Source organism: Streptomyces endophytica (genome assembly GCF_026153355.1).
Lineage (GTDB): Bacteria > Actinomycetota > Actinomycetes > Streptomycetales > Streptomycetaceae > Streptomyces > Streptomyces endophytica.
This window is the reverse complement of the sequence record NZ_CP110636.1, coordinates 6,838,678-6,896,348: the sequence shown is the minus strand read 5'-3', so window position 1 is coordinate 6,896,348 and position 57,671 is coordinate 6,838,678. Positions and strand designations below refer to the sequence as shown.

At 71.5% G+C, this 57,671-nt stretch carries 41 protein-coding genes and 3 pseudogenes (2 of these 44 only partly in view); 20 read left to right on the top strand and 24 right to left on the bottom strand.

Annotated features, from left to right (window positions below):
* From OJ254_RS30700 to OJ254_RS30685, 4 genes are all read right to left on the bottom strand, one after another.
* Nucleotides 1-286, bottom strand: the 5' end (the start) of a protein-coding gene (locus OJ254_RS30700) for a DEAD/DEAH box helicase (protein WP_341483763.1). The gene continues 1,835 nt to the left of window position 1, outside the view; only the first 286 of its 2,121 coding nucleotides appear in the window; it begins with the start codon at nucleotides 284-286; its stop codon lies beyond the left edge, outside the window.
* The gene (locus OJ254_RS30695; protein WP_265364989.1) at nucleotides 253-2,082 is read right to left on the bottom strand and encodes a caspase family protein; all 1,830 of its coding nucleotides are present in this window, start codon (nucleotides 2,080-2,082) and stop codon (nucleotides 253-255) included. Before OJ254_RS30695 ends, OJ254_RS30700 begins: the two co-directional genes overlap by 34 nt.
* Nucleotides 2,083-2,088: 6 nt before the next feature.
* Nucleotides 2,089-2,493: an effector-associated constant component EACC1 gene (locus tag OJ254_RS30690; RefSeq protein ID WP_265364988.1), complete on the bottom strand. Its 405-nt coding sequence runs from the start codon at nucleotides 2,491-2,493 to the stop codon at nucleotides 2,089-2,091.
* A gap of 166 nt (nucleotides 2,494-2,659) precedes the next feature.
* Nucleotides 2,660-3,091 carry an ATP-binding protein gene (locus OJ254_RS30685; protein ID WP_265364987.1) on the bottom strand — a complete coding sequence of 144 codons (432 nt, stop codon included), beginning with the start codon at nucleotides 3,089-3,091 and terminating at the stop codon, nucleotides 2,660-2,662.
* 226 nt (nucleotides 3,092-3,317) lie between these two features.
* Here OJ254_RS30685 and OJ254_RS30680 point away from each other — a divergent pair, with 226 nt between their 5' ends.
* Nucleotides 3,318-4,229, top strand: a complete 912-nt coding sequence (locus OJ254_RS30680) for a helix-turn-helix domain-containing protein (protein ID WP_265364986.1) — start codon at nucleotides 3,318-3,320, stop codon at nucleotides 4,227-4,229.
* Nucleotides 4,226-4,489, top strand: coding sequence for a DUF397 domain-containing protein (locus OJ254_RS30675; RefSeq protein WP_265364985.1), 264 nt, complete (start codon nucleotides 4,226-4,228; stop codon nucleotides 4,487-4,489). Before OJ254_RS30680 ends, OJ254_RS30675 begins: the two co-directional genes overlap by 4 nt.
* 76 nt (nucleotides 4,490-4,565) lie before the next feature.
* Here the strand turns inward: OJ254_RS30675 and OJ254_RS30670 are convergent, their stop codons facing one another.
* The 4 genes and pseudogenes from OJ254_RS30670 to OJ254_RS30655 all read right to left on the bottom strand — a co-directional run bounded on the left by OJ254_RS30670 (nucleotide 4,566) and on the right by OJ254_RS30655 (nucleotide 14,188).
* The gene (locus tag OJ254_RS30670) at nucleotides 4,566-9,770 is read right to left on the bottom strand and encodes an Eco57I restriction-modification methylase domain-containing protein (RefSeq protein WP_265364984.1); all 5,205 of its coding nucleotides are present in this window, start codon (nucleotides 9,768-9,770) and stop codon (nucleotides 4,566-4,568) included.
* Between the two features lie 11 nt (nucleotides 9,771-9,781).
* Nucleotides 9,782-12,822, bottom strand: a pseudogene (locus OJ254_RS30665) (helicase-related protein).
* A 107-nt stretch (nucleotides 12,823-12,929) separates the two neighbouring features.
* Nucleotides 12,930-13,388, bottom strand: a complete 459-nt coding sequence (locus OJ254_RS30660) for a hypothetical protein (protein ID WP_265364983.1) — start codon at nucleotides 13,386-13,388, stop codon at nucleotides 12,930-12,932.
* Nucleotides 13,358-14,188, bottom strand: coding sequence for a serine/threonine-protein kinase (locus OJ254_RS30655; RefSeq protein ID WP_265364982.1), 831 nt, complete (start codon nucleotides 14,186-14,188; stop codon nucleotides 13,358-13,360). Before OJ254_RS30655 ends, OJ254_RS30660 begins: the two co-directional genes overlap by 31 nt.
* Before the next feature lie 364 nt (nucleotides 14,189-14,552).
* Between OJ254_RS30655 and OJ254_RS30650 the strand changes: the two genes are divergently transcribed.
* The 8 genes and pseudogenes from OJ254_RS30650 (at nucleotide 14,553) to OJ254_RS30615 (ending at nucleotide 23,409) form a co-directional block, all read left to right on the top strand.
* Nucleotides 14,553-14,864 carry a hypothetical protein gene (locus OJ254_RS30650; RefSeq protein WP_265364981.1) on the top strand — a complete coding sequence of 104 codons (312 nt, stop codon included), beginning with the start codon at nucleotides 14,553-14,555 and terminating at the stop codon, nucleotides 14,862-14,864.
* 797 nt (nucleotides 14,865-15,661) lie between these two features.
* Entirely contained in the window at nucleotides 15,662-16,291 is a 630-nt protein-coding gene (locus OJ254_RS30645) for a response regulator transcription factor (RefSeq protein ID WP_265364980.1), read from the top strand.
* 352 nt (nucleotides 16,292-16,643) lie between these two features.
* On the top strand, nucleotides 16,644-17,729 hold the full coding sequence (hppD, locus tag OJ254_RS30640; protein WP_265364979.1) for a 4-hydroxyphenylpyruvate dioxygenase: 1,086 nt from the start codon (nucleotides 16,644-16,646) through the stop codon (nucleotides 17,727-17,729).
* On the top strand, nucleotides 17,726-19,009 hold the full coding sequence (locus tag OJ254_RS30635) for an alpha-hydroxy acid oxidase (protein WP_265364978.1): 1,284 nt from the start codon (nucleotides 17,726-17,728) through the stop codon (nucleotides 19,007-19,009). The genes hppD (OJ254_RS30640) and OJ254_RS30635 overlap by 4 nt, the downstream gene beginning before the upstream one ends.
* On the top strand, nucleotides 19,006-19,920 hold the full coding sequence (locus OJ254_RS30630; RefSeq protein ID WP_341483762.1) for a phytanoyl-CoA dioxygenase family protein: 915 nt from the start codon (nucleotides 19,006-19,008) through the stop codon (nucleotides 19,918-19,920). The genes OJ254_RS30635 and OJ254_RS30630 overlap by 4 nt, the downstream gene beginning before the upstream one ends.
* Nucleotides 19,920-21,236 carry an aminotransferase-like domain-containing protein gene (locus tag OJ254_RS30625; protein WP_265364977.1) on the top strand — a complete coding sequence of 439 codons (1,317 nt, stop codon included), beginning with the start codon at nucleotides 19,920-19,922 and terminating at the stop codon, nucleotides 21,234-21,236. Before OJ254_RS30630 ends, OJ254_RS30625 begins: the two co-directional genes overlap by 1 nt.
* A 15-nt stretch (nucleotides 21,237-21,251) precedes the next feature.
* A pseudogene (locus tag OJ254_RS30620) lies at nucleotides 21,252-22,306 on the top strand (prephenate dehydrogenase).
* A 71-nt stretch (nucleotides 22,307-22,377) separates the two neighbouring features.
* Entirely contained in the window at nucleotides 22,378-23,409 is a 1,032-nt protein-coding gene (locus tag OJ254_RS30615; protein ID WP_423835987.1) for a zinc-binding dehydrogenase, read from the top strand.
* 89 nt (nucleotides 23,410-23,498) lie between these two features.
* On the opposite strand, the gene OJ254_RS30610 is transcribed toward OJ254_RS30615, so the two are convergent.
* A complete protein-coding gene (locus OJ254_RS30610; protein ID WP_265364976.1) occupies nucleotides 23,499-24,311 on the bottom strand; it encodes a PhzF family phenazine biosynthesis protein in 813 nt (270 codons plus the stop codon).
* Between the two features lie 227 nt (nucleotides 24,312-24,538).
* Here OJ254_RS30610 and OJ254_RS30605 point away from each other — a divergent pair, with 227 nt between their 5' ends.
* Together OJ254_RS30605 and OJ254_RS30600 are read left to right on the top strand one after the other, a co-directional pair.
* Nucleotides 24,539-25,801: a multidrug effflux MFS transporter gene (locus tag OJ254_RS30605; RefSeq protein ID WP_265364975.1), complete on the top strand. Its 1,263-nt coding sequence runs from the start codon at nucleotides 24,539-24,541 to the stop codon at nucleotides 25,799-25,801.
* Between the two features lie 42 nt (nucleotides 25,802-25,843).
* Nucleotides 25,844-26,314, top strand: coding sequence for a RidA family protein (locus OJ254_RS30600; RefSeq protein ID WP_261955229.1), 471 nt, complete (start codon nucleotides 25,844-25,846; stop codon nucleotides 26,312-26,314).
* Nucleotides 26,315-26,343: 29 nt separating this feature from the next.
* Here the strand turns inward: OJ254_RS30600 and ccrA are convergent, their stop codons facing one another.
* The 3 genes and pseudogenes from ccrA to OJ254_RS30585 form a co-directional block, all read right to left on the bottom strand.
* Nucleotides 26,344-27,672, bottom strand: coding sequence for a crotonyl-CoA carboxylase/reductase (gene ccrA / locus OJ254_RS30595; protein ID WP_265364974.1), 1,329 nt, complete (start codon nucleotides 27,670-27,672; stop codon nucleotides 26,344-26,346).
* 151 nt (nucleotides 27,673-27,823) lie between these two features.
* Nucleotides 27,824-28,333, bottom strand: a complete 510-nt coding sequence (locus OJ254_RS30590) for a GNAT family N-acetyltransferase (protein WP_341483761.1) — start codon at nucleotides 28,331-28,333, stop codon at nucleotides 27,824-27,826.
* A 91-nt stretch (nucleotides 28,334-28,424) separates the two neighbouring features.
* Nucleotides 28,425-30,674 (bottom strand): annotated as a pseudogene (locus OJ254_RS30585) ((Fe-S)-binding protein); the annotation flags it as partial.
* Nucleotides 30,675-31,083: 409 nt separating this feature from the next.
* Here OJ254_RS30585 and OJ254_RS30580 point away from each other — a divergent pair.
* Nucleotides 31,084-32,790, top strand: a complete 1,707-nt coding sequence (locus OJ254_RS30580; protein WP_265364973.1) for a trypsin-like serine peptidase — start codon at nucleotides 31,084-31,086, stop codon at nucleotides 32,788-32,790.
* Between the two features lie 72 nt (nucleotides 32,791-32,862).
* On the opposite strand, the gene OJ254_RS30575 is transcribed toward OJ254_RS30580, so the two are convergent.
* The gene (locus OJ254_RS30575; protein ID WP_265364972.1) at nucleotides 32,863-33,288 is read right to left on the bottom strand and encodes a nuclear transport factor 2 family protein; all 426 of its coding nucleotides are present in this window, start codon (nucleotides 33,286-33,288) and stop codon (nucleotides 32,863-32,865) included.
* Between the two features lie 157 nt (nucleotides 33,289-33,445).
* Here OJ254_RS30575 and OJ254_RS30570 point away from each other — a divergent pair, with 157 nt between their 5' ends.
* Nucleotides 33,446-34,066, top strand: a complete 621-nt coding sequence (locus tag OJ254_RS30570; RefSeq protein WP_265364971.1) for a PadR family transcriptional regulator — start codon at nucleotides 33,446-33,448, stop codon at nucleotides 34,064-34,066.
* Here the strand turns inward: OJ254_RS30570 and OJ254_RS30565 are convergent.
* The 3 genes from OJ254_RS30565 to OJ254_RS30555 all read right to left on the bottom strand — a co-directional run bounded on the left by OJ254_RS30565 (nucleotide 34,023) and on the right by OJ254_RS30555 (nucleotide 38,754).
* Entirely contained in the window at nucleotides 34,023-35,075 is a 1,053-nt protein-coding gene (locus OJ254_RS30565; RefSeq protein WP_265364970.1) for a type III polyketide synthase, read from the bottom strand. The genes OJ254_RS30570 and OJ254_RS30565 overlap by 44 nt on opposite strands.
* A 314-nt stretch (nucleotides 35,076-35,389) precedes the next feature.
* Nucleotides 35,390-36,595: a cytochrome P450 gene (locus OJ254_RS30560; protein ID WP_265364969.1), complete on the bottom strand. Its 1,206-nt coding sequence runs from the start codon at nucleotides 36,593-36,595 to the stop codon at nucleotides 35,390-35,392.
* 212 nt (nucleotides 36,596-36,807) lie between these two features.
* Complete coding sequence (locus OJ254_RS30555; RefSeq protein WP_265364968.1) at nucleotides 36,808-38,754, bottom strand: B12-binding domain-containing radical SAM protein; 1,947 nt, start codon at nucleotides 38,752-38,754, stop codon at nucleotides 36,808-36,810.
* Nucleotides 38,755-39,002: 248 nt separating this feature from the next.
* Here OJ254_RS30555 and OJ254_RS30550 point away from each other — a divergent pair, with 248 nt between their 5' ends.
* Nucleotides 39,003-40,199 carry an MFS transporter gene (locus OJ254_RS30550; RefSeq protein WP_265364967.1) on the top strand — a complete coding sequence of 399 codons (1,197 nt, stop codon included), beginning with the start codon at nucleotides 39,003-39,005 and terminating at the stop codon, nucleotides 40,197-40,199.
* Nucleotides 40,200-40,242: 43 nt separating this feature from the next.
* On the opposite strand, the gene OJ254_RS30545 is transcribed toward OJ254_RS30550, so the two are convergent.
* The 5 genes from OJ254_RS30545 to OJ254_RS30525 form a co-directional block, all read right to left on the bottom strand.
* Complete coding sequence (locus OJ254_RS30545; RefSeq protein ID WP_265364966.1) at nucleotides 40,243-40,995, bottom strand: thioesterase II family protein; 753 nt, start codon at nucleotides 40,993-40,995, stop codon at nucleotides 40,243-40,245.
* Nucleotides 40,996-41,075: 80 nt separating this feature from the next.
* Nucleotides 41,076-42,875, bottom strand: coding sequence for a non-ribosomal peptide synthetase (locus tag OJ254_RS30540; RefSeq protein WP_265364965.1), 1,800 nt, complete (start codon nucleotides 42,873-42,875; stop codon nucleotides 41,076-41,078).
* Between the two features lie 85 nt (nucleotides 42,876-42,960).
* Nucleotides 42,961-43,986: a TauD/TfdA family dioxygenase gene (locus OJ254_RS30535; RefSeq protein WP_265364964.1), complete on the bottom strand. Its 1,026-nt coding sequence runs from the start codon at nucleotides 43,984-43,986 to the stop codon at nucleotides 42,961-42,963.
* A gap of 56 nt (nucleotides 43,987-44,042) precedes the next feature.
* Complete coding sequence (locus OJ254_RS30530; RefSeq protein ID WP_279351988.1) at nucleotides 44,043-44,711, bottom strand: LmbU family transcriptional regulator; 669 nt, start codon at nucleotides 44,709-44,711, stop codon at nucleotides 44,043-44,045.
* A 114-nt stretch (nucleotides 44,712-44,825) separates the two neighbouring features.
* Entirely contained in the window at nucleotides 44,826-44,999 is a 174-nt protein-coding gene (locus OJ254_RS30525) for a hypothetical protein (RefSeq protein ID WP_265364963.1), read from the bottom strand.
* Nucleotides 45,000-45,303: 304 nt separating this feature from the next.
* On the opposite strand from OJ254_RS30525, the gene OJ254_RS30520 reads away from it, so the two are divergent.
* A complete protein-coding gene (locus OJ254_RS30520) occupies nucleotides 45,304-46,137 on the top strand; it encodes a LuxR C-terminal-related transcriptional regulator (protein ID WP_265364962.1) in 834 nt (277 codons plus the stop codon).
* Nucleotides 46,138-46,163: 26 nt separating this feature from the next.
* On the opposite strand, the gene hppD (OJ254_RS30515) is transcribed toward OJ254_RS30520, so the two are convergent.
* From hppD (OJ254_RS30515) to OJ254_RS30505, 3 genes are read right to left on the bottom strand one after another with little or no spacing between them, the layout of a single operon-like run.
* Nucleotides 46,164-47,234, bottom strand: a complete 1,071-nt coding sequence (hppD, locus tag OJ254_RS30515; RefSeq protein ID WP_265364961.1) for a 4-hydroxyphenylpyruvate dioxygenase — start codon at nucleotides 47,232-47,234, stop codon at nucleotides 46,164-46,166.
* A 6-nt stretch (nucleotides 47,235-47,240) separates the two neighbouring features.
* Entirely contained in the window at nucleotides 47,241-47,465 is a 225-nt protein-coding gene (locus OJ254_RS30510) for an MbtH family protein (RefSeq protein WP_423835986.1), read from the bottom strand.
* Entirely contained in the window at nucleotides 47,462-50,611 is a 3,150-nt protein-coding gene (locus OJ254_RS30505) for an amino acid adenylation domain-containing protein (protein WP_265364960.1), read from the bottom strand. Before OJ254_RS30505 ends, OJ254_RS30510 begins: the two co-directional genes overlap by 4 nt.
* A 294-nt stretch (nucleotides 50,612-50,905) precedes the next feature.
* Between OJ254_RS30505 and OJ254_RS30500 the strand changes: the two genes are divergently transcribed.
* The 4 genes from OJ254_RS30500 to mtnC form a co-directional block, all read left to right on the top strand.
* Nucleotides 50,906-55,129 carry a non-ribosomal peptide synthetase gene (locus OJ254_RS30500; protein ID WP_265364959.1) on the top strand — a complete coding sequence of 1,408 codons (4,224 nt, stop codon included), beginning with the start codon at nucleotides 50,906-50,908 and terminating at the stop codon, nucleotides 55,127-55,129.
* A gap of 164 nt (nucleotides 55,130-55,293) precedes the next feature.
* Complete coding sequence (gene mtnA, locus OJ254_RS30495; RefSeq protein WP_265364958.1) at nucleotides 55,294-57,009, top strand: S-methyl-5-thioribose-1-phosphate isomerase; 1,716 nt, start codon at nucleotides 55,294-55,296, stop codon at nucleotides 57,007-57,009.
* Nucleotides 57,006-57,596 (top strand): 1,2-dihydroxy-3-keto-5-methylthiopentene dioxygenase, encoded by a 591-nt coding sequence (locus tag OJ254_RS30490; protein WP_265364957.1) that lies wholly within the window; start codon nucleotides 57,006-57,008, stop codon nucleotides 57,594-57,596. Before mtnA ends, OJ254_RS30490 begins: the two co-directional genes overlap by 4 nt.
* On the top strand, nucleotides 57,593-57,671 hold the start of the coding sequence (mtnC, locus tag OJ254_RS30485) for an acireductone synthase (RefSeq protein ID WP_265364956.1). It continues 689 nt past the right edge of the window; the window shows 79 of its 768 coding nt (coding positions 1-79); its start codon is at nucleotides 57,593-57,595; its stop codon lies off the right edge, out of view. Before OJ254_RS30490 ends, mtnC begins: the two co-directional genes overlap by 4 nt.

The window sequence follows — 57,671 nt, the reverse complement described above, 5'->3', positions numbered from 1 at the left end:
CCCGGTCCCGGAGCAGCTCCAGCAGCTGCCCCTCCTCGCCGACCCGACGTTCCGCCTCCGCCTGATGCCCGGCAGCCCGTGCACGGGCGTTGCGCAGTGCCCCGCCCACGGTGGCCGAGCCCCGCCGCGGTGCCTGGGCGGGTTCGCCGAGCAGCCGCTCCAGCTTCTCCGCCTCCCGCTCCAACGCCTCCTTGTTGCCCGTCCGCATCAACAGCCCCGGCGCGATCGCGTCGCAGCGCTCGGCGACGACGTTCACCGCCTCGTTGTTCGTGGACGCGACCAGCACGGACTGTCCCGCGGCGACACAGGTGGCGACGACGGCCGTGACCACTTCGCTCTTGCCCGTGCCGGGCGGCCCGTCGCCACCGTCAGCGCCTGCTTCATCGCGGAGGAGACCACCAGCTCCTGGCTCTCGTTGCACGGCCCCGGCGCCACCACCACGGCCGCGGACTCCGCCGCAGTGTCCGCCGCACCGCCGCTCAGCAGCGCGTCCAGCGCGGTGCCGGGGATCTGCTCGGTCCGCGTCGACATCTGGAGCAGGTTGTCCACCAGCGCCTGCGTGGCGTTCGCCTCCGCAGCCGACGGCACCAGCAGCACCGCCGCGTTGTGCGCGCCGGGCCGCAGCGCCTGCATCACCGTCCGCTCACTGAGCGCGGACGGAACGAGCGGCTCCAGCTCCGGCAGCTCCAGCTCCTCCAGCAACTGCCGTACGGCCTGGAGCATCTGCGCCTCGTTGCCCTCCTGCCAGGTCGGTTGCCAGCGGGCGACGAGGGCGGCCGCATTGTCCGCGTCCAGCAGTTCCGCGAGAACGCCGGTGTGCAGGGACGGCACCCCGGTCGGGCGGAGCACGTCCCGGCCGTTCTCGTCCGGGGCGAGTTCCATCTGCTGGATCAGCAGCGGCGCGAGGTGCACCGGTGTACGGCGCCCCCGGCCGCCTCCCTCGCGCACGGGAAGGGTGACGGCCGGGTAGCCGTACCAGTACTCCTGCTGCGTCGCCCCACCGCCCGCCCTGCCCTGCTTGGCCTGCGGCCGGGGCAGCTGGGTAGGGGCCGGGAAGGTCGCCCCCCGCCCCGACTGGATCGTCTCCTCGCCCCTCCCCAGAAGGAAGTACTCCGAGTCGCGCCCGCCGTCGCGGTCGGGCAGCATGCCGGCCGCCGCCTCGGCGGTGAGGCAGTGCGCGTAGTAGCGCAGCAGCCGCTGCCGGTCCATGCCCTCCCGCGCATCCAGCACGGCCTGTTCCCGGGCCTTCGACTGGGCCGGCGAGAGCGGCGCTGCTCCTGTCCCGCCACCGGGCAGCGCCGGAAGATGGACCGGCCGTGCCACCGACCGCGCGAAGGGCAAGCTCCGGGTGGCCCGGATCGTGGACTTGGTGGGGCGCTGTTCCTCCGGCACGCCGTTGCGCGCCATCTGCGCCGTCAGGTAGTCGAACAGCTCGTCCGGCGAGATCCAGCCGCCGCTCTTGATCCGCCCGTTCCGCAGCCCCTCCACGATCTCGCCGGTGAACCGGGACGTGCCGAGTGTGGACCCGGGCGGCGCCATCGCCGACGCGGTCTGCAGCGCGTCGGAGGCGGTGATGAAGTACACGCCGGTCGGCCGCAGCAGGGTGCTGGGCGCGGGCTTCCGGTCCGTCTCCGGGGCGCCCTTCGAGGTCCAGCCCTGGACGACGGACCCGCTGGAGCAGCAGTCCAGCAGTACGAGCTTCGACGCGGCGCGGCAGGACTGCAACATCCGCTCCAGGAACTCCGCCGGCACCGCCGTGCCCGGCAGGTCCGCCGGATCGGTGTCGCGGGTGAGGAAGTAGAGCTGGTTGTCGTCCTCGCAGAACTCGCCGTGCCCGCTGAAGTACAGCAGCGCCGTCTCGCTCGGCTGCCGCTCCTCCAGGTACGTCTCCACGGCGTGCAACATCTCCGCGCGGGTCGGCTCGGCGACCATCGCGGGTTCGTTGTACATGCCGATCTCGGTGTTCCGCAGCACCGCCTGCATGTAGTGCAGGTCGGCGCGGACGGGCGGCAGATCGGGGTAGGTGTCGCTGTCGTACGTGGACACGCCGATGAGCAGGGCGTACCGGTCGTTGTCGGACATGCGCGCTCAGCCCGCCGCGGTTCCGCTGTCGCCGTCGCCGTCCTCGCCACCACCCGCGAGGAACCGCTCGATCCGCTCGTCGTCCTCGCGGGCCTCCCGCCCGGTGATCTGGAGCGTCGAGCCGTCCGGCCGCCTGACCACAACCGTCCGCTGCGGTACCCGGGCCAACCAGATCTGCACCCCGGAGGCGACCAGCGAACCGGCACTGATCAGCACCCCGACCGTGTCGGCCGACAGCCCGCCCTTGTCCGAGCCACCGGGGGTGCGCTGCCGGGGGATGTCGAGCGCCGCGGCCGGATCGGCGTCGGCGATCTCGGCGAGGAGCTCACGCGCGTCCTTGCGAGCGCGCAAGGCGTCCTCGTCGACGATGGAGATCCGGTACCCGGCAAGGTCGTTGGGCTGGGTGGTCACGGTGCGTTCCCCCGGGTCTTCCGCGGCGTGGACAGGTCGTGCGGCCGCACGACCGTACGGAGCGCCCGAGACTAGTCCGTGGGTCTGACAATGGGCGCCTTCGTTGCCGAAAACCACTGGTCGTTGGCGCGAAAGGAGCTGGCCGGAGGCGGGCGCCACCCCTCCTTCACGTCAGGTGCAGCTCCGCCCACACCGTCTTCCCCGGTGCGCCGACGCGCGGCGAGACTCCCCAACGCGTCGCCATCCGGACGACGATGAGCAGCCCCCACCCCGACTCGGCATCACCCGCCGGCTCCTGGCGGGTCAGCAGCGGTACGCGTTCGGTGCGGGTATCGGTGACCTCGACCCGCAGCCTGCGGTCTGTCGCGGTCAGACGGAGGTGGAAGTCCCGGCCAGGTACATGCCCGTGACGCACGGCGTTCGCGACGAGTTCGGCGGTGATCAGCGTCAGCGTCCCGTTGGCGTGACCGTCGTACGGGTGGCCCCAGGCGTCGAGCCGGTACGACACGAGGCGACGGGCGAGGCGGGCACCGCGCCGCGAGGACGTGAACCGCATCGAGAACTCGGGGTCGGGGGAGGGGTGTTGGGTGTGGTGCACCAGGGGCCGACAGCCTTCCGGGGCGGCGGCTGCTCGGGCGTGCGTCGGCGCCCCGGTGCGGGGGAAATCTCGCTGTTCATGTGGTCCACGCTTCTGCCCTGCACCTAGCGTGACGAGGTGTGACGCGCACACGGGCAGTTGCTGTAAGTGGCCCGTCTGCGCCTGTAGGCGGGGCGGAGCGTGACGGTCGACGCAGGGCCGTGTTGGCCGGTGGAGGTGATACGGGATGAACGACCCGACGGGTCAGGAGGACGGCGACGCTTTCGGGCGCGGGGACGGACAACAGCCGGAACCGGGAGCGGAAGCGGGACCGGGATCGGACCCGGGGGCGGAACCGGAGGCCGGCTCGGGCATTCTGCGGGTATTCGGGCGGCAGTTGAAGCGGTGCCGGTTGCGGGCGGGCCTGGAGCGCACGGAGTTCGCCGCGATGGTCGGCTACTCGGTGTCCACGATCGCCGCCTACGAGCAGGGGCGGCGGATCCCGCAGCCTCGGCTCATCGACCAGGCGGACGAGGTGCTGGACGCGGGCGGGGTCCTCCTGGAGATGAAGGAGGAGGTCGCTCGGGCGCAGTATCCGGCGTTCTTCCGGGATGCGGCGCGGTTGGAGACCGAGGCGGTGGAGCTGCATGTGTACGCGAACCAGGCGGCTCCCGGGTTGCTGCAGACGGAGGAGTATGCGCGGACTGTGTTCCGGATGTGGCGACCTCTTGCGGAAGAGGAGATCATCGAGCAGCGCCTTACAGCGCGCCTGGCGAGGCAGGAAATCTTTGCGCGTCGTCCACGCCCGCATCTGAGCTTCGTCATCGAGGAGGCCGTGCTGCACCGGCGTATCGGGGGTCGACAGATCTGGCGGGGGCAGTTGGAACAGATCCTCCTGACTGGTCAGGCCCGCAACGTTGACATTCAGGTGATGCCGCTCAGTCGTGGCGAGCACGCTGGTCTCGCCGGCCCTTTCACCTTGATGGAAGTCAAGGATGGGCGGAGGATCGCCTACACGGAGGTGCAGAGCGACAGCCGTCTGCATACGGAACGAAACAAGGTACGGGAGTTGGAAGCCACCTACGGCTGCCTTCGTGCCCAGGCTCTCACTCCGCAGGAGTCACTGGCCTTGGTTGAGAGACTGCTTGGAGAGGAATGAGCGTGGACACGTCGGGGAAGCAGATCGAGGAACTTGCCTGGTTCAAGAGCAGCTACAGCGCTGGAGACGGTGGCGAGTGCATCGAGGTTGCCATGGAGTGGCCCAGGTCCAGCTACAGCACCGGTAGCAGCGGAGAGTGCGTCGAGGCGGTCGCTTGCCCTCAGGTCGTCCGTGTCCGGGACTCTAAGGACATAGCCCGCCCCGGGCTTGCGGTCGGTGCTGCCACCTGGATGGCGTTCGTCAGCTTCGCCGTCCGGTAGATGCGTGTGCTGGTCGGGCGCTGACGGTCTGCCCCTGACAGCGTGCCAGGGGCAGACTTGATTCAGGCCGCTCTCGCTACGCACGGACGCCTGAGGTGGGCGCAGTCCAGCGCCCAGCAGCGATCTCTGTGTCCAGCCGCGTCTGGAAGTGCGCGTGTGCCGCTCTCATCTCCGCCTCACGATCCGCCTTGTAGAAGGGGGCCTGGTAGCCGTCCGGGGGTGGGGTGTGCTCCGGGTCTTCCAGGTGGGCGAGGAGATCGAGGTAGTCCTGCTTGGTCTGGCCATGGCCGTAGGTGTTGAAGTCGCCTGCGATCTTGCGGCCGTTGGCGTCGAAGTAGGTCGCCGACTCGTAGTCGTACAGCTGCGGGTAGTGGGACTTGAAGATCGCTGCTAGTTGGTCGGCGGTGATGCCCAGCCAGACGGCAACCAGCGCGTCGAGTTCGACGAGGGCGGCCCGCCGCTCGTGTTCGGTGCGAAGGGGAGTGCCGTACTCCCAGGATGGCTTGAGGCCAGCAGCGAGCGGCTTCAGGCGGGGCCAATGGCGATTGGCCCAGTCCTCGTAGCCTGCCCACTTGGGATCGAACAGTTCCGCCCAGAGGGGAGCGTAGTGGGTAGTGAGGGCGTTCAGGCGGAGGGTGCGGAGGAGGAGAGCGGGGGCTAGGGGGTGTGCCGGGTTGGGGGCGGGCATCTTGCGGGCCTCGCTAGTCTGCAGGCTGGAGCGACCCGTCGTTCGTAGCAGATAGTCCAGGGGAAGAGCTGCCCAGAATCCTGCGTTCAGGGCGGTGAGTCGATTGTTTTCCAGGGCCATGGAGTGCACGGTGTTTACGTGGATAGGACCAGGAGGGATGAGGGCGGCTTGAAGGCTGCGGCTGGTATTGAAGGGAACCATCCTTCGCCACGCCACCCTGAAATACGAAGCGGATGGTTTTCCGAGCCAACTTTGTTGACGCGTGAGGTACGTTGCCTCGTCGGTGGATCGAACGTAGTTGCTTACTGGGACGTATGTCTCGGTAAGTTCAGTGAGGACGAGAGAGTTCCAGTCCCTGTTGCTCCGGCAAGGGATTCTCGGCTCCTTAGAGAAAGGGAGCGCCGAGGCGAAGTGCGGCCCTTGGAGGATAGCGTCAGCCAATTCGGAGACAGCCTGATTGCCCCAGCGGATTATCCCCTCCTTCTTGGCAGCACCCTCATCGAACCCAATGGTAATTAGCGGACGATATACGTCGAGTGTTTCGGGATAGGCGGCTAGTGCCTCAATCGCGCCTTGCTCACTTACCACAATTGGGTAGAGGAGAGGAGTTTGCGAAGCTTCGCCTGTTGAACCGCTCAGAGCGTGCCAACTCGTGAGCAAAGTTGCGTCAAGGTGAACCACGCGTTCGCGGTGTGGTCGGATGTCCCATGAGCCGTTGTGCTTGATTCCGGGCGTTGCGCCTTTTCCGTCATGGGCCAGCGAGGCAGGCAGGACCTCCGCGTCGCGGAGCTGGCTGAGGTGCAGGAAGTCAGGCTCCTGTGCTGTGCCGTAAATATGCATCCCGAACTGCTGGGCACGGTCTAGGTCTTCGAACGCCCAGTTTGCTGAGTTCACAAAGTGTGCGTGAATCCGAAGGTGTCGATACGCGGCGGCACGGATGAGGCCCTCGTGCACGCCACTGAGATGTGTGTCCGGGTGGAGAAGACCCGCGCTGCCGCCTAGCCTCATGTGCCGCCACACCTGAACCATGAACGCGCGGTAGAGGTCGCCCTTCGTTCCCACAAGCAATGGATAGGTAAGTGGACTGCGCAGCGTGGCCGCGACCCCCGCGTTCGCAGCCAGCTCGTCTAGGAAGTATGCCTTGTTGCCGTCTGATGTCCTGAGAACTTCTTCCTTACGTAGGCGCCACTCTGCCGCGCTCGGCTTCTCAGTCAGCGTAAACCATGGCTCGCGCTCCGCGAGGACTTGATCCTCGTGCCACTGAGGCTGGACCCACGGCGGATTCCCCACCTGCAGATCAAACCCACCCCGCGCAAAAATCTGCGCGAACTCCAACTCCCAATGGAAGAAACCCTGTTCCTCGGCGACGTCCTTTGCGACCGTCATCCAGAGGAACCGCGGAACCAGCTGATAGGACCGGTCCATGCCCATCCAGCCGGGCAATTCCTCCTCATAGGCGTAAAGATCGGCCAGTGTCTCGAAGGTCGACACCAGCGACTCCCCCGGCACATCCTGCGTGCCCAACAGCGCCTCCGCGAAGTCGAGCCAGTCGTCCAGGTTCGCCAGTGGGATGACGGGCCGACGCTGCCCCTTGACCTGTTCCACGCGGCGGCCGGTGCGGCGGCGGGAGAGTGAGTCGCGGGTCAGGGTCATCTGCTGTGGCTCGGCGCCGAAGCCGGGGAGGGCGTCCGCCTCCCAGGTCATCAGGACGCCGGAATCTTCGTCTGCGGCCTCAGCCTCAGCCCCCGCCTCGGACTCACCCGCGAGGCCGAGCTCCGCAGTCGTCACGCCCGCCGCTTCGAACTCCGCCGCACGTTCCGCCAGCGCCTCCGCCCGTGCGTACTGCTCATGCGTACCGTTCAGCAGCGAGGCCTCCTGGACCGGCCAGAACCACAGCGCGCACCAGGTGTCCATGAGCGTCTTGAGCCGCCAGTACGGGGTGTCCTCCGCGTGCAGATCGCCGAGCACCTTCTCCCGCTGCACAGCGACCTCCGGCCGGCGCAGCCAGTCGTCCTCCGCGCCCCAGACGCCGATCCGCCGGGAGATGTCCCGCTCGGACAGCTCCAGCCGTTGTACGACCAGTCCCCACAGGTACTCGGCCCGTCGGGCCAGTCCCTGAAGGCGGGCCGTCTGCTTGGTTGTTGGCGACTTGGTGATCGCCTTCCGCCAAGTGCCCAGCGCCTTCGCGGCCTCCGGCGCGAGCGCCTTCGCCTCCTTCTCGGCCGCGACCGCGCCCCACTCCTTCGCGGGCAGCAGGAAGTGGTGCACCGCCCCCTCCGGCAGCGGCTCACCGGCGAGCGCGTCCGCCAGCGGGAAGCGCTCGGGGGTCGTGCCGAGCCAGCCGCCCTTCTTCAGCCGGTCGGCGGGGTACACCTCACGCCGCCCGCCGATCAGCGAGTTGCCGCGCCGCAGGTGCAGGCCGAACCAGGGAGCTTCCATGCCCGGGTGCATGGTGTTGAGCCACAGGGAGACCTCGGCCAGCTCCACGGCCGTCTCGTTGAGGTCCACGCCGTAGGAGTTGTGCAGGGCGATGTACGCCTTGACCTTCTGGAGCTCGACGGCGTGCTGCTCGGTGTCGATCGACTGCCCCAACTCACCCTGGCGGCGCCGCAGGTACTCGGCGGCCACCTGGTTGATCGCCTCGTTGAGGAACGCGCCGGAGCCGAGCGCCGGCTCGCAGATCTTCCAGTTCAGCAGCTCCCGCGCCGCGGTCTCCGTGCCGTCCTGGTCCAGGCGGTGCTGGAGGGCCAGCTGCACGGTGACCTTCGTCAGCGACTCGGGCGTGTAGTAGGAGGCCGAGGTCTGGCGGTCGCGGCAGGACAGGCGGTAGACGAACGAGCCCGGGGCGTGCCGCACCCGCTCGTCCTCGCCCGTGTGCTTGTCGCGCCGCTTGATGAACACCCGGTCCGGGTACTCGTCGATCTTCGACTTGGGCACCAGCCAGGAGCCATCCTTCGGGTCGCCGCCCTTGGCGACCTCGTACAGCTCCTCGCCCGCGATGAAGCCGCTGTAGGACATCAGGCCCTCGTACACCGCGCCGAGCTGGTTGATGCCGAGCTGCGCGTAGGAGATGAAGCCGCCGCGCTCGCCCTTCTTCCCGCGCGTGATCATCAAGCGGTGCAGTACCTCGTACAGCGTGGCGTTGCGCAGCCGCGTGTCGAGGTAGCGGACGGACTCGCCCCGGGCGAGGGCCTCGTCGGAGTCGTGGCGCGGGTCGGGGAGGGTATCGGCCCCGATCAGGCGGATCGACTCCGGCTCGAACAGCGTGCTGTGCAGCGGCTCGAAGCGCAGGCCGACGTCCTCGCTGGTCTTCGCATCGACGGGGGCGCTTTCCACGCCGTGGGTGCGGCGGGGGCGGTACCCGTCCTGCACCTTGCGGAACAGCAGGTCCAGGGACTCGTACAGATAGAAGCCCGCGCGGGCCTTCTCGCCGACCGGCTGCCGGTCGGCGATCAGCTCGCCGAGCCGGCCCAGCCCGTACCCCTGCTGGTACTCGGGGTAGTCGGCCGGCAGGATGCCCAGCTCGGGGCGGGCCTCGGCGTACAGCAGGAACAGGACGCGGTAGAGGTAGCGGAGTGATTCGCGGGTCAACTGGCGCCCTAGATCGGCGAGTTCGCCGAGGTCTTCGGGGCGGACGCCCTGATTGCGCAGGCGGGCCAGTACCTCGTTGGCGATCAGTTCGACGCTTGTCCGCAGGCCGTCGCGCAGTTCGCCGGAGACGCCCACCGCGTGCTTCGCGGACTTGCCGACGAGCTCGGCGAGGGGGTTCTCGCCGCCCTCTTCGGGGGTGCGCAGTGAGTCGGCGCCGAACAGCGCGGCCACGGTGTCGAGTTCGCCGCCCGCCCTGGTGTCGTTGCGCTGCAACGCCGTGTCCAGGGAGACCGCGAGGTAGCGGCCCTCGCCCCACACCGCGCGGTCGGCGAGCACGGTCACCCCGCCGCCGAGCAGCAGTACGTACCGCGGCGGCCCCTCGCAGGCGAACAGGAACGAGGCCAGCTTCGCGCCCGTGGTCAGGGTGGTCGAGGGGTCGAGTACGACCTCCTCCAGCAGGCGCCCGCGGCCCGCCGAGTCGAGGGCCGCGTCCGGTTCGGCGGCCCATCCGCAGTCGAGCGCGACCAGGCCCTTCTCGGCGTGCGCGACCGGGATCTCGTACGGCTGCTTGGCGCGCTCCACCGTGAGGGTGCGGGGCTTGGCGTCGTACCCGAGGGCGCGCAGTACCTCCGCATTGAGGGTCCGCACCCGCTCGCGCCAGTCCGGGGAGCCGTACGTCAGGGTGTCGTCGTCGGTGTCGCGTACGGCGATGATGCCGTCCTCGTCCTCGGGGAGGGCGAAGAAGGAGCGGGCCCGGAAGTAGGGGCGGCGCAGTTCCCGCAGCCCCGCCCGGGGCGTCACGGGAAGTTCACCGCCACCGGGGACGGCCGCCTCGGGCTCACCGGGCTCGGGGGTGTCGCCGGTCCGCGCGGCGGGCTTGGCGGCCTCCTCGCGTTCCTTCCAGGCTTGGAGCAGGCCGGACTTGAGGTCCTTGGGCAGCACCTCGGCCAGGTAGTGGGCCGAGAAGTAGTCGCCGCGGTTGACCAGGGAGTCGTACGTCATGAGGGCTTCTCTCAGCGGGTCACGGGGGTGGAGAGCCACCAGACGGCGGGCAAGGACAGCGGTGGGGGACCGAGGGTGACGAGCGGCGGACCGTCATCGCCCCGCCCGCGGTCGGGGTCGGGCAGCAGCACCGCCAGGACCCGCAGCAGCGGCCGTCCGGTCGTCAGCAGGGAGTCGGCGAGGTCGGCCAGCCGCTCCTTGGTGCGCTCCCCGGCGAGCGTCGGCTGGTGCCAGGTGGCAAGGCGGCGCTTGTACTCGGCGATGGGCTCGCGCAGTGGCTCGTCCCAGGCGTCGCGGCGCTCGTCGAGGAACGTCTCCGCCGTGCGCAGGATGTCGGGAAGGGCCTCGTGCAGCGGCTCGGGGTCGCGGAAGTGGCGCTTGTTGGCCGTGTGCGGGCCGAGCCCGCAGCGGCGCAGCAACGACACCATGTCGTCGTCGACCGCACCCGCGCGCGTCACGCCCATCCACTTGACGACGGTGGGCCTGCCGAGCGTGTTCGAGTACACGCCCTGCACGAGGAAGACCGGCTCCGTCACATTCGCGGTGATCATGGGGGCCTCCTGGCGGCCCATGCCGACGAGGACCTTGTCGGTGAGCCACTCGACCACCGGATGCAGGTCGGTGAGCAGCGAAATCTCCGGCCAGCTGGAGCTGGACGACTCCCGGGCCCGCTGGAGGGAGTGCTCGGCGAGGCGGCGGTTGAAGGTGACCAGGAGCCGTTCGCGCAGCCGCTGCTCACGGAGGTAGTCCATGGGCAGGGCCTTGAGGCGGTGGACGAGGTCCGAGGGCGGGCGGAAGGAGAGCAGACCGGACTGCGGGTCGCGGTCCAGCTCCAGCCGCGAGTGGGCGTCGGGTACACCTCGCCCAGCGCCTCGTCCAGGAAGTGCGCGGTGGAGTCGAAGAGGCGGGGGAGCACGGCCGACGCGACGGTGCCTGCGGACCCCGTCGAAGCGGTGCCCGGTGCGGGCGGCGACGCGGAGTTCTTCGAACCGGCGGCGTCCGCCGACCCGGCCTGGGCCGCTGGGTGCGCCGGCGCCTCCGGTTCCGCACCGACCGAGCCGAAGAAGTCCGCGAGGAAGTCGTCCATTCCCGCGTCCCCGCCGTCTCCGCCGGAGCGGTGGGAGTCCAGGGACTCGTCCACCGACTTCCCCCGCAACAGGTCCTGGATGAGGGACTTCTCCTCCGCCTCCGCCCGGTACAGGCCGGTCACGGCCTCCGCCGTGCCCAGCGAGCGGTGCGCCTGGCCCTCCCGGTCCAGCAGCCGCTCGGCGACCACCGTGTCGTCCTTGGCGCCGTCGACCTCACTGGTGAGGATCAGCGCGCGGAACTGCGGCGGCCGAGCCTGCCCGTACCGGTCGATGCGGCCGTTGCGCTGCTCGATGCGGATCAGCGACCACGGCACGTCGTAATGGACCAGCTGGTGGCACTGGCGGTGCAGGTTGACGCCCTCGGAGGCGACATCGCCGGTCAACAGTACCCGTACGGACGTGTCGGCCAGGCCGAAGTCCTCCACGCAGGCCATCTGTTGCTCGTCGGAGAGGCCGCCGTGCATGACCCGGACGCAGTCGCGGGCCGCCCGCCCCTTGAACCCCAGCGCGGCCGGGAGCACGTCGGCCAGCCACTGGAGGGTCTGGACGCGCTCGGAGAACACCACGACCCGCGCATCGGAGTGCGGGCCGACACCGATGTCCTCCTTGAGCTGCTGCACCAGGGCGGCGAACTTCGACGAGTCGGCCTCCCTGAGATCGGCGGCCAGCTCCGACAGCCGTTGCAGGGCTGCCAGTTCGTCGGCGGTGCCGCGCGGGTCGTCCTTCTTCTCCAACGTCTTGATGCGCGCAGAGACGGTGGCCTTCAGCGCCGCGTGGGACGACAGGAACGACTTCAGCAGGGTGTACGGGAAGAGGGGGACCGGGCTCACCGACGGACTACCGTCGCGAGGCAGCCAGACGGACGCCAGCTCCTCGAAGATCTTCTCCTCGGCGGGCGTCGCCGGGCAATGCACCGACCGGGACGGGCCGCGGTCCGCCCACTGGCCCTTCATCTGCTCGCGGACCTCGGGGCTGACCTTCGTCCGGCGGATGAACAGGTGCCTGATGTCGTCGGCGCGGTAGCGCTCCGGGTCCCGGATCGCCGCCGGGTCCAACAGGCCGATCAACTCGGCGAACGACCGCGCGTCGCCATTGTGGGGGGTGGCGGAGGCCAGGATCAGGGCGTCGGTGCGGGGGGCGAGGATCTGCGCGAGCTGGTTGCGTAGTGAGCCGCGGTTGATCAGGTTGTGGGACTCGTCGATGACGACCGCGTCCCAGCGGATCTGCTCCAGGTGGTGCCGGTACTGGTCGGTGTTCTTGAGGGTGTCGACGGAGATGATGACCCGCTTGAAGGAGTGGAAGGGGTTGCGGCCCGCCGGGATCTCCCGCTGGATCCGCTCGATGCCGACCGAGTCCAGCCGCACCAGCGGGATGGAGAACCTCGTCCACAGTTCGTGCTGGAACTGCTCCAGCACGTGCTGCGGGGTGACGACGAGGATGCGCTCGCCCCGGCCGCGACGGATCAGTTCGGCGAGCGTCAGGCCGATCTCCAGGGTCTTGCCCAGTCCCACCACGTCGGCGATCAGCAGGCGGGGGCGGAGGTTTGCTCCGGACAGGGCGAGTTCGGCGGGGCGCCGCTGGTAGGGCAGGGAGTCCAGCAGGAAGGAGTCGGCCAGGGCAAGGCGGCGCTCGGACTGGGGCAACGCGGTGCGGCGCAACACCGCCTCCAGGAACAGGCGGGAGCGCCGGTAGTTCGGTGAGTCGTCCGGGACCAGCCGGGTGTCACGGGGGTCCAGCAGTTCGATGCGGTCCAGGCCCGAGAAGAACACGGCCTCCTGGTCGCGTACGAACTCCGACACGCCGACGACGTCGAGCCGGGTGCCGTCGTCCGTCGTCGGGGTGGAGCTTCTGACCAGCCACTCCTCGTCCCGTACGAGGACCTGAGCACCGGCAGGGTACTGCTCCCGCACCGTCCGGTCCGCGGTGGCGCCGCTGTGCTCTGCGCTGGTCTGGACGGCGGTCACTCATGGCCTCCTGGGGCGGTTCGGGTCTTAGGGGGCGGGGTCCTTCACCGGGCCCGGTCAGTATCGCGGGCCAGCGGGGCGTGGGGGATCAGACAGGGCGTAGGGGATCAGAAGGGCGTACTGGCGGCGTAGGCCTCGCGCAGCCGCTGTGCGGTGATCCGGACCTGCGCGCTGTGCAGCAGTGAGCGCCGTCCGGAGCGACCATGGTCCTTGCTGCGCGCGGCGGGCCGTGCGGTGGTCTGTGGGCGCGCCGCACTGGATGCTTCCGCTTCGCCCGGGCCTTCTGCGGGCGTCGCATTGGGAGAGTCCGCGGACAGGCTGCCGGGCGCGGCAGGGGGCGACACCAGCGGTTGTGGTGACGGCGGGGCCAGTACCGGTGGCTGCGGTCGGCCGGGCGGGGCGTCGGCCGGAACGTCCGCCGTGTCCGAGTGGCCCTTCGCGGAACTCCCGGCCCGGGAGGCGCCGAGCAGCTCGTCCAGGAAGTGCTCCGGAGCGGCCGTGTAGCTGGTGAGACGGCGTCGGGCCTGGGCGACCTTCAGCCCTGGGCCTCGATCAGCCCCCGGCACCGGCGCACCACGTCGTCGAGCGGGGGGCGGTCCTGCGCCCGATGGGTCAGCATCGCCGTCAGCAGCGGCACCAGCTCCGCCGGTGTCCCTGACAGATCCGGTGCGGTGCCGGCATCGATGACCTGGTGGAACAGCACATGGACATTGTCGGCACGGTAGGGGAGGTGGCCCGAGGCGGCGAACAACAGCACGGCGCCCAGTGCGTACACGTCGACCGCCGGGGTCAGCGGCTTCGCACCGTTGGCCTGCTCTGGCGGCATGCAGGAAGGGGTGCCAACGACCGTGTGGGGAGCGGTCAGTGACGCGCTCGACTCGGCGAACACCGCGAGCCCGAAGTCGATGATCTTCGGGCCGTTGGGGCCGAGGAGCACATTGGCGGGCTTGAGATCGCGGTGCAGCAGACCCTGTTTGTGCACGGTCGCCAGCCCCTCGGCGAGCGTCGCTCCCAGCGAGGCGGTGAGCAGGGCGGGCAGCGGGCCGTGACGGCCTACGTGCCTGCTCAGGTCCAGCCCCTCGATGTACTCGGTGGCCAGCCACGGCCGATCCGCCTCCGGGTCGGCATCCAACAGGCCCGCGATCCGTCCGCCGTACACCGTCTTGAGGATCTCCACTTCCTGCGCGAACCGCTGCCGCGTCTCGGAGTCCACGACGGACGGCTTGATCACCTTGACCGCTGCTGGCTCCCCGCCCGGTGACTCGCCAAGGAACACCTGGCCCATGCCGCCGTGCCCGATCCTGCCGAGCAGCTCGTACCCGCCCAGTTCGTCGGGGTCCTCGGGGCTGAGGGGCGCAATGTGCACGTGAGGCCTCTCTTTCGGGGACAGGGGCCGTGGTGGGATGACGCTGCCCGTCACACGCTAGACCACTTCTGGAACGTGGGTAACGGTCTGTGTGGCTGCTGTCGCAAGGGCTATGCGTAGACGAAGTCAGGCTGCGTCGTTCATGACAACTGTGGCCCCTCATCCGGCCTTTGTGGTCACCTCGACCAATTTGAGACTGGGGTCGCCTACCGTCCCTGCCCCATCCCGCTGGACATGCACGCCTTCAGACAAGCACCGCCACCTGTACGCACTCGGCGACGACCGATCCGGCGGCTGCGGTGAAGTGACCTGCGGGTGCACGCCGACGCGCTCCTTCGCACGCGACCAGAGTTACCTGAACGCGGTGACCGTGACCGACGTCTGCGCCGAATGGATCACGGCAAGAGTCCGGGGAGGCGGAGCGTACGGAGTCGAGCTCGCGCGTGCGACCCGGTCCGCCGACGCACTGGGCATCTACCGGCGCTTGGCGGACTCTCTCCAGCAGCAGACCGGCAACCCGATCTGCGAACAGCTGACCGGCCTGCTGCTTGGCATGCGTGATGGCCACCGCTGTCTGGGCACAGAAGCGGAGTTCACCGCATTCCTCACCGCCCTGCGCGCCGGCCAGAGGCGGGAGCGGAACCTGCTGCGGACCCTGGACGCGCACGGTCTCTGAGTCCCCTCGGCTGGCGGGGTGCGGCCCGTACACGCCCTGCCGGCGTGCTGGACATGCCCATACGGAATGCATGGTGAGAGCGACGTGAGGTATGTGGCCAGCGTCTCTTTGGCTATTTCGGCGCGGCTTCGCAACGTTTCGGTACCCCGTTCCGCATCGCATTCCGGCGGCCCCTCGGAGCGGAAAGGTTCCATGGCTCACACTTCCCAACTCGGCGCGTCCAACGGCGAATTGATGACCAGGGCAACCACCCCCTCTGACCTCCCTCTATAGCTCCCAGTAAGCACCGACGCACCGGTCGTTTTTTTGCTCAATGGTGAACGGGGAGCCGGGAGTTCGGAGGTGATTCGGGCTTACAGTCCTGTTTGACCGGCTCGACGACATTGTTCTGAGGCGAGAGACGTTCTCTGAAGGAACGGGGGATCACGGTGCTGGAGGCAGGGCAGTTAGCGCAGGTGAACGGCCAGGTGCAGGTGAATGGCCGGGAGCAGGTGAGCGGTCAACGGGAGCAGGCGAGCAGTCCGCGGGAGGCGAACGGTCAAGAGCAGGCAAACGGTCAAGGGAAGGCGAGGGAGCGGGAGCGGGCGGCCGAGCGGGAGCACGGCGACGACCGGAGGGGCGGTAGCGGGAGTGTTCACGGGGCCGGTGGTGGGAGTTTTCACGGTCAGGGGCACGGTGGAGGTCTTCATGCCTCCTATGAGAGCGCTCACGGGCACGGCGGGAGCGTGCACGCGTACCGGGCGCCGGGTGCGCCGGGGGTGCCGGGCGAGTCGTTAGCCCGGCCCGTGGTGCGGGTCATGTTGGTGGCGGAGCAGTCGGTGACGCGGGCCGGGTTGCGGTCGATATTGACCGCGGCGCCGGAGTTGCGGGTGGTCGCCAGTTTCGGGAATCCGAAGAAGGCCGTCGAGGCGTCGCGCGAGGAGCAGCCCGAGGTCATCCTCGTCGGTACGAGGGAAGGGCTGACCGCGGATGCGGCGGCCGCGCAGAAGCTGGTGTCGGTGAACGGTGCGCCGGGGGCGAAGGCGATACTGCTGCACCCCGCGGAGACGAGCGTGGAGGTCTCCCAGGTCCTCACGGGGGGCGTGCACGGGTGTATCGATCCGGCGGTGGATGAGGAGCAGATCATTCGCGCGGTGACGACCGTGGCGCTGGGCGGTGCGGTGTTCCTGCCGGCGCCCAAGGTGCAGCCGGTCGAGCTGACGCTGGCGATCGACGGGCCCAGTCCGGCCGAGGCCAGTCTGACCGAGCGGGAGCGGGCGGTGCTCGGCAAGCTCGCGCGGGGGCTGAGCAACGCGGAGATCGCCACGGAGCTGTTCCTGGCGGAGGCCACCGTCAAGAAGCATCTGACGCAGGCCATGCGGAAGATCGGGCAGCCGGACCGGTTGCGGGCCGGGCTGTACGCCTACCAGCACGGGGTATTTGGGTAGTTGACCGTTGGCGTGGTGGGCGTCCGAGGGGCGCGCCTGGGCGACCATCGGAGCGGCTGCCGGTGACGATCGGGGGACCGGCCCGCAGCCGGACAGGCTGCGGGCCGGGCCGTACGGCTACCCGCACGCCGTTTTCGGGTGGTTGGCGATGACTGGGTGGCACCTGGAGGCGGTCCGGCGGGCGACCATTGGAGCAGGGGCCGGTGACGATCGAGGAACCGCAAGTCTCCGAAGGTGTGTTCTGTCAGGTGTCAACCAGCGGTTAATTTTGTTTCGCTCTTTCGGTTCGGCCGGCCGCCCGATATAGGCGACCGGTGGGCCGTATCTCGCCATACAAACAGCGGGGGTCCCGTTGAGCGACTACACCGTCAACCATGTCGAATTCCATGTCGGGGATGCCCGGCAAGCCGCCTATTACTACCGCACCGCATTCGGGTTCGAAACGTTAGCCGAAGGGGGTCCGGAAACCGGGCTCGCGGACCGCAGGTCCATTCTTCTCGGACAGGGGGGCATTCGCCTCCTGATGACCTCCGATCTGACCGCCGACGGGCCGGTGGCCCGCTATGTGGCGCGCCACGGTGACGGCGTGGCCAATATCGCGCTGCGGACCGGGGACGCCGAGGGCGTGTTCCGGCGGGCCGTCGAGAACGGGGCGGAGGTGGTGGCCGAGCCGGCCGAGGTCGCGTACGAGGACGGCTCCGTAGCCGTGTCCGCCGCGGTCAGGGCGTTCGGGGACACCGTGCACACCTTCGTGCAGTACGCGGACGCGGACCGGCAGTTGCCGCATCCCCGGCTGCGGTGGACGGGTCCGGAGGCCGGCGGGCAGGCCGCCGGCGAAGCGCAGCTGCATTCGCTCGACCATTTCGCCGTTTGCCTTCCGGCCGGTGAACTCGCCAAAACCGTGGCCTTTTACGAAAAGGGTCTCGGATTCGACGAGGCATTCGAGGAGTTCATCGAGGTCGGGGACCAGGCGATGGAATCCAAGGTGGTCCGCAGCCCGTCCGGGGCCGTCACCTTCACATTCCTGGAGCCCGATGTGCGGCGTAAGCCGGGGCAGATCGACACCTTCCTCGACGCGCACGGCGGTGCCGGCGTACAGCATCTGGCATTCGGTACGTCGGATATCGCCGCCGCCGTGCCGCACATCGCCGCGCAGGGGGTGGAATTCCTGCACACACCCGCCACGTACTACGACGCGGTGGAGGGCCGGGTCGGCTCCCTCGGGGGCGACCTGGAGGTGCTGCGCGACCTGTGCGTGCTCGCCGACCGCGACGACTGGGGGCTGCTGTACCAGATCTTCACCCGCTCGCCGCACGCCCGCGGCACGTTCTTCCTCGAACTCATCGAGCGGCGCGGCGCGCAGACCTTCGGCAGCGGCAACATCAAGGGCCTCTACGAGGCGGTCGAGCGGGCCCAGGCCCTCACCGGCGCTCAATGACTGACACCGGCACCGATCCAGTCAACGGTACCGATCCAGTCACTGACACCGGTCAAGTCACTGGCACCGGCACCGGTCCAGTCACCGGCCCTGCCACCGCCACTGACACCGACTCCGCCACCGACGCCGGTCACGACCCCCGGCCGCTGACCGTCGGCGGGTACGCCGCGCTCGCCAAGGACCGGCTGCCCGCCGCGACATGGCACTACTTCCAGGGCGGCGCCGGTACGGAGAGCACCGTTCGGGCCAACCGCGCCGCGTACCGTCAGGTCCGCCTCCGGCCCCGGGTGCTGGCCGATGTCTCCCGGTGTGATCTGTCGACCACGGTGCTGGGGGACCCCATCGGCGCACCCCTGGGTGTCGCGCCGATGGCGTACCACCAACTGGCCTGCGCGGAGGGCGAAGTGGCCACCGTGCGGGCCGCCGGTGGGCCGGGGCTGCGGGTTCCGACCCTCGTCAGCATCTTCGCCAGCCGGACCTTCGAGGACCTCGCCGCCGAGGCCACCGGACCGCTCTGGCTACAGCTCTACTGGCTGCACCGGCGGGACGTGCTGCGCACGGTGGTGCGGCGCGCGGAGGCCGCCGGGTTCCGCGCGCTGGTGCTCACCGTGGACACCCCGCGGCTCGGCAGGCGGCTGCGCGAGGTGCGGCACGGCTTCCACCTGCCCCCGGGCATCGCCGCCCGCAACCTGGACGGCGAGGTCACCGGATTCCTGCACGACCGGCAGGACGGCAGCTCGGCCCTGGCCCGGCACGCCGACGCCTTCATCGACCCCTCGCTGAGCTGGTCCGACCTGGACTGGCTGCGGGAGCAGACCCGGCTGCCGCTCGTCCTCAAGGGCGTCCTCACCGCCGAGGACGCGGCCCGCGCCGCCGGGCTCGGCATCGACGGGATCGTGGTGTCCAACCACGGGGGCCGCCAACTCGACGGCGCCGTCGCCACGTTGGACGCGCTGCCGGAGGTCGTGGCGGCGGTCGGCGGCCGCTGCCCGGTGTTCCTCGACGGGGGCATCCGGCACGGGACCGACGTGCTGAAGGCGCTGGCGCTGGGCGCCCGGGCGGTCTTCGTCGGCAGACCCGTGCTGTGGGGACTGGCCGCCGGCGGAGAGGCCGGGGCGCGCGAGGTGCTCACCCTGCTGCGGGACGAACTGGAGGACGCCATGGCGCTGGCCGGCCGACCCTCCCTCGCCGCCCTCGGCCCGGAGCTGCTGGCCCACGGCCCGGCCGCGGCGGCACCGAACGAATCGTACGAGGACCCGGATCTTCGGAAAGGACCATGATGACCACCGAGCCGTTCCAGCTCAGCGACCACGACCGGGCGTTGCTGCCCACCGACGACGACGTGCAGTTCTACCAGGAGCACGGCTGGTACCTGTCGAAGAAGCTGCTGACCGACGACGAGGTCGACACGCTCGTGGAGGCCAGTGAGCGGTTCTACGCCGGTCACCGGGACCGGACCCTTCCGGTCCGGCCGCCGCGGCTGGCGTACTGGGAGCCGGAGAAGGGCGACGTCCACCGGCACAACGACTACATCTTCTACGAGGACGACACGATCCGGAGCATCCTGTCCAAGCCGCTCATCGGGGCGGTCGCCGCGCGCATCGCGGAGACCAGCCAGATACGGCTGTGGAACAGCACCCTGATCTACAAGCCGCCGCGTCCCGAGGACGAGGGCAACATCGTGCCCTGGCACTTCGACCGGCACTACTGGCAGACCTGCACCTCCGACGAGATGCTGACCGCCTTCATCCCCTTCCACGACTGTGACGAGGAGATGGGCACCATCACCATGGTCGACGGCAGCCACCGGTGGAAGGAGATCGGCGGCAACGACGCGACCACCAAGCACTTCGCCGAGCGGGACCGTTCCGAACTCGACGAGATGCTGGAGGAGAACGCCGCCTTCAACAACGAGACGGTCCGCAAGGTGCCCGTCGTCATCCCGAAGGGGCACATCAGCTTCCACCACTGCCGCACGTACCACGGCAGCGGGCTCAACCGCAGCGACCGGCCGCGCCGGGCGGTCTCGTTCCACCTGCAGGACCGCACGAACCAGTGGCGGCCGTTCGAGATCTCCACCGGCGAGCGGGTCGTCTACAACAACGACGTCCTCGTCCGCAAGGACGCCAACGGCAACCCCGACTACCAGGACCCGGACTTCTGCCCGGTGCTCTGGCAGGAGCAGGCGTAATGCCGCGGCCCGGACCGGACGCCGAGCTCAGGCCGGCCGATCTGCACGCGTCCCTCTCGGACCCGCTGCTTGAGGTGATGAACTTCCTCAACGAGGTCACGCTGCGGTACCCCGACGCGATCTCGTTCGGTCCGGGCCGCCCCTACGACGGGTTCTTCGAGGTGGACCGGATCGGCGGCTACCTCGACACCTACACGCGCCACCTGGAGCAGGACCTCGGCCGCTCACCCGAGGAGGTGCGCACCGCGCTGTTCCAGTACGGGCGCACCAACGGCCAGATCCACGACCTGGTGGCCCGGACGATCGCGCACGACGAGGGGATCCACACCGACCCGTCGGCCGTCGTGGTCACCGTCGGCTGCCAGGAGGCGATGCTCCTGGTCCTGCGGGCGCTGATCGCCGGCCCGGACGACGTCCTGCTGGTCACCGACCCCGGCTACGTCGGCATCACGGGCGCCGCGCGGCTGCTGGACGCCGCGACCGTCCCGGTGCCCGAGGACGACACCGGCCTGGACCTCGACGCGCTGCGCGCCACCGTCCGGGAGCTCCGCGCCCGGGGCAAGCGGCCGCGCGCGGTGTACGTGATCCCGGACTTCGCCAATCCCTCCGGGGCGTCCATGCCCACCGGGAAGCGGCACGCGCTGCTCGATCTCGCGGCGGAGGAGGACCTGTTGCTGCTGGAGGACAACCCGTACGGGTTCTTCAGCCGCACCGGGGAGCAGCGGCCCACCCTGAAGTCCCTGGACACCCGGCACCGGGTGATCTACTTCGGCTCGTTCGCCAAGACCTGCTTCCCAGGGGCCCGGGTCGGCTACGTCATCGCCGACCAGCCGGTCATCGGTGAGAACGGCGAGCGCACCCTGCTCGCCGACGAACTGTCCAAGATCAAGAGCATGGTCACGGTGAACACCCCGGCGATCGCCCAGGCGGCCATCGGGGGCATGCTCCTCGCCCACGGGTGCCGGCTGCGCGACGCCAACAAGGACCTCATCGAGTTCTACCGCGGCAACATGGAGGCGCTGCTGGCCGCCCTCGCGCGCCACCTGCCGCAGGACCGGTGGGAGGTGCGGTGGAACGTGCCGGACGGCGGGTTCTTCCTCGTCCTGACCCTGCCGTTCGCCGTCGACAACGCCTTCCTGGAGGAGTCGGCCCGCGACCACGGCGTCATCTGGACCCCGATGAGCTACTTCTACCTGGGCGACGGTGGAGAGCGGCAACTACGGCTGTCTGCCAGCTACTTGACGCCCGAGCGGATCGAGGAAGGGGTGCGCCGGCTCGCCGCGCACATCATCCAGCGGATCACCCGGGGACAGTAGATGACCGCGAATGCACTGCGTACCGTCGCCGTCGTCGGCACCGGGCTCATCGGGACCTCCGTCGCCCTCGCCCTGGCGGCGCGGGGCATCACGACCCATCTCATCGACCGGGACGGCGCCGCGGCCCGCACCGCCGCCGCGCTGGGCGCCGGGACGGCCGGCGCACCGCCCGGACCGGTGGACCTCGCGGTGCTCGCCGTACCGCCCGGGAGCGTGGCCGGCGTTCTGGAGGAGCACCAGAAGAACGGTCTGGCGCGGGCGTACACCGACGTCGGCAGCGTGAAGGGGCCGCCGCTGGACGAGATCGCGGCCCGCGGCGGTGACCTGGCCTCCTTCGTCGGCGGACACCCCATGGCGGGACGGGAACGCTCGGGTCCGCTGGCGGCCCGGGCCGAGCTGTTCGAGGGCCGGCCCTGGGTGCTCACACCCGACCCGGCCACCGAACCGGCCGTACTGGGGCGGGCGCTGGAACTGGTCCGGCTGTGCGGCGGGACGCCGGTCGTCCTCGACGCCGACGCCCATGACCACGCCGTCGCGCTCATCTCCCACGTCCCGCACCTCCTCGCCACCTTGTTGGCGGCCCGGCTGGACGACGGGGAAGAGGTGGCGCTGCGGCTCGCCGGCCAGGGGCTGCGCGACGTCACCCGGATCGCCGCGGGCGACGCCGATCTGTGGACGGACATCCTGGCGACCAACGCGGAGGCCGTGGCGGCCGTGCTGGACGGGCTGGCCGGCGACCTGGACGCCGTACGCCGCGCGCTGCGCGAGCCGGCCCGGCGGAGCTGACCGCGCTGCTCGAACGGGGCAACGCGGGATATGCCCGGATCCCCGGCAAACACGGCGGAACTGCCGTAGCGTACAGATCAGTTCGGGTGGTCCTGCGTGACCGGGCGGGTGAGCTGGCCCGACTGCTCTCCGCCGCTTCGGCGGTGGGGGCGAACATCGAGGACGTCCGCCTGGAGCACGCCACGGACGGCTCCGCCGGACTGGCGGAACTCCTGGTGGCGGACGGCTCGGCCGGCACACTCACGGCCGAACTCCGGCGCCGCGAGTGGACCGTCCACGCCTAGCGCGCCGCGCGTGACCCCCGAGCCATACCGGGCCGGACCGGCCCTCGTCGAGCGAATCCAGGAGTACGACCGTGCGGGCAGCAGTGATGTTCGGGGCAGGGGACGTCCAGGTGAAGGAGGTGCCCGACGCCCGGATCGACCGGCCGACCGACGCCGTGGTGCGGGTCACCCACGCCGCGATCTGCGGCAGCGACCTGTGGCGCTACGGGAAGATGCCGCCGAACCCGGACGGGGTGCGGCTCGGGCACGAATTCATCGGCGTGGTCGAGGAGACCGGCGCCGAGGTCACCTCCGTACGCCGCGGAGACCTCGTCCTCGCGCCCTTCAAGTGGTCCGACGGCCGTTGCGAGTTCTGCCGGGACGGGCTGCCCAACTCCTGCCTGAACGGCGGGTTCTGGGGCGGTGAGCTGGACGGCGGCCAGGGCGAGGCGGTCCGCGTCCCGCAGGCCGACGGCACGCTCCTCCCGCTCCCGATGGAGCCGGACGACCCCCGGGTGCCGGCGGTGCTGGCCCTGTCCGACGTGCTGTGCACGGGGCACCACGCGGCCCGCGCCGCGCGGGTCGGCCCGGGCCGGACGGTCGCCGTGGTGGGGGACGGCGCGGTCGGACTGTGCGGCGTGCTGGCCGCCTCCCGGCTGGGCGCGGAGCGCATCATCGTCCTCGGCCGGCACACCGCGCGGACGGACCTCGCGCGGCGGTTCGGCGCCGTGGAGGTGGTGCCGGAGCGCGGCACCGAGGCCGTCGAGCGGGTCAAGGAGCTCACCGGCGGCCACGGGGCGCACGCGGTGCTGGAGTGCGTCGGGACCGGCGCGGCCCTGCGGGACGCCCTGGACATGGCCCGCCCCGGCGGTGCCGTCGGCTACGTCGGCGTGCCCCAGGACGGCGACGGCGTCGACGCACGGCGCTTCTACCGCCGCAACGTCACCCTCGCCGGCGGCGTCGCCCCGGCCCGGGCCTACGCCCCCGAGCTCCTCCCCGACGTGCTGTCCGGACGTCTCGACGCGTCCGCGGTCTTCGACCGCACCGTCGGGCTGGACGGTGTCCCGGACGGCTACAAGGCCATGGCCGAACGCGAGGCCCTCAAGGTGCTCATCCGCCCCTGAGGACCGGCCGGCCGTCTCGTTCCCGCGCCCCGCTTTCCGGCCGTACCGGGAAGCGGGGCGCACGTCGTCGGGCCGGCCGCCGTACCGCGTCAGCTCCCCGTCGCGCTCGTCGTACTCAGCTCCCCGTTGAACACCGTCACGGCCTGCCCCAGCAGGGTCACCCGGTCACCGCGCAGCTCGACGCCCACCCGGCCGCCGCGGGGCGACAGTTGGAGGCCGGTCAGCTCGGTCCGGCCGAGCCGCTCGGACCAGAAGGGGGCCAGTACGCAGTGGGCGGCGCCGGTGACGGGGTCCTCGGGTATGCCGGCGGCCGGGGCGAAGACCCGGGAGACGAAGTCGTGGTCGGCGTCCTCCGGGGCCGCCGCGGTCACGATGACCGCCCGGCCGCTGAAGGCGGCCAGCGCGACGATGTCCGGGGCCAGGTCCCGTACCGCGGCGGCTTCCGCCAGTTCCACCAGCAGGTCGTGCCGGGCCCGGCCGGTCCACACCGGGTCGGTGCCCAGCGCCTTGGCCAGCCCCAACGGCACCGGCTCGGCGGCCGGCGGGTCCGCCGGGAAGTCCAGGGTGATGTCACCGCGGCCGTGCCGCCGGGCGGTGAGCACCCCGCTCAGCGTCTCGAAGCGCAGGGGGGAGTCGTGGGCGGCGGCCCGCGTCGTGTGGAGCACATGGGCGGTGGCCAGGGTGGCGTGACCGCAGAGGTCCACCTCCACCGTCGGCGTGAACCACCGCAGCCCGTAGGAGTTCTGCCCGACGCGGTGCACGAAAGCGGTTTCCGACAAATTGAGTTCGGCCGCGACCTGCTGCATCCAGGCCACCTCGGCCGGCTTCTCGAGCAGACACACAGCGGCGGGATTACCGGCGAACGGCCGGTCGGTGAACGCATCGACGATGAAGGTGCGCATGGCTTGAAGCTACTGTCGGTAAGGCCCCAAGGGGTGAAATGAGGGCAGTTGCCGCTATTGGTACCGCATTCCGGCGCCCATCGGATCAGGGGGAACGGTCCGAGAGGAGCCTGTTTACCCCTCCACGCGATCACTAGGATTCAGATCCGAACGTCGAACCGCCGGCCACCGCCCCGGAATCGAGGCGGCGGGCCCAGGGGGCGCATTCCGCGTCCGGAAGGGCATGCATGCAGACCACGGAAGCCAAAGTCCCGCCCTTACTTCTCGCGGTGCTCATCTCCTTGAGCGTGGGCGGCCTGATGTCCTCCGACATCAACCTCCCCGGCCTGGCGCAGACCGCCCACGCCCTCGGCACCTCCGTCTCCGCGGTCCAGGCGACCTTCAGCCCGTATCTGGTCGGCCTGCTCGTCGCCCAGCTCATCTACGGCCCCTGGTCCGACGCGATCGGCCGGCGGCGGCTCGTCATCGGCGGCTTCACGCTCTACGCGGTGGCCTCGCTCGGCTGCGCCCTCTCCCCGAACATCGCGGTCTTCGCCGGCGCGCGCCTCCTCCAGGCGCTCGGCGCGGGCGCCGGTCTCGTACTGGCCCGGGCCATCGTCGGCGACCTCTACGGCCAGCAGACCGCGGCCCGCGTCTTCACCACGATCATGCCGGTGGTGGGCGCCTCGCCGGCCATCTCCCCGCTCATGGGCGGCTATCTGACCACCTACCTCTCCTGGCGCGCGCCGTTCTTCCTGACCGCGCTGATCGCCCTGGTCACCGTGCTCGCCGTCGCGCTCAGGGTGCCCGAGTCGCTGCCCGCGGAACGCCGCGCACGGCGGCTGCGCACGACGGTGGGGAACTACCGCCGGCTGCTGGTGAGCGGCAAATTCTGGGGGTACGGCCTCAACCTCGGTGTGGGGTACGCCGTTTACACCGGCTATCTGGTCGCCTCACCGGTGATCTTCCAGCGCCTGGGCATGAGCACCGAGATCAACGGCTACTGCTACATCAGCATCGCCGCCGCGTACATCACCGGCAACCTCGTCTCGCGCCGCCTGGTCCAGCGCCACTCCATCGACCGGCTGCTCGTCCGGGGCCACCTGATCTTCTCCAGCGGCGCCCTGGTGCTGCTGGCGGTGGGGCTGACCGATCCGCAGACCCCCTGGCCGCTGCTCGTGCTGATGACGGCCGTGACCATCGGCAACGGCTTCCTCTTCCCGATGTCCGTGGCGGGCGGGGTGACCTCCTTCCCCGCCATGGCCGGCGCCGCCTCCGGGCTGCTGGGGGCGGTCCAGATGGCCGGCGGCAGCTTCGCGTCCCTGGTCGTCAGCAAGATCCCGCCGGACATCAGGTCGTTCGCGATCCTGGTCGCGGTCCTCGCGCTGACCGGACTGACCGCATTCCACTGCCTGCGGGCCGTCACGGCCCGTTCCGCCACCGAACCCGAGGCACCGCAGGCGGCCCCGCCCGCCGCGCCGGTGGCCTCCGCCACACCGACCGACGAATGACCACCACGTATTCACGTACGCACAATTGAGGGGAAAGAAGCAATGGGTCAGGTATCCCGCCGGCTGGAAGAACTCGGACTGACGCTGCCGCCGCTGCTGCCGAAGCTGGCGAATTACGTGCCGACGAAGACGGTCGGTGATCTCGTCTTCGTCTCCGGGCACGGCCCGCTGAATCCGGACGGCTCGGTGAAATACCGGGGACGCCTGGGCGCGGATTTCACCATCGACGAGGGCAAGGAAGCCGCCCGGCTCGTCACGTTGAACATCCTCTCCGCGCTCAACGCCGAACTCGGTGATCTGGACCGGATACGGGAATTCGTCAAACTGCTCGTGATGGTGCAGTCCGCCCCCGATTTCCAGGAACAGCACGTGGTCGCGGAGGGCGCCTCCGACCTCCTCACCGACGTCTTCGGCTCCGAGCGCGGCTCGCACGCCCGCTCCGCCGTCGGCATGATGGCCCTCCCCTTCGGCATCGCGGTCGAGATCGAGGCCGTGGTGCGCATCGACGCCTGACGCTCGCGCCGTGCGCCCTCTTCCGGGGCTCAACCGTCCCGGAAGAGGGTGAGCCACGGCAGCAGGTCCTCGCGGAGCTCCGGGTCGCGTACGCCCAGACCGTCCCGCGGCGCGAGGCAGCGGATGCCTACCTTCCCGCGGTGGTGGCCCGCCCGTACGGCGGCCACGGCATCGGTGGTGGCCTCCAGGGGGTGGGTGACGGACAGCGGCGGATGGATGCGGCCCTTGAAAACCAGGCGGTTGGCCTCCCACGCCTCCCGGTAGCTGGCGAAGTGCGTACCGAGGATCCGCTTGAGCCCGGTCCACAGTGAGCGGTTGTCGTAGAGCTGCCCGGGGCCCGTGGTGGAGGCACAGGTGACCACGGTGCCGCCGCGCCGGGCCGCGTACACCGAGGCGGCGAAGGTGTCCCGCCCCGGATGCTCGAAGACGATGTCCGGATCCTCCCCACCGGTGAGGTCCCGCACATGCCGGGCGAAGCGCCGCCACTCACCCGGGTCGGGGGTCTCCGGGGCCTTCCAGAACTGGTAGTCCTCGGCCGAGCGGTCGATGACCAGGTCCGCGCCCATCCCGTGGCACAGCGCGGCCTTCTCCGGCGATGAGACCACACACACCGGCGTGGCCCCGCCGGCCAGCGCGTACTGCGTGGCGAACGAACCCAGCCCGCCCGCCGCGCCCCAGATCAGAACGGTGTCCCCCTGCTTCATGGCCGCACCGTTGTGGGAGACGAGCTGCCGGTACGCGGTGGAGTTGACCAGCCCGCAGCAGGCGGCCTCCTCCCACGTCAGATGCGGCGGCTTGGGCATCAGCTGGGTGGCCTTGACCAGCGCGAGTTCCGCCAGTCCGCCGAAGTTGGTCTCGTATCCCCAGACGCGCTGCGCCGGCACGCGTATCGCGTCGTCCTGGCCGTCCAGCTCCACCACGAGGCAGTGCGCGACGACCTCGTCACCGGGCCGACAGTGGCTGACGCCGGGTCCGGTGCGCAGGACCACGCCGGAGAGGTCCGACCCCAGGACGTGGTACGGCAGGTCGTGCCGCCGCCCGGCCGGTGACCTGCGGGCGTACTCCGCCAGGGAGCGGAAGGTCGGCTCCGGCTCGAACAGCGCGGACGCGATGGTGTGGTGGTTGACCGACGAGGCCATCACCGCGACCAGCACCTCGGCGTGCCCCGGCTCGGGGACCGGCACCTCGTCGAGGTGCAGCGAGGCACGCGGGTCGCGCTCTTCGTGCGGCACCCCGGTGAACAGTGCGGCGTCCGCGCGGTGCACGGTCACCGCCCGGTACGTCCGTGGCAGGGGCAGCGCGGCGAGCTCCCGGGCCGTGACGTCCGGATCGAGCAGGGCGGCGACGAGTTCGTGCACGGTGCGGCTCCTCCCTGGCGGTGCCTCTTTCACGTGCCTTCACGCCGCCATGGAAGACCACACTCCCCGCCTGAGCCAGAAAAACCGCCCTAAACCACCCATAGGGGCAATAGTGCCCCGGTCCACGACGGTCCCGCTCGGTACCTGCCCCTCACCGGGCGGCGGGCTCCGGTGTCCAGCGGAGGGTGAGGGCCGGCAGGTTCTCCATGTTGCCGCTGCCGTCGTCGGTGCCCACGACCCGGAACCCGTGGTGCGCGTAGAACGCCCGGGCCGCCACGTTGAGTTGGAAGACGTGCAGGGTCAGCCCGTCCGGGGAGTGCTCCCGCGCCGCACCGAGCAACCGGCTGCCGATGCCGGTCCGCCGGACGTCCGGCCGCAGATAGAGCTGATCGAGCAGCTCGCCGCGCACCGCGGCGTACCCGAGGATCTCCTCGCCCTGGACGGCGACGAGGGTGTGGCTCTCCGGCAGCACGATCTCGCGGATCCAGTAGGTGACTTCGCCGTGCGAACGGCGCTGCGGCGGCAGATACGGCATGGTGGCCGCCCGGGATGCCTGATGAACGGCGGCTATCGCGGCTGCGTCACCTTGCTCGGCGCGGCGGATGGTGATGATGGCTGACCTCGCAGGATCGGTCCGAGGGGGCGGGCGTCGTCGCTCCACTGCGCGAGCGTAGGCGGTCGCGTCCGCCCCCACCGGGCTTTTTCCTCCCCCTCATGGGAGGGGGAGGGCCGACCGCGTACGTACGGGGCTACTTGACGGCGTCGAGGAGCAGTTGGGCGACGTCGACGACCTGGATGGATTCCTTCGCCTTGCCGCCCGCGGCGGAGCCGCTGTCGGATGCAGCCTTCTTGCCGTTGACGGAGTCGGTGAGCATGACGAGGCAGAAGGGGCAGGCGGTGGAGACGATGTCGGGGTTGAGGGAGAGGGCTTCGTCGACGCGTTCGTTGTTGATGCGCTTGCCGATGCGCTCTTCCATCCACATGCGTGCGCCGCCGGCGCCGCAGCAGAAGCCGCGTTCCTTGTGGCGGTGCATCTCCTCGTTCCGCAGGCCTGGCACCTTGGCGATGATTTCGCGCGGGGGTGTGTAGACCTTGTTGTGGCGGCCCAGGTAGCAGGGGTCGTGGTAGGTGATCAGGCCTTCGACGGGGGTGACGGGGATGAGTTTGCCCTCGTCGATGAGGTGCTGGAGCAGCTGGGTGTGGTGGATGACCTCGTAGTGGCCGCCGAGCTGCGGGTATTCGTTGGCGATGGTGTTGAAGCAGTGCGGGCAGGTCGCGACGATCTTCTTGGCGGCCTTGGGCTTCTTGGTGGATTCGTCTTCGTCGTCCTCGCCGAAGGCGGCGTTGAGGGTGGCGACGTTCTCCGCGCCGAGTTGCTGGAAGAGGAATTCGTTGCCCAGGCGGCGGGGGGAGTCGCCGGTGCACTTCTCGTCGCCGCCCATGATGGCGAAGCTGACGCCGGCGATGTGGAGGAGTTCGGCGAAGGCCTTGGTGGTCTTCTTGGCGCGGTCTTCGAGGGCGCCGGCGCAGCCGACCCAGTAGAGGTAGTCGACTTCGGTGAGGTCGTCGACGTCCTTGCCGACGACGGGGACGGGGAAGTCGACGTCCTTGGTCCATTCCAGGCGCTGCTTCTTGGCCAGGCCCCAGGGGTTGCCCTTCTTCTCCAGGTTCTTGAGCATGGTGCCGGCTTCACTGGGGAAGCTGGATTCGATCATGACCTGGTAGCGGCGCATGTCGACGATGTGGTCGATGTGCTCGATGTCGACGGGGCACTGTTCGACGCAGGCGCCGCAGGTGGTGCAGGACCACAGCACGTCCGGGTCGATGACGCCGCCCGCGGCGAAGCCGCCGTCGGATGCAGCTTCGAGGGTGCCGATCAGGGGGCGCTCGGCCTCGGCGAGGGCGCTGGCGGGGACGTCGGCGAGCTGCTCCTCGGTGGCCTTCTCCTCGCCCTCCATCGTCTTGCCGCCGCCGGCGAGGAGGTAGGGCGCCTTGGCGTGTGCGTGGTCGCGCAGGGCCATGATCAGCAGCTTGGGGGAGAGCGGCTTGCCGGTGTTCCAGGCGGGGCACTGGGACTGGCAGCGGCCGCACTCGGTGCAGGTGGAGAAGTCCAGCAGGCCCTTCCAGGAGAAGTGCTCGATCTGGGAGACGCCGAACTGGTCGTCCTCGCCCGGGTCCTCGAAGTCGATCGGCTTGCCCGCCGAGGTCATCGGCTGCAGCGCGCCCAGGGCGACGTCGCCGTCGGCCTCGCGCTTGAACCAGATGTTGGGGAACGCCAGGAAGCGGTGCCAGGCCACACCCATATCGGTGTTGAGGCCGATGGTGATCGCCCAGGTCATGGTCACCCCGAGCTTGATCATCGCGAAGAGGTAGACCAGGTTCTGCAGGGTCGGGACGCTGAGGCCCTTGAAGGCGGCGACCAGGGGGTACGACACCCAGTAGCCCGCCTCGTAGCCCTCGACGTGGTGCAGGACGCCATCGAGTCCGCGCAGGACGAGGATGCAGATGCCGATGACGAGGATGACGTACTCGACGAAGTACGCCTGCCAGGCGGTCGATCCGGCGAAGCGCGACTTGCGGCCGGCCCGGGAGGGCAGGTTCAGCAGCCGGATCGCGATCAGCACCAGGATGCCGACGGTCGTCCCGAGCGCGATGAACTCGATGTACAGCTCGTACGGCAGCCAGTCGCCGATGGCGGGGATGATCCAGTCGGCCTTGAAGAGCTGGCCGTACGCGGTGACGATCGTCAGGCCGAGGGTGAGGAAGCCGACGGCGACGAACCAGTGCGCGACGCCGACGATGCCCCAGCGGTTCATCCGGGTGTGGCCGACGAACTCCTTGGCCAGCGTGAGGCTGCGCTGCTTGGGGGCGCCGGTGCGGCTGCCCGCAGGGACGGGTGCGCCGAGTCTGACGAACCGTACGAGGTGGGCGACGGCGCGGCCGATGAGCGCAACACCGACCGCTGTGAGGACCAACGACACGAGGATCGCGGCGAGTTGCATGGGGCTCCTCAGGGCCTGGGCAGACGGGCTGCACGAGTCTGAAGTTGAGTGCTACTGAACGGTAGCTTAGTGGTTCTGTCCGTCGGGTGTGGCGTGTTTTGCACTCTCGGCCCAAGGGGGGCGAGTGGTTGGATCGGTCATTCGTTCGCCTGGGTGCTCGTGGGGATGAGATCATGCGGGCGCCGGCCCGGCGGCGCTTCTTTCGTGCGCCCGGAGCCGCCAGTTGACTCCACGACCGAGGTCGTCCGTCCCTAGACAGGTCCATGAAACGAATACCGTGGGCGCGGGCCGCCGCGCTCGGAGCTTGTGTGTCCCTCGCCATCGCCGTGCCGGCGCTCGGCGCCCGGGACACGGAGAGCCAGCCCGTTCCCCCGCGGCTGCCACCGACGCCGCGCCGAGCCCGCCGCCCGTGACGGCGGAGGCGATCCGCGATGCGCGCGCGACCGAGCAGTACTGGACGCCGGAGCGGATCCGCGCCGCCGTGCCGATGGATGCGGTGCAGGACGGCGGGAAGGGCCGGGAAGCGGCGGGTGCCCCGGGTGCGGGGCGGCGTTCGATGGTGCCGACCCATCGGGCCGACGCGGGCGTGGCCACCGTCGGGGTGTTCCTGATCCGCAGTGCGGACGGGTCGGCGACGCCCAACCAGTTCTGCAGCGCCAGCGCCGTGGCGTCGCCGACCAAGAGCCTGGTGCTGACCGCCGCGCACTGCCTCACGGGCGACAAGCCGTACCGCGACGCCGCGTTCGTGCCGGGCTATCGCGCCGGGGCCTCGCAGGCGGGGGAGGCCGGGGAGACGCCGTACGGGCTGTTTCCGGTGCAGGTGGGGAAGGTCTGGATCGACGGGCGGTATCTGACGTCGTCGCCCAGCGACGACGTGGACTTCGCGATCGTGCGGGTCGGGCCCAACTCCCAGGGGCAGTTGCTGGAGGACGCGGTCGGCGGCGGGAACCGGCTCACCTCCGTTTCGTCGGCGCAGCTGGCGCGCAAGGACGTGACCCTCGTCGGCTATCCCGGCGGCCAGAAGACCCCGTTGAGTTGCGTGAACGACACCACGGCGTTCCAGGGCCGGTTCCTGCAGATCCAGTGCGACGGGTACCGCTCGGGCGTCAGCGGCGGGCCGTTCCTGGAGCACTTCGACGGGAGCCGGGGCGACCTGGTGGGCGCCATCGGCGGCTACAAGACCGGTGGGCCCACCGCCGACGTCTCCTACTCGTCGCAGTTCGACGGCGATGTCTTCCGGCTCTACCGCCAGGCGGTCGGCGACGCGGTGCCGGACAGCGCCGGTCCGCTGGGCGACGGCTCCACCTGGCAGCACGCCACGGCCATGACCGGCGGACGGTTCCACACCACTTCGGTGCGGAACGGCACCGGTGACCTGATCGTGCGCTGGTCCGACGGCGAGCTCTCCCTCTACCCCGGCAACCGGCAGTACGGCTTCGGCGAGGACATCACGCTCGTCAAGAAGAACGAGCTCTGGAAGCAGGCCAAGGCCATCACCGCGGGGGACTTCACCGGCGACTCCACCGACGATCTGCTCGTCCGCTGGGCCAACGGCAAACTGACCCTCTACAAGGACGTCAACGAGACCAACAAGCTCCGCAACGAGATCCAGCTCAAGGGGCCCAACGGGACGTGGACGCACGCCTACGGGCTCGCCGCCGGCCGGTTCGGCGGCGGCAACACGCGCCGCGACGATCTGGTGGTGCGCTGGTCCGACGGCGAGGTGACGCTCTACACCAACGTCGACGGCAAGGGGCTGCACGCCGAGAAGCAGCTCGCCAAGCGGAACCCGACCTGGACGCACGCCGCCGATCTCGCCGCCGGGGACTTCCGGACCGCGGCCGGCGACCAGGACCTGGTCGTCCGGTGGTCGGACGGCGAGGTCACCGGGTACGAGGACGTCGCGGCCAAGGGCCTGAACGGCGAACACCGGCTCCGGCCCGCGAAGTCCGCCTGGCGCACCGGCCGTCTCGTCACCGCCGGGGCGTACGGCGGCGGCACCCGTCAGGACGATCTGATCGCCCTCTGGCCGGGCGGCAAGCTCGCCATGAACGGGGACACCACGCTCACCGCCCTGGGGCGGGAGCGGGTGCTGGTGCCCGCTCGGGTCGGCTGACGCCCTGCGCGAGGCACGGCGCGAAGCCCCGGTTCCCGTGGCGGGAGCCGGGGCTTCGGCATGCTCTCGGCGTCACGCCGCCGGAACCAGGCCGTCCGCGACCAGGCCGGCGTACACCGCCTCGCTGAGGGCGTCCACGGCGGACCGGGGCCGGACCATCACGGTGAACTCCTTGATCCGGCCGGTGGCGTCGTCGAGGTGCAGCAGGTCGATGCCGTGGATCTGCCGGCCGTTGACGGTGGCGCGGAAGAGCAGCACGTCCGCGGCGGCCTGGGTGCCGTCGGCGGTGGTCTCGGCCTCGCCGCGGAAGCCGCCGACGTAGCGGAAGTCCTCGAACGTGCGCAGCAGCACCCCGAAGAGCCCCATGACCATCGGCTTGCCCTCGAAGGGGGAGAACTTCACCGGGCTGTAGAAGCGGATGTCGTCGCTGAACAAATCCTCCAGGGCGGGAAGATCGCGGTTCTCGACGGCGGCACGGAAGCGGTCTGCGGTGGTCACAGGGGTCTCCTCGCTCGCGGGCCACGGGACGGGCGTCCTCATGGCCCTCGATCGTCCTCATACTCAATAATCTGACTACTCACTTTCTTGAGTATCATGCCCGGGAGCGGTCCGGAAGAGGGTGACCGGGCAGAGGGCGAAGGAGAGGAGGCGGCGCATGGCGCTCCGACATGCCGTCCTGGCGGCGCTGCTGGACGGGGAACTCAGCGGCTACCAGCTGGCCAAGGCCTTCGATCTGGGCGTGGCGAACTTCTGGCACGCGCTGCCCCAGCAGCTGTACGCCGAGCTGACCAGGCTGGAGAAGGAAGGGCTGGTCGCCGGGCGGGAGGTGGTCCAGGACGCCCGGCCGAACAAGCGGCTGTTCCACGTCACCGCGGGCGGGCTCGCCGCGCTGGAGCAGTTCGCGGACGACGCCGCCAAGCCCTCCTTCATCCGCGACGACCTGCTGGTCAAGGTCCAGGCCGCCGACCACCTCGACACGGACGTGCTGATCGCCCGGCTCGCGGAGCGCGAGCGGTTCGCCGAGGCCAAGATCGAGCTGTTCGGCGGCCTGTTGCGGCAGATGCGCGGGGACCGCGACGAAGCGGAGTTCCTGCGCCACGGCGAACGGATCGGCCCCTACCTGACCTGTCTGCGCGGCCTCGCGTTCGAGCGGGAGAACCGGGACTGGTGCCGGCGCAGCGCGGAGATCCTCCGTGCGCGCCGGCACCCGCCCCGGCAGGCGGCCGAGGACGCTACGAGTCCGTCGTCCAGCTCCCCAGCGCGATCTCGGCCGTGATGCCCGGGCCGAAGCCCGCCAGCAGACCGCGGTGACCGTCGTCCGCGCAGCCCTCGTCGAACATCCGGCCCAGGGCGTCGAGGACGACCGCGCTGGCGATGTTGCCGTACTCGGTGAGCGTGGCACGGCTGAAACGGAAGGCGTCCGGCGGGACGTCGAGGAAGCGGCTGAGGTCGTCCAGGATGCGCGGACCTCCCGCGTGGACGAGGTAGAAGTCCAGCTTTCCCGCGTTCCATTCGTGCTGCTGCGCGAGTTCCCGCAGGGCCGGGGCGAGCGGTTCCATGGTGCCCGGTACCCGCTTGTCCAGCTGGAAATGGAATCCCGTCGAGCGCACCGCGTAGGAAATCCAGTCCTCGGTGTGCGGAATGAGGTACGAGCCGTTGCGCTCCAGAGAGACGCCGGTGCCGCCGCGCCCCCGGACCACGGCGGCGGCTATCGCGTCGCCGAACAGTCCGTTCGACAGCAGCGATCCGACGGCGAGGTCCGTGGGCTGGTAGCACAGCGAGCAGAATTCACAGGCGACCACCAGGACGTTGGCGTCGGGATAGGCCGTGCAGAAATCGTGCGCACGGTTGATCGCGGCACCGCCCGCGGCGCAGCCGAGTTGCGCGATCGGCATCTGCCGGGTGTCCGTACGGAAGCCCATGGTGTTGATGAGCCACGCGGTGAGGGACGGCATCATGAAGCCGGTGCAGGAGACGTAGACGATCAAGTCGATCTGCTGCGGCTCCAGTTCGGCCTCGTCCAGGGCCTGGCGCACCACCGCGGGCACCCGCGCCTTGGATTCCTGCTCGTAGACGGCGCTGCGGGCCTCCAGCCCGGGGTGTTTGAGCACCTTGTCGATCGGCTGGATCAGCCGCCGGGTGAGTACACCGGTGTGCTCGATCAGCCGGAGGACCAGTCGCAGCTGCGCGTGGTCCTTGTGCAGCCGCTTGGCCAGTTCGAGGGTTTCTTCTTGGGTGATGACGTATTCGGGGACCGCGATTGCCGGTTTGCACAGTACCGCCATGGGATGCACTCCTTGCAGCAGAACTGTGGTCCGCCCGGTGCAGTTCCTGCTCTGCAGTGTGGAGCCGCACCGGCCGCCGGTTTCAGGAAATCCGCCGGCCGCCGGTATGTCCGGGCTCTTGGGAAAATGCGAGCGAACCAGTCGTCGAAGAATGAACTCTCCCGATAGGAACTCTCCCGATCTCCCCGTGATTTCGAAGGTGAGCGGAACGGCCTTTCTGCGGCCGAGCCGTTCGAGTTAGATACGGTACGCCGGGTGGTTGATCTCCGCATGTCGCGGCCGGTACCCGGCGCCTGTCGGCACCTCTGCCGGCCTCACCACACCACCGGCAATTCCAGCGGATAACGCCAGATGGAACTCTGGTTCCAGCGGATTTCCCCGGGCGGCTTCGCCAGTGCCAGCTCGGGGAAGCGCTCCAGCAGCGAACCGAGCGCGACCTCCAGCTCCGTGATGGCGAGCGGGGCGCCCAGGCAGTGGTGCCCGCCCCAGCCGAACGTCATGTGGTTCGGGCCCTCACGGTCGAGGTCCAGCTCGTCGGGCCGGTCGAACTTGCGCCCGTCGCGGTTGGCCGTCAGATACGAGACGTGCACGATGTCGCCGGCCCGGATGGTCACCCCGCTCAGTTCCACGTCCTCAAGGGCGACGCGGGGGATGCCCACGCCCTTGCGGAACGGGATGAAGCGCAGCATCTCCTGGATCGCCTGCGGCAGCAGAGCGGGACGGGAGCGCACCTGAGCCAGCACCTCCGGCCGCGACAGCATCAGGCAGGAGAGGTTGGCGATCTCGTAGGTGGTGGTGTCCTGGCCGGTGATGAGCAGGACCATGGCCATCACGGTGAGTTCGTCCTCACCGAGCATCTCGTCCCCGTCGCGGGCCGTCGCCAGGACGCTGATCAGGTCGTCGCCCGGATTCCGGCGCCGCTCCGCGGTCAACTCGCGGAAGTACTCGCGCATCTCGGCCTTGGACCGGATGGCGTTTTCCTTGTTGTCGACGCGGAGGTTCATCATCGTCCGGGCGTGGGCGCGCAGTTGCGCCTGGTCGCCCTCGGGGATGTCGAGGACCTCGCAGATCGTGATCAGGGGCAGCGGGCCCGCGAGGTGCTCCATCAGGTCGGCCGGTGGACCGTGCTCGGCCATCCGCGTCAGCAGGTCGTCGACGACGTGCCGGGTGCGTTCCCGCATCCGCTCGACGTGCCGCGGCGCGAACGCCTTGGACACCAGGCTTCGCAGCCGGCTGCTGTCGGGCGGGTCCATCACGTTGATCGCCTCGTCCTGGACGATCGGCTCGGGCGTCATCCGCGGGAAGTCGCGGCCGACGACCGCGTGGCGGCTGAAGCGCCGGTCGGTCGTCACCGTCCGCACATCCTCGTAGCGCGTGACGAGCCAGGCCCAGCCCTCGCCGTGCGGTAGCCGGATGCGGGCGACCGGTTCCTCGGTCAGCAGGCGCTTGAGCGAGGGATCGAACTCCAGGGCCTCGGCGTAGTCGAAGGGACAGTTCCAGACGGTGGAGTCGGGCTCCATGCTGACCTCCCGGAAGGGCGGAGACAGGCCTTGACATCCCGATCAGCGTAGAAGCGGCGGGGCGGGTCGGCCCGGCTGTCCGGGGGCCGGGGGACGGCGGGAGGGGCCGCCGCCCGCCGTCCCCAAGGCCGAGCGGGGTCTCGCGCCGGTGCGTGTTCGCGTTCGTCCGATCGGGTGACGCCGAGCCGTGGCCGGTAACGCCCCGGTACCCCTCAGCCGGCCGCCTCCACCTTCCTGACCTCGGGTTCCGCGGAATTGCGGATGGCGCCCCAGCGGGTGGCGGTCTGCTCGTGGATGAACCAGATGTCGTCCTCGGTCAGGCGCCGGGAGACCACGCCGGGGAACGCCTCCTCGAAGAAGATGTACGGCGGCCGGTTCTCGATGTCGGGGGAGTGGTAGTCGAGCCGGTCGTGCATGCCGTGCGCCCGGGTGATCTTGGTGGCCGGGTGGTAGGTCAGGATGTTCGGGCTGGCCAGCATGATCAGCCCGTCGTCGACCAGCCGGCCGACCTCGTAGACGGTCTCCTCGATGGTCTTGCGGGTCTCGCCCTCCAGGCCGAACAGCACCGAGCTGCCGACCGGGATGCCGGCGTCCCGGATGCGCTCCAGGGCCGTACGGACCTTCGCCTTCCACGGGAAGTCGGTGATCCGCCGGATGTTCTTGTGGACGTGCTGCATGACGTCCGTCGACATGCTTTCGATGCCCATGTAGAGGTAGGTGCAGCCGGCGTCGCGCAGCGCCACCAGCAGGTCGCGCACCTCGTCCTCCTTGTGCAGGGTGGTGAGCAGGTCGGCGGTGACCTGGCAGCCGAACTGCAGCTGCCGCAGCCGCTGCCAGTCACCCTCGTCGGTGATCCACCGCCGGCAGCCCTCGGGCAGTTTCTCCGGACCCGGGGCGGTGCGGGCCGCGTGCAGCAGGGCGCAGAATTCCCGCATCAGGGGGAAGGAACCGGTCCAGAAAATGGAGTCGTCGAAGAAGACCGCCTCGGCGCCGTAACTGACGTATTCGCAGAGCCGCTCCAGCGCGGTCTCGGCCGGCGAGCCCCGGAACCGCTTCAGTCCGCCGACCACCAGCGCCGATTCGGAACAGAAATCGCAGTGGTACGGACAGGCGTTGGACACCGTCATGTGGGCCGTACGGGCCGGCGAGCCGTCCGGCAGCGGAAAGACCGGGAAACGGGACCGGATCGCGAAGCCCTGATAGGGGGACGGGAGCGCGGCCAGATCGAGCTTTTCGCCGGATACCGGAAAGGCGTGCACGGTGTCCAGGTCCAGGGCGCACACCAGGGAACTGCCCGGGACCCGTATGCCGGCGGCGCCGAAGAGCCGCAGGATCCGGACCACCTCACCCACCGTGGCCCGGGTCCGGTCCAGGTCCATGGCCAGGGCGATCGCCTTCATCAGCAGGTCGAGGGCGAACTGCCCCTCACCGCTGACGCAGAAGTCCACCACCGCCTCCGCCCGCCGGTCGTCGATGGCCTGAAGGGTCGAGCTGTATTCCAGAACGACGGACCGTTTCGCCGGGGCGTACCGCATCGTCTCGTCCATGTGGCGGCCGCCGAACACCACCAGGCAGTCCGGCAGTTCCTGCTTGACGATGCGGGCCATCTCCAGCGCGTACCGATGGCCCGGGGAGACCGTACTGACCAGGAACACCCGTGGCCGGTGCCGGCGGAGTTCGGCCCGCAATTCCGCCCGGGCCTCCGCGTCCCACACCCGGGGGTCGAAGACCGTGGCGTCCGACGTGCCGGTACTCGCACGCTGCGACGGAAGCCCGTGTTCCGCGCTCAGCCGGTGCGCTTTCGACGGCGGCTTTCCCCAGCTGGGGCAGAGATCGCTGAACGGGACGTCGGTTCCGGCGCCGAGCCGGGCGGAGCGCAACGCACTGTCGACCGGAACGCTCAGTGCCGCATAAAGACACATCGGATCGCCCGGATACGTGATTTCGCCCTCCGGTGACGTCATGACCGGGGCGAGCGCCGCGAGCACCGGAAAACTCCGGGCGTGCCAGGGCACCTCGGCGGGCCCGGCGCAGCCCGCCCGCGCGACCAGTTCGGTGATCCGCGACTCGCGCAGCAGCGTCAATTCCCGGGCGGAATCCGCAGCCATGTCCGCGGCGGTGCGGAAGTCATCGTGAACGACCGTCTGGCGTATGAGCATGCGTAACTCCTGATCGGTGGTCAACTCGGAGGAGGGAGCTCGGGAGTTCTCGGGTCACTCGGTGCGGCGGGCCCGGCGGTGGGGGGAAGGCCGGCCGGTGGGTTCGGGCGGCGCGATGGAGAAACGTACTGCCGCTCCCCCGAGGGGGAGCAAGACTTTCGCGGTGCGGCCCGGCCGGCCGGTTCTTTATGCGCGGGCGGCACCCTTCCGCCTTGTCCGCCATTTCCGGCCCGACCTACAGTCCGGGGATGGCAGCCCACACCTACCGCGCGCTCCTGACCCGGCACGTGCTGAGCTGGGCCGGCGTCGCCGCCGCGGCGCGCCTGCCGGTGGCGATGGCCCCGCTGGCGCTCGTCTTCCTCGTCCGGGAACGGCCCGGCGGATATGTGCTGGGCGCCGAACTCGCGGCCGTGTACGTGGTGGGTGAGGTTATCGGCGCCGCGCTGCTCGGGGCGAGACTGCGGCCCGACCGGGCCCGGCGCCACCTCGCCGGCGGACTCGGCGCGGGCGCCGCGGCGTTCGCCGGCCTGGGACTGCTGCCCGGCGCCCCCGACCTGCTGCTCGGCGCGTTCGCCCTGGTCGCCGGGGCCGCCCCGGGTGCGTCCCCCGGCGGCCTGCGCACCCTGCTGACCGAGCACGTCGACCCCGGCCTGGTCACCAAGGCACTGAGCGCGGAGGCCACCCTCTCCTACGGGGTCTGGGCCGTCGCGCCCGCCGCGGCCGGTGCCCTCGCCTTCGGCGTGGCCCCCGCCGCCCCGCTGCTGCTGGCGGCGGGCCTGATGGCGCTGTCCGCCGCCGGACTGTGGGCGCTGCCGCCCGGCTGGCGGTCGGACCCCGCCGACCGCGCCGGCGTCCCGATGCTCCGTACCCTCGCCGCGGCCTGGCCGGTCTATGTGTCGGGCGCCGCGGCCATGTCGCTGCTCGCCCTGGCCGAACTCGTGCTGCCCGCCCTGCTGGAACAGCGCCACCTCGCGGTCGGCTGGTCCGGTCCGCTGCTGGCCGGGTACGCCCTCGCCTCCGCGGCCGGTTCGCTGCTCTACGGGCTGCGCAGCTGGCCCGGCCGCCTCGGCACCCAGAGCCTGGTCCTGCTGCTCGCCGTCGCCGCCTGTGTGGCCGCCGCCGGGGTGGTCCCGCTGCTCGGCGCCATCGCGGCGGCCCTGGCCCTGGCCGGGCTGCTGCAGGCCGGGCTGCAGGTGACCCGGGCGCTCGGGCTGCGCGCCGTCCTGCCGCAGAGCGCCCTGGCCGCGGGCTACTCGATGATGTACTCGGTGGTCGGCGCCGGATACGCCGCCAGCGCCTCGCTCTCCGGCGTGGTGCTGGGGGTGGCCACACCGAGCACCGCGATCCTCGCCGGGGTGCTGCTCACCCTCGTCCTCACCGCGGCCGCCGCGATCGGTGAACTCCGGCTGGTCCGGGCCGCGGAGTACGCCCCGGCAGAGCGCTGAGGCCCGCGCCACCGCCCCCACTGCCCCGCCCCCGTCCGGACCGTCAGGCCGCCGGTGTCCCCAGCGCGGCGATACGGGACGGCAGGGTCCGCCACACCTCCGGGGTGTAGAAGTGCCCGCCCGGCAGCTCGTCGTGGCGGAACGGGCCGGCCGCCAGCTTCCGCCACTGCCGCGCCGTCCGCGGATCGATCACCTCGTCGGCCGCCCCGGTCAGCACCTGCAACGGCGCCCGCACCGCCGCGCCCGCCCGGTGGTAGAACGAGTCGCGCACCCGGAGGTCGGCCCGCATCAGCTCCACCGCGATCTCGCACAGGTCCGGGTCGCCCAGCACATGCCCGGGCAGCAGCCCGAACTCCCGCATCCAGGCCATGAGTTCGTCGTCCGACTGGTGCTGCGCCGGGAACATGTCCTGCGGGGTGAGCCCCCGGCTGGGCGCGTTGGCCGAGGACACCACGACCGCCGCCGGGGCCGGCCCGCCGCGCTCCTCGATGCGTGCCGCGACGTCGAAGGCCATCCAGCCGCCCATGCTGTGCCCGAAGAGGACATAGGGCAGGCCGGCGGCGGAGAGCACCGCGGTGACCGCGTCCTCGGCCAGCTCGTCCCAGTCCTGGGCGCAGTCCTCGGCGAACCGGCCCTCCCGCCCCGGATAGCAGACCGCCGCCAGCTCCGTGCCGGGCGGCATCACCTCCGTCCAGGCGAGGTACGAGCCGGCCCCGCCGCCGCAGAAGCCGAGGCAGACCAGCCGCCGCGCGGCGTCCGGGACCGGCTGGGGGCGGACCACGATGGTGTCCTGCATGGGTGCGTCTCTCTTCTCGGGAAGCGGAAGCGCTGCTCGGCGGGGTCTGTCCGTACGCGGACGGGCGGGACGGCGCGCGCTCAGCCGGCCGGTGCGGAGGCCTCGTGGTGGCGCTGGACGTACTGCGCCAGGTCGCGCAGCCGCGGGTGGCGGTAGACCTCCTTGACCGAGATCACCACACCGAGGTTCCGCTTGAGCCGCCCCACGACCCGCAGTGCCATCAGCGAGTGCCCGCCCAGGGCGAAGAAGTCGTCGTCCGCACCGACCCGTTGCCGGCCCAGCACCTCCGACCACACCTCGGCGATCAGCTTCTCGAACGGGCCGTCCGGCTCGGCGGCCGGCGCGTCCGCCCCCGGGCCGTCCGGCGGCTCCGGCAGCGCGGCCACGTCCAGCTTCCCGTTGGCCGTCAGCGGCAGCGCGTCGAGCAGCACGCAGTCCGACGGCACCATGAAGTCCGGCAGCACCGCGGCGAGATGGTCCCGCAGCCGGCCGGGGTCGGGCGCCGCCCCGCCGGACGGCACCGCGTACGCCACCAGCCGCTCACCGGCCGGCCCGCCGTTGCGGACCACCACGGCGGCGCTGCCGACGCCCTCGTACGAGGCCAGCGCGTGCTCGATCTCGCCCGGCTCGATGCGGAAGCCGCGGAACTTCATCTGGCGGTCGGCCCGGCCCAGGAAGGCGAGGAGGCCCCCGGCGGTGCGCCGCACCCGGTCGCCGGTGCGGTACATCCGCTCGCCGGGCCCGCCGAACGGATCGGCGACGAACCGCTCCGCGGTCAGGGCCGGCCGGCCGGCGTAGCCGTGCGCCAGCCGCGGTCCCGCGACGTACAGCTCGCCCTCGGCCTCCTCGGGCACCGGGCGCAGCGCGGCGTCGAGCACGTACAGCCGGCCGCCCGGGAGGGCGTCCCCGAGGTGCGGGGTCCCGCCGGTCATCCACCCGACCGTGGCGTCGACCGTGCATTCGGTCGGGCCGTAGAGGTTCAGGGCCTCCGGACCGCCGGCACCGGCCGCCTCCGCGAGCTCCCGCCAGGTCCGCGCCGGTACCGGTTCGCCGCCCATGAACAGCCGGAGCGTCCGCCCGTCGGCCCGCGGCCCGGCCAGCGTCCCACGCAGCAACTCCCAGTGGGACGGGGTGAGATCGAGGTCGGTGACCGCGTGCGCGTCGAGCACGGCGGCCAGCCGGGCGGGGTCCTTGCGGTCCTCCTCGGTCAGCACGACCACGGTGTCGCCCCGGCAGACCCGCGCCCACTGCTGCACCGACGCGTCGAAGGACACGCTGGCGTTCCAGGCGACCACCCGGGGCGCGTCCGCGTAGGCACCGGCCTCCTCCAGCCCCGCCAGCAGGGCGGCCACCCCGCCGCGGGTCGCCGCCACGCCCTTGGGGCGGCCGGTCGAACCGGAGGTGTAGATCAGGTAGGCGGGGTCGAGCGGACCGCTGCCCACCGGGTCCGCGGGGAGGTCACCCTCCGACGCAGCGGCGTCGCCCGGGACATCCGGATCGAGGACCACGGCCCCGGTCGCCGTCCGGAGCGGGGTGTCCTCCCCGGCGAGCAGCGCCGCGATGCCGGCGTCCTTCGCCATGAACTCCAGCCGCGCCCGCGGATAGTGCGGATCGAGCGGTACGTACGCCGCACCCGCCCGCCACACCGCCAGCAGCGCCACCACGAGCCGGGCCGTACGGGGCAGGGCCACCCCGACCCGGGCGCCGCGGCCGATGCCGCGGGCGGCCAGCGCGCGGGCCAACCGGGCGGTGCGGCGGTCGAGTTCGGCGAAGGTCAGGGATCCCGCGCCGTCCCGTACCGCGATCCGCTCCGGGTGGTCCCGCACCACCCGGGCGAAGCGCCGGACGGCGTCGACCGGCTCCGGACGGAGGTCAGCCATGAACAGACTCCTTGTGCCGCGCGGGGGCGTCCCGCGGAGGGGGGAGGAAGGGGAAGGGCGGTCCGGCGGGCCGTGCGGCGGCCGGTCAGCCGAACGCGGCGGCCGGCGGCACGGTGGGCCGGCAGGCGGACAGTTCGACCGGTGCGCCCATCGACACCGCGATCCGGCGGTCGCCGCGGAACGGGTCGCGGCCGTGCGCGGTGAGGATGTTGTCGACCAGCAGCAGATCGCCCGGCTGCCAGGGCTCGCGGACCGTCGCCGCGTCGTACGCCGCCTGGATGGCCGCCAGGTCCTCCCGGGTCAGCGGGCTGCCGTCGCCGAAGGCCGTGCGGAAGGGCAGTCCGTCCGGTCCGAACTCGTCGAGCAGGATCTCCCGCAGCTCCTCGTCCAGCGACCACTCGTTCCAGAAGACCAGGTGGTTGAACCAGACCTCGTCCCCGGTCACCGGGTGGCTGACGACGCCGGGCCGCACCTGGCCGGTGCGCAGGTTGCCGTCCTCCTGCCAGGCGTGCGCGATCAGGTTGTCCGCGCAGTAGCGCTCCACCGCAGCCCGGTCGTCGGAGCCGAACGCGCTGCGCCAGTCGGTGGAGATGTGGTCGGAGTAGCTGCGGCGGAGCAGCCAGCCGGTCTGCCGCATCTTCGCCACCAGGGGCGCGGGGATGTGGTCGAGCACCTTGCGGCAGTCGGCGACCGGGGTGGCGCCGCCCTCCTCCGGCGCGGTCAGGCAGGCGAACAGCAGCAGGCCGGGGAAGGTCAGGGTGTAGCTGTTCTCGTTGTGCATGTGGATGCGCTGGGACGCCGGCAGGTCCGTGGACGAGTAGACGCCCTGGCCGAAGTCGCTGCGCGGGGTGGCCTTTTCGCGGTACGGCGTGGCCTCGGGGATCAGGACGTCGCGGACCGCGGCGACGTCACCGACCTCCGTCAGGGGCAGGCCGCGCAGACAGACCGCCCCGTGGGTGTGCAGCGCCCGGGTCAGTTCCGGGCGGGCGGTGGCGAGCCAGGCACGGGCCGCGGCCATGTCGGCCAGGCCGGTTATCCGGGCCAGTGCGGGCTTTCCCGGGGCGAGTTCCCAGGCGAGCGACGGGGAATCCGGCAGGTGGGCAGGACGCACGTTCAGCACCTTTCACTCAGCGCCTTTTCGGGTACGGCGTTCCGGGGCACCGGGGGTCAGCCGCTGTAACTGCCGAGCGCGTTGCTGGCCGCGAGGTCCAGCCGGTCCACCATCCAGGTTTCCAGGCTGCTGTCGCTGCGTTCCGCGGCCGCGCGGTAGCGGGCGATGCGTTCCAGGGTGAGCTGGATTCCGACGGATGCGGTCTTGCGGGTGGCGGCCGGTCCGGTTTCCCGGGCGGCCCGGACGTTCGCCCGTAACTGATTGCGCGACCAGCCCAGTTCCTCGGCCCGGTTGAGCCAGTAGTCTTGCTCATGGGGCGGCAGCGACGCCACCTCCGCGTGGTGGTGGAAGCTGAGGCTGTCCCGCCGGCGGGACACCTCGAACCGCCGGGCCACCCAGGCGTAGTTGCGCAGGGTCTGGTAGTCGAGGCCGACCGCGTCGACGGCCCTGCGGTAGCGGTCGGTGTAGCGCCACTGGCCGTAGATCAGCCAGTCGCCCAGGCACCAGGCCGACGAGTTGGCGACGGCCGAGATCCTCCGGCCCGCGCTCTTCCAGGTGTCGTAGCTGACCGCGGCGGGGATCTGGAGGCCGACGCGGGTGACGAACACGCCCCGCGCGGCGTCGTCCGGCGCGGTCTGCCGGGGCCGTACGGCGGGGAGTTCGGTGATTTCCTTGCCCGACCCGGCGCGCGGAGCGGTGCCCAGGGCCGCGGACGATGTGCTCAAAGCTTCTCCTCGGTGCAGTTGCTTCGAACCGGACGGGTTCCGCGCACCTGGCCGGACCCCGTGTGAGGCCCGGATGGGGCGGCCGCCCGTCAGAAAATGCTCAGCCCAGGGCGCTCAGAACGGCCCGGTGTGCGGGGTGGGAACGCGGCCCCAGGCCGAGTCGCCGAGGACGACGCCGGAGGTGAGGTGGCCCGCGCGCGCGACGGACGGAGCGGAATGGTCAATTCCATATCCGGCGGCGGTGGCCAGGACGGCGGCGATGGTGAAAACGCGCAGGATGCGAGGCATCGTGGTCCCCCATTGTGCGGCCAAGGATGTGGCTGGCGCCGCTTATCTTCTTCGGCCGATCAAGATCATTGGACTGCGGACGGGGTGCACAAATGTAACCTGCATAGTTGTGAACGATGAAGAACTGGGTCGATGTCAGTGCAATGGGGGTGAATTACCCTCAGGTCGGGTATGCGGCGATGCGCTGAGCTACTACCGGAGCATTCTCCGTGACGGAACGGCGCGCCGCGAGACCGCCCCGCCGTGCCTGCGCGCACTCGGCCTCATCGCCGACGATCCACGGACTCCCGGCGCCACCACCCCCGTGCCGCCCGAGGCGGCGGCGATCGCCGCGCTGCGCCCCATAGAAGAGGCGATCGCCGACCAGCAGCGCGCCTACCGCTCCGTCCAGGCCACCCTCTCCGTCTTCACCCGGACCTACGACGACGCCAGGAAGCGCGAACAGCCCACGCTCACCGTCCTCAACGGCGCCACGGTCATCAGCAACGCCCTGGAGGCCGCCGTGGCCGGCTGCCGCGAGGAACTCCTCACCACCCAGCCCGGCGGCGGCCGCCCGGAACACCTGCTGAGCGAGGCGCTCGACCGGGACCTGCGGATGCTCGAACGGGGCGTCCGGCAGCGGACGATCTACCAGCACACCGTCCGCTCGCACGCACCCACGCTGGCCTACGTCGAGAAGGTCACCGCCGCCGGGGCCGAAGTGCACACCCTGGTCGAGGTGTTCGAGCGGATGATCATCTGTGACCGGCAGGTGGCCTTCATCCCCACCTCCGAGGAGCGCAGCGACAGCGCCCTGCAGATCCGGCACCCCGCCCTGCTGCGCTTCCTCGCCGCGCTCTTCGACAGTGCCTGGTCCCGTTCGGTGCCGGTCGGACCGGGCGGCGTACCGGCCCGTTCCCCGCTGATCACCTCCGACGTCCAGCGGGCCATCCTGCAGGCCGTGGTGTCCGGCGAGACCGACGACTCCATCGCCCGCCGGATGGGCATGAGCCGCCGCAGCGTCGCCAAGCACATCAGCCGGGTCTCCCAGCAGCTGGGCAGCAACAGCCGCGCCCAGCTCGGCTATCTGCTGGCCACCTCCGGTCTGCTGTGGCTGCCCGAGCCGCCCGGCGCTCCTCCGCGGGAACGGACCTTCTGACCGGCCCGGACGCGGGCCGGAGGGGCTCACCGGGTCGCGTCCGACCTGTTCTCCTGCAACTCCACCGCCTCGTACAGCGCCTTGATGTTGCCGCTGCCGAACGTCCGGGCGCCCAGCCGCTCGATGACCTCGAAGAACAGCGTGCCGCGCGGGTGCCGGGACCGGGTGAAGATCTGCAGCAGCTGGCCGTCCTGGTCCTGGTCGGCCAGCACGTTCAGGTCCCGCAGCTCGTCGACCGAGTGCCGGGAGAGCGTGAGCCGGCCCGGGATCAGGTCGTAGTAGGTGCTGGGGGTGTCCAGGAAGCCGATGCCGCGCGCCGACAGCAGCCCCACCGAACGCACGATGTCGTCCGACGCGAACGCGACGTGCTGCACGCCCGCGCCGCCGTGGGAAGCCAGGAACCGGTCGATCTGGCCCGGCGCCCGGCCGGTGTCCGGCTCTATCAGCGTCAGCGTGACGGTCCCGGCGTCGTTCTGCACCACGACCGAGTCCATCGCCTGTGCGCCGACGACGATGCGCTCGGTGAACACCGCGGCGAAGCCCAGCGCCCGTTCGTAGTACTCGACGGTCGGCCCCAGCCGCCCCGGCTCCAGACACACCGCGAGGTGGTCGATCCCGTGCAGTCCGGTCGCCGACGGGCCGGGGACACCGGCCGCCGGTCCGGGCCGCTGCACGAAGGTGTGCACCACGTCGCCGAACCCGGTGACCGAGGCGGTCACCACCCCGTCCCGCCCGGCCGGCCCGGCCACCGGTTCCGCGCCCCGCCGCACCGCCTCGGCGAAGGCGGCCGCCGCGTCCGGCGTGCGCAGTGCGATGTCCCGGACCCCGTCGCCGTGGCGCGCGACGTACCGGGCGGCCGGATGCCCGGCGTCCTGCGCGGCGGTCAGCACCAGCCGGATGCCGCCGGCACCCACCGCCACCGTGCGGACACCGTCCTCAGGGGCACCCGGGGCGCCGGGAAAACGGTCCAGGACGCCGAAGCCGTAGCGCGCGGTGAACGGCTCGGCGGCCGCCGGCAGATCGCCGACCGCGAAACCGAGGTGATCCAGGCCGAGTTGGCCCAACGGCCCGGAAGGGGCAGAGGTCGTCGCGGGCATCCCGGGTCAGCCCCTGCCGTCCTGCGCCGCGGCCATCGCCGCCACCAGGGAGGCCGGCCGCAGGTCCGTCCAGTGCTCCTCGATGTACGCGGTGCACTCCGCCCGTCCGCGGTCGTCCAGCCGTACTTCCCAGCCTTCCGGGACCTCGGCGAACGACGGCCACAGGGAGTACTGGCCCTCGGCGTTGACCAGGACCTTGAACGTGCCGTCCGTGTCGTCGAAGGGATTCATGATGATGACCTTTCCGGAGGATCGAGGGGGAGTGCGCCGAGCCGCCGGTCCGGGTCGGCGGCCACCTCGCGCAGCAGCCGGACGTATCGGTCCGCCAGCCGCCGCACGGTGGCACGGTCGAACAGCTCGGTCGCGTATTCCAGGCTGACGTCCAGCGCGCCCGGCGCGCCGTCCGGCGCCGTCCGGCTGACCAGGTCGAAGGCCAGGTCGAAGCGGGCCGCGCCGGAGCCGGCCAGCCGCCACTCATGGGCGGTGCCGTCCAGCACCAGCGCCGACCCGGCGGTGTTCAGCAGCCCGAACGCGATCTGGAACACCGGGTGGTGGGCCAGGCTCCGCGGCGGATTGACCGCCTCCACCAGCAGGTCGAACGGCACGTCCTGATGGGCGTAGGCGGGGACCCACGCCTGTCGCACCCGGTGCAGCAGCTCGCCGAAGGACGGATCGCCGGAGGTGTCGGTGCGCAGCACGACGGTGTTGACGAAGAAGCCCACGAGATCGTCCAGCGCCTCGTCCGCGCGGCCCGCGGTCGGCGTCCCGACCACGATGTCCTCGCCGCCGCCCAGCCGGGTCAGCAGTCCGGCCAGCGCGGCCTGCAGCACCACGAACAGCGTGCAGCCGCTGGTCCGGGCCAGCTCGTCCAGCGCCCGGCGCAGCTCCGCGGGGATCACGAACTCCACCACGTCGCCCGCGCCGCCGGCCAACTCCGGACGGGGACGGTCACCGGGCAGCGGGGTGCACCGGGGGATCCCCGCCAGCGCGGTGCGCCAGTGCGCCAGCTGCCGTGCGAGCGGGCTGTCCGGATCGTCGCGGTCGCCGAGGGTCCGGTGCTGCCAGGCCGCGTAGTCCCGGTACTGGACCGGCAGCGGAGGGAAGTCGGGCGCCTTGCCCGCGCGCCGCGCGGCGTAGGCCCGGGACAGATCGCGGAAGAGCGGGGTGAAGGACCAGCCGTCGGCGGCGATGTGGTGCAACACCACCAGCAGCACGTTCTCCTCGCCGGTGCGGAACAGCGACAGCCGCAGCGGCAGCTCGCTCTCCAGGTCGAACGGGGCGCGCACGGCGCGCGTCAGCAGCTGCTCCACCTCGGCGGGCCGGCAGTCGGTGACGGTCAGACCGGGCCGGGCGTCGGCCGGGTCGAGAACCCTTTGGTAGGAGGTCTCACCGTCGGCGGGGAAGACCGTCCGCAGGCTCTCGTGACGGGTCGTCACATCGGCCAGGGCGGCGCGCAGCGCGTCGATGTCCACCGGGCCGGGCAGGCGGAAGACCAGCGGGATGTGGTAGCCCGGGTCGGCGTCCCCCATGAGCTGGTACAGCAGCCACAACCGCCGCTGCGCGTGCGACAGTTCGGCGCGGCCCTCGCGCGCTCCCGCCACCAGCGGGACGCGGGCCGCCGGCCCGGCCTCCATGCGGTGCCGCAGCCGGGCCGCCAGCCCGGCGACCGTCGGCGCCGCGAACAGGTCCTCCAGGCCCGGCCGGACGCCGAGCGCGGCGCCGATGCCCACCGCCGCACGGGTCGCGGTCAGCGAGTGCCCGCCCAGCGCGAAGAAGCTGTCGTCGATGCCCACCCGGTCCACGCCCAGCACGTCCGCGAACACCCGGCACAGCAGCCGCTCGGTCTCGTCGCGCGGGGCCCGGCCGGCACCCTCGAACACCGGCGCCGGCAGCGCCCGCACATCCAGCTTGCCGTTGTTCGTCAGCGGCAGCCGGTCCACCACCACACAGGCGGCCGGGACCATGTGCCCGGGCAGGGCCAGCCGCAGCGCGTCCAGCAGCCGGGCCGGCCAGTCCTCCCCGACGGTCCCGGCGGTGGCCGGCGCGGCCGGAACGACGTACCCGACCAGGTTCTTGCCGCCGTGATGGTCGGGCAGCGGAACGACCGCCGCCGCGGCGACGTCGCCCCGGCGGGTCAGCTGGTGCTCGATCTCGCCGAGCTCGATGCGGAAACCGCGCAGCTTGATCTGGTTGTCCTCGCGGCCGAAGTACTCCAGCAGCCCGTCCGCGCGGCGCCGCACCAGATCGCCGGTACGGTACATCCGGCTGCCGTCCCGCGCGAACGGGTCCGCCACGAACCGGCCGGCGGTCAGCTCCGGCCGCCCCCAGTAGCCGCGCGCCACGCCCCGCCCGGCCAGGTAGAGCTCGCCCACCTCGCCCGGGCCGACCGGCCGCAGGAGCTCGTCCAGCACATGGGTGCGGACACCGGCCAGCGCCGAGCCGATCGGGACCGGCCCGTCGCCCACCCCCGTGACCAGGTGCCGGGTGGCGAACACGGTCACCTCGGTCGGCCCGTAGACATTGACCACCGACCCCGGACCGGAGGCCGCCAGCGTCCGCGCGACCGCGCTGGGGGAGGCCACCTCGCCGCCCATCCACACCTGGCAGCCGTGCGCGAAGGCGTCCGGCGACTCCTCCGTCATCAGGTTGAACATCGACGGGGTGATGAACGTGGAGGTGATCCGCTCGGCGGCGAGGGTCCGCACCAGCGTGGCCGGATCCAGCCGCCCCGGCGGCGCGACGACCACGGTCCCGCCGCGCAGCAGCGGCACCAGGATCTGGTAGACCGACGCATCGAATTCCAGCGGCGACTGCAGCAGCACCCGCGCGTCGATACCGGCCCAGCAGTCGTCGGCCGCGAACTCCACCACGTCCCGGTGGCTGATCGCCACGCCCTTCGGGCGGCCGGTCGAGCCCGACGTGTGGATGACGTACGCGAGTTGCTCCGGTAACACGGGCGGCGGGGGCGCCACCGGGTCCGCCGGCGCGCGGTCCAGCAGCTCCCCGACGACCCGCACCGCCACGCCGGCGAGAGCGCCGGTGGGGTCCGCGGTGCAGCTCGCGCGGAGCGCCGCGGCCCGCTCCGCGGTGTCCACCAGCACCAGCCGGGTCCCGCACTCGCCGATCACCGTCCGCAGCCGGGCGGCAGGGGAGCGGACGTCCAGCGGGGCGTAGGCACCCCCGGCCTTCAGCGTGCCGAGCAGCGCGACCACGACGTCCGGGGCGCGCTCCATCAGGATGCCGACGCGGTCCTCCGGCCGGACCCCGCAACCGGCCAGGGCGCGGGCGAGGGCGTCACTGCGTTCGTCGAGCGCGCCGTAGGACAGCGCGGCACCGCCGCCGCGCCCGACCGCGGGCGCGTCCTTCTTCTCGCCCACCCGGGCGGCGAATACCGATGTGATGGTGCTCGGCGCTTCCGGCAAGCCGAATCCCCTTTCGGCGCGGACGAGTTGACCCGGATCTGCATTCGGCTTCCACCGAGGTCCGGCGACGGCGCTCGGCAACGTAGGTCGGCGCCGGAAGGGGTGTCAAGGAATCCGCGGTGTCCCGCCGGCGGGACACCGGACCTTGCTTGTGCGGATTCCCGGCGGCCGGTTGAATGACCGCCGCATCGCCTTTCCGCACATTCCTTTTGCATTTCCGTAAGAGCGCAATGGGATGAGGTCTTCCCGATGACACTGGACGGCACCGCCACCGCACCGCACGGTCCGCGCGGCGCCCGCGAGGAGATCCTGCGCGGTCTGTTCGCGGAGGTCCTCGACGCCCCCGACGTGACGCCCGACGACAACTTCTTCGCGCTGGGCGGGACCTCCATGCTCGCCGTCCGGCTGATCAACCGGATCCGGGCGGTGCTCGGCGTCAAGATCGGGGTGCGGGCGCTGTTCGGCGCCCAGACGGTCGCCAAGCTCGCCGCCCACCTCGCCGCCGACGACCCCGCGCCCCACCCCGTGACCCGGGTGACGCCCCGCCCGGAATCCGTACCGCTCTCCTCCGGCCAGCGCGGCCTGTGGTTCCTCGACCGGCTCGCCGGCCCCGGCGCCACCTACAACATCCCGGTCGTCACCCGGATCACCGGCACCCTCGACCACCGCGCACTGGCCGCCGCGCTCGGCGACGTCGTCACCCGCCACGAGGCGCTGCGGACCCTCTACGGCGAGCGGGAGGGCGAGCCGACCCAACGAGTACTGCCCGCCGACGAGGTGCGCATCGACCTGCCGGTGACCGACCACACCCCGGACACCCTGTCCGCCGCGGTGGCCGCCGCCAGCGCCCACGTCTTCGACCTCACCGCCGAACTCCCGCTGCACGCCGCGCTGCTGCGGTCCGCGCCCGACCAGTGGGTGCTCGTCCTCGCGCTGCACCACATCGCCTGCGACGGCTGGTCGGTGAGCCGGCTCGGCCGCGACCTGTCCGCCGCGTACGCCGCCCGGCTGCACGGCCGGGCACCCGACTGGGAGCCGCTGCCCGTCCAGTACGCGGACTTCGCGCTCCGGCAGCGCGCCGCACTCGACGAGGAGTCCGTGCCCGGCTCCCCGGTCGCCCGCGGACTGGCCCACTGGCGCACCGCGCTGCGCGACCTGCCCGAGGAACTGCCGCTGCCCGCCGACCGCCCCCGCCCGGCCCGGGCCGGCACCGCCCACGGCACCCTGCGCCTCCCTGTCGACGCCACCACCCGCGCCGGCATCCGGCACCTCGCCCGGACCGGCCACGCCACCGAACTCATGGTCACCCAGGCCGCGTTGGCCGCCCTGCTGACCCGGACGGGCGCGGGCACCGACATCCCGCTGGGCACCGTCGTGTCCGGCCGCACCGACGACACCCTCGACGAACTGATCGGCTTCTTCGTCAACACGCTGGTGCTGCGCACCGACACCTCCGGCGACCCCGCCTTCGGCGACCTGCTGGCCCGGGTACGGGACACCGACCTCGCGGCCTTCAGCCACCAGGACCTGCCCTTCGACCGGCTCGTCGAGGAACTCCAGCCGCCCCGCTCGCTCTCCCGGCACCCGCTGTTCCAGGTGATGCTCTCCTGGGCCTACGGCGGCGACCTCGGTCTGGAACTGCCCGGCGCGACCTGCGTCACGGACCGCGCACAGGCCCAAGGGGCCAAGTTCGACCTGGAGTTCGCCTTCGACGAGCGGCCCGACCAGGACCTGCTGGAACTCACCCTCATCTACCGCACCGCCCTCTTCGACGAACCCACCGCGAGGGCCCTGGGCGAGCGGCTGCTCCGGCTGCTCGACCGGGCCGCGGCCGACCCGCGGCAGCGCATCGGCGCCCTCGACCTGCTCTCCGCCACCGAACACGACCAGGTCACCCGCGGCTGGCAGGGCACCGTCCGGCCGTCCGCACCCGGCACCGTCGTCGAGGCCTTCGACGCCCGGGCCGCCGCCGCACCCGACGCCCCCGCCGTGGTCCACGGCGACACCGCCCTGACCTACGCCGAACTCGCCTACCGGGCAGAGCAGTTGGCGCGCGAACTGATCCGCTCCGGAGTGACCCCCGACACCGCCGTCCCGCTGCTCATGGAACGGTCCGCCGACCTCCTGGTGGCCCAGCTCGCCGTCCTGAAGGCCGGCGCGGCCTACCTGCCGCTGCAGCCCACCCACCCGGAAGCCCGGCTCCGGGCGGCCCTGGCGGCGGCCGGCAGCCCGGTGCTGCTCGCCGACCCAGCGCTCCGGGACCACCCGGCGGCCGCGGGGCACACCGTCCTGACCCCCGGGACCCGCCGCACGGCGGACCGCGGCCGGCCCACCGCACCGCCCGCCCCGCACCCCGACCACCTCGCCTACGTGATGTACACCTCCGGCTCGACCGGCGAGCGCAAGGGCATCGGCACCACCCACCAGGGCGTCCTCGACCTGGCCCGCGACTCCTGCTGGGGCCTCGGCCCCGGCGACCGGGTGCTCTTCCACGCCCCGCACGCCTTCGACGCGTCCACGTACGAGATCTGGGTGACGCTGCTCAACGGTGGCTGCGTGGTCGTCGCAGCGCCGGGCGCCCTCGACGGACCGTCCCTGACCCGGCTGATCACCCGGCACCAGATCACCCACGTCCACCTGACCGCCGGGCTGTTCCGCACCGTCGCCGAGGACCACGCGCACTGCTTCGCCCCCGTCCGCGAGGTGCTGACCGGCGGCGACGCGGTCTCCGGGCAGGCCGTCGCCCGGGTCCTGGCCGCCTGCCCCGACACCGCCGTCCGCGCGCTGTACGGCCCGACCGAGACCACCCTGTGCGTCACCCAGACGTCCTGGCAGCCCGGTGAACGCGCCGACGGACCCGTCCCGTTGGGCCGCCCGATGGACAACACCCGGGCCCACGTCCTGGACGAGGCGCTCCGCCCGGTCCCCGCCGGCGTCGTGGGCGAGCTGTACCTGTCCGGCGCGGGCCTGGCCCGCGGCTACACCGGCCGCGCAGCCCTGACCGCCGAACGCTTCGTGGCCTGCCCGTACGGCGCCCCCGGCGAGCGGATGTACCGCACCGGCGACCTCGTCCGCCGGGACACCGAAGGCCGGCTGTTCTTCCTCGGCCGCGCCGACGACCAGGTCAAGATCCGCGGCTACCGGATCGAACCGGCCGAGGTCGAGGCGGCGCTCGCCGCCCTGCCCGGCGTCGGCCAGGCCACCGTCACCGTCCGCACCGACCCCGCCGGCGAGAAACTCCTGGCCGGCTACGTCGTGCCGGAACCGGACCGGCCCGCCCCCGACCCCGCCGCCCTGCGCGACCGACTCGCCGAGCGGCTGCCCGACTACATGGTGCCCGCCGCGCTCCTCACCCTGGACGCCCTCCCGCTGACCCCCAACGGCAAACTCGACCGCCGGGCACTGCCCGCCCCGCGGTTCGCCGCGGCCGCACACGGCCGGGCCCCGCGCGGCCCCCGCGAGGTCGTGCTCTGCCGCCTCTTCGGCGAGGTCCTCGGCCTGCCCCCGGTCGGCATCGACGACGGCTTCTTCGAACTCGGCGGGCACTCCCTGCTCGCCACCCGCCTGGTCCACCGGATCCGCTCGGTGCTCGGCGTGGAACTCGGCGTCCAGGACCTCTTCCGGGCCCCCACCGTGGCCGCACTGAGCGCCCTGCCGGCCACCGGCGGCACCGGCACCGACCTCGGCGAGGTGCTCACCCTCCGCGCCGACGGCGACCTCCCCCCGGTCTTCCTGATCCCCGCCGCCAACGGCCTGAGCTGGTCCTACGCCCCGCTGCTGCGGCACGTCCCGGCCGGCCACCCGGTGCACGCCCTCCAGGACCCCCGGCTCACCGGCGGCGACCCCGGCCCGCGCACCGTCACCGACCTCGCCACCGGCTACCTCGCCCGGATCCGCGCCCTGCGCCCGCACGGCCCGTACGTCCTCGCCGGCTGGTCGTTCGGCGGCACCGTCGCCCAGCAGATCGCCGCCGACCTGGCAGCACAGGGCGAACCGCCCGCCCTGCTGGTCCTGCTCGACGCCTACCCCGGCGACGTCCTCGGCTGGGGCACCACCCTCGACCCGCGGACCCTGGTGCCGCTCGCCCTGGACGGCATCACCGCGGAGCCGCCGGACGGCGCCGATCTGCCCCCGGCCGCCGCCCTGCACAACGCGCTGCGGGCCGCCGGCAGCGCCCTCGGCTCCCTCGACGAACGGACCGTCGGCCGGCTCGTCGAGGTCGCCCGGCACAACGTCCGGGCACTGGCCGAACACCGGCCGGGCCGCTACGGCGGATCCGTGCTGTGCTTCGACGCGGCCGCCGGCCGCCACCCCGCGGGACCCGCCTCGGAGAACTGGCAGCCGCTCCTCGACGGCCGGGTGGACACCGTCGCGGTCCGCGCCGACCACACCGGCATCGTCACCGCCGCGGCCATGCCCGAGGTCGGCCCGGTCGTCGAGGCCGCACTCAAGGCGGCGGCCCCACCGGACTGACCCGTTCCACGGCCCCGCCCACCCGCCGCAAGGAGGAGCATGCCCCGCCGCCGACGCCCCACGGAGACCGGACCGCGGAAACACCCCGGCAATACCGCCGCCACGCGGCCCAACTACCGTTTGCCCCAAGGAAATCCGGCCCCTGCGGAGGCGGTGACAGGCCCGTGAACGCACACCAGCCCTCCCTGTACTGGGAAGACGGCGCCATCGTCACCACCGACCAGCGCGTCCTGCCGCACACCCACCGGCAACTGCGGCTGCGCACGGTCGACGAGACCATCGAGGCCATCACCACCCTCGCCGTCCGCGGCGCCCCGGCCATCGGCCTGGCCGGCGCCCTCGGCGTGGCCCTCTCCGCACAGCGCCACCGCCGCCCCGACGGCAGCCTGGACGAACCGGCCGTCCGCGCCGACGCCCGACGGCTGGCCGCCGCCCGCCCCACCGCGGTCAACCTCGAATGGGCCGTCCACCGGGTCCTGGCCCGGATCGGCGAGGGCCACCGGGCCGTCCTCGACGAGGGCCTGGCCATGCTGCGCGAGGACGCCGAGGTGAACGGCGCGATGGTCCGGCGCGCCGCGGACCTCCTCGACGACCTGCTCCCGGACCGCCCGCTGCGCCTGCTCACCCACTGCAACACCGGCCGCCTGGCCACCACCGCGATCGGCACCGCCCTCGGCGTCATCCTCGAACTCGCCACCCGCGGCCGGGTCGCCGAGGTCCTCGTCGACGAGACCCGCCCGCTGCTCCAGGGCGCCCGGCTCACCGCCTGGGAACTGCGCGAGGCGGGCGTGCCGCACCGGGTGTGCGTCGACTCCGCGGCCGCCGCCGCGATCGCCACCGGCCTGGTCGACTGCGTCCTGGTCGGCGCCGACCGGATAGCCGTCAACGGCGACGTCGCGAACAAGATAGGGACCTACGGCCTCGCGGTCGCCGCCGACCGCAGCCAGGTGCCCTTCCTCGTCATCGCCCCCGAATCCACCCGCGATCCCGCCCTGCCCACCGGCGCCGGCATCACCATCGAGCAACGCGCCGCGGCCGAGGTCACCGAGTTCGCCGGCACCCCGGTCGCACCGGCCGGCACCGCCGTCTTCAACCCCGCCTTCGACGTCACCCCGGGCGAGCTGATCACCGCGATCGTCTCCGAGAGCCGGGTGCAGCGCCCGCGCGAGGCGGCCGCACCCCCTCCCGGCGCCGACCTCCCCGACGACGGGCAACTCGCCGCCGAGGTCGCCGCCATGTCCCGGGCGCTGTACGCACGGGACTGGATGCCCGGCACCTCCGGCAACATCTCGGTCCGCTCCGCCACCGACCCCAAGACCGCGCTGATCACCGCCAGCGGCCGGGACAAGGGCGAACTGACGGACCGTGACCTGGTCGCCGTGCATGCCGAGACCGCCGACCCGCTCGCCTCCGACGGCCCCCGGCCGTCCGCCGAGACCGCCGTCCACGCGGCCGTCTACCGCACCACCGACGCCCGCGCCGTGATCCACGTCCACGCCCCCCACACCACCGCGGTGGCCGGCCGCTGGGCCCGCGAGACCACCGCCGCCGGCACCGGCCCGGCCCCGCTCCCGCTCCGCGCCTTCGAACTCCTCAAGGGCCTCGGCCTGGCCGACCCGTCGGCCACCGAAGTGCCCGTCTTCCCCAACCACGCGGATGTCGGGAGGATAGCCACCGAGGTGGCCGACCACCTCCGGGACCGGCCGGAGGCACCGCCCGCGCTGCTCATCGCCGACCACGGCATCACCGTCTGGGGCCGGGATCTGGCCCAGGCCCGCAACCGGCTGGAGTGCCTGGAGGCGATCTGCCGGCTCGTCCTGCTCGACGACGGCAACTGGCCGGCCCGGCCCGCCCCGACACCGGAAGGAAACCCCGCATGACGCTCCTTCAGCTGATGCCGGACGACGCACCGGAAACCGTGCTGCTGCGCACCACCGACACCACCGTCATCGCCAAGACCCTCGCCGGCCACGGCGTCGAACTGCGCCACTGGCCGGTCCGCGGCCCGGTCACGCCCCAGGACGACAGCGACGAGATCCTCGAACGCTACTGCGCCGAGGTCGACGAACTCAGCGCCCGCGAGGGCTTCCGCCTCGTCGACGTGGCACGCCTGCACCCCAGCGACGACCCCGCCTGGGCCGAGCAGGCCGCCAAGGCCCGCACCACCTTCCTGGAGGAACACCGCCACGCCGAGAACGAGGTCCGCTTCTTCGCCCACGGCAGGGGCTGCTTCTACCTCCACCTCGACGGCCAGGTCCTCGCCACGGTCTGCGAGGCGGGCGACCTGCTCTCCGTACCGGCCGGCACCCGCCACTGGTTCGACATGGGCACCCGCCCCGACTTCACCGCCATCCGCTTCTTCGAGGAGGAGGACGGCTGGGTCGGCGACTTCACCGGTGACCCGCTCGCCCGCTCCTTCCCCACCCTCGACGCCCTCGTCGGCACGCCCGCACCGGCGGCCCCGTGACCGACCGGCCCCTCCCCGGCACCCCGCCCCGCACCCCGGTCGGCGCCCCCGTCCGCGCCGTCGTCCTCGACATCG

Excerpts from the sequence above, each read along its gene's own strand:
- OJ254_RS30695 (WP_265364989.1), bottom strand. The coding sequence starts at position 2,082 with ATGTCCGACAACGACCGGTACGCCCTGCTCATCGGCGTGTCCACGTAC.
- OJ254_RS30680 (WP_265364986.1), top strand. The coding sequence starts at position 3,318 with ATGAACGACCCGACGGGTCAGGAGGACGGCGACGCTTTCGGGCGCGGG.
- OJ254_RS30675 (WP_265364985.1), top strand. The coding sequence starts at position 4,226 with ATGAGCGTGGACACGTCGGGGAAGCAGATCGAGGAACTTGCCTGGTTC.
- OJ254_RS30670 (WP_265364984.1), bottom strand. The coding sequence starts at position 9,770 with ATGACGTACGACTCCCTGGTCAACCGCGGCGACTACTTCTCGGCCCAC.
- OJ254_RS30645 (WP_265364980.1), top strand. The coding sequence starts at position 15,662 with ATGTTGGTGGCGGAGCAGTCGGTGACGCGGGCCGGGTTGCGGTCGATA.
- OJ254_RS30635 (WP_265364978.1), top strand. The coding sequence starts at position 17,726 with ATGACTGACACCGGCACCGATCCAGTCAACGGTACCGATCCAGTCACT.
- OJ254_RS30630 (WP_341483762.1), top strand. The coding sequence starts at position 19,006 with ATGATGACCACCGAGCCGTTCCAGCTCAGCGACCACGACCGGGCGTTG.
- OJ254_RS30625 (WP_265364977.1), top strand. The coding sequence starts at position 19,920 with ATGCCGCGGCCCGGACCGGACGCCGAGCTCAGGCCGGCCGATCTGCAC.
- OJ254_RS30610 (WP_265364976.1), bottom strand. The coding sequence starts at position 24,311 with ATGCGCACCTTCATCGTCGATGCGTTCACCGACCGGCCGTTCGCCGGT.
- OJ254_RS30605 (WP_265364975.1), top strand. The coding sequence starts at position 24,539 with ATGCAGACCACGGAAGCCAAAGTCCCGCCCTTACTTCTCGCGGTGCTC.
- OJ254_RS30600 (WP_261955229.1), top strand. The coding sequence starts at position 25,844 with ATGGGTCAGGTATCCCGCCGGCTGGAAGAACTCGGACTGACGCTGCCG.
- OJ254_RS30570 (WP_265364971.1), top strand. The coding sequence starts at position 33,446 with ATGGCGCTCCGACATGCCGTCCTGGCGGCGCTGCTGGACGGGGAACTC.
- OJ254_RS30565 (WP_265364970.1), bottom strand. The coding sequence starts at position 35,075 with ATGGCGGTACTGTGCAAACCGGCAATCGCGGTCCCCGAATACGTCATC.
- OJ254_RS30560 (WP_265364969.1), bottom strand. The coding sequence starts at position 36,595 with ATGGAGCCCGACTCCACCGTCTGGAACTGTCCCTTCGACTACGCCGAG.
- OJ254_RS30555 (WP_265364968.1), bottom strand. The coding sequence starts at position 38,754 with ATGCTCATACGCCAGACGGTCGTTCACGATGACTTCCGCACCGCCGCG.
- OJ254_RS30550 (WP_265364967.1), top strand. The coding sequence starts at position 39,003 with ATGGCAGCCCACACCTACCGCGCGCTCCTGACCCGGCACGTGCTGAGC.
- OJ254_RS30545 (WP_265364966.1), bottom strand. The coding sequence starts at position 40,995 with ATGCAGGACACCATCGTGGTCCGCCCCCAGCCGGTCCCGGACGCCGCG.
- OJ254_RS30540 (WP_265364965.1), bottom strand. The coding sequence starts at position 42,875 with ATGGCTGACCTCCGTCCGGAGCCGGTCGACGCCGTCCGGCGCTTCGCC.
- OJ254_RS30525 (WP_265364963.1), bottom strand. The coding sequence starts at position 44,999 with ATGCCTCGCATCCTGCGCGTTTTCACCATCGCCGCCGTCCTGGCCACC.
- hppD (WP_265364961.1), bottom strand. The coding sequence starts at position 47,234 with ATGCCCGCGACGACCTCTGCCCCTTCCGGGCCGTTGGGCCAACTCGGC.
- OJ254_RS30510 (WP_423835986.1), bottom strand. The coding sequence starts at position 47,465 with ATGAATCCCTTCGACGACACGGACGGCACGTTCAAGGTCCTGGTCAAC.
- OJ254_RS30500 (WP_265364959.1), top strand. The coding sequence starts at position 50,906 with ATGACACTGGACGGCACCGCCACCGCACCGCACGGTCCGCGCGGCGCC.
- OJ254_RS30490 (WP_265364957.1), top strand. The coding sequence starts at position 57,006 with ATGACGCTCCTTCAGCTGATGCCGGACGACGCACCGGAAACCGTGCTG.